The organism is uncultured Pluralibacter sp., assembly GCF_913775985.1.
In the GTDB taxonomy this organism is placed as follows: Bacteria; Pseudomonadota; Gammaproteobacteria; order Enterobacterales; family Enterobacteriaceae; genus Pluralibacter.
Window position 1 is genome coordinate 1 of the sequence record NZ_CAJYMB010000075.1, and the last position, 56,820, is coordinate 56,820.

General features: G+C 58.5%; 55 protein-coding genes and 1 riboswitch (1 of these 56 only partly in view). Of the genes, 35 read left to right on the plus strand and 20 right to left on the minus strand.

The genetic code is table 11. The annotated features are described in order from the left end of the window. The 5 genes from rplJ to QZ766_RS07880 form a co-directional block, all read left to right on the plus strand. Positions 1–374: 50S ribosomal protein L10 (rplJ, locus tag QZ766_RS07860; protein ID WP_297199800.1), on the plus strand; the 374-nt coding region annotated here is incomplete at its 5' end. 66 nt (positions 375–440) lie between these two features. Beyond that, a complete protein-coding gene (rplL, locus tag QZ766_RS07865) occupies positions 441–806 on the plus strand; it encodes a 50S ribosomal protein L7/L12 (RefSeq protein WP_297199803.1) in 366 nt (121 codons plus the stop codon). Between the two features lie 325 nt (positions 807–1,131). Continuing rightward, entirely contained in the window at positions 1,132–5,160 is a 4,029-nt protein-coding gene (gene rpoB / locus QZ766_RS07870; protein WP_297199807.1) for a DNA-directed RNA polymerase subunit beta, read from the plus strand. Between the two features lie 76 nt (positions 5,161–5,236). Then, a complete protein-coding gene (rpoC, locus tag QZ766_RS07875; protein ID WP_297199809.1) occupies positions 5,237–9,460 on the plus strand; it encodes a DNA-directed RNA polymerase subunit beta' in 4,224 nt (1,407 codons plus the stop codon). Positions 9,461–9,666: 206 nt separating this feature from the next. After that, positions 9,667–11,007 carry an anaerobic C4-dicarboxylate transporter gene (locus QZ766_RS07880; protein ID WP_297199811.1) on the plus strand — a complete coding sequence of 447 codons (1,341 nt, stop codon included), beginning with the start codon at positions 9,667–9,669 and terminating at the stop codon, positions 11,005–11,007. 67 nt (positions 11,008–11,074) lie between these two features. Here the strand turns inward: QZ766_RS07880 and QZ766_RS07885 are convergent, their stop codons facing one another. The 9 genes from QZ766_RS07885 to rsd all read right to left on the minus strand — a co-directional run bounded on the left by QZ766_RS07885 (position 11,075) and on the right by rsd (position 18,045). Further along, on the minus strand, positions 11,075–11,392 hold the full coding sequence (locus QZ766_RS07885) for a PTS lactose/cellobiose transporter subunit IIA (RefSeq protein WP_297199814.1): 318 nt from the start codon (positions 11,390–11,392) through the stop codon (positions 11,075–11,077). 3 nt (positions 11,393–11,395) lie between these two features. After that, complete coding sequence (locus QZ766_RS07890) at positions 11,396–11,701, minus strand: PTS sugar transporter subunit IIB (protein ID WP_297199817.1); 306 nt, start codon at positions 11,699–11,701, stop codon at positions 11,396–11,398. Positions 11,702–11,949: 248 nt separating this feature from the next. After that, positions 11,950–13,077, minus strand: coding sequence for a 2-iminoacetate synthase ThiH (gene thiH, locus QZ766_RS07895; RefSeq protein ID WP_297199820.1), 1,128 nt, complete (start codon positions 13,075–13,077; stop codon positions 11,950–11,952). Beyond that, entirely contained in the window at positions 13,074–13,844 is a 771-nt protein-coding gene (thiG, locus tag QZ766_RS07900) for a thiazole synthase (RefSeq protein ID WP_297199823.1), read from the minus strand. The genes thiH and thiG overlap by 4 nt, the downstream gene beginning before the upstream one ends. A gap of 2 nt (positions 13,845–13,846) precedes the next feature. Next, the gene (gene thiS, locus QZ766_RS07905; RefSeq protein ID WP_297199826.1) at positions 13,847–14,047 is read right to left on the minus strand and encodes a sulfur carrier protein ThiS; all 201 of its coding nucleotides are present in this window, start codon (positions 14,045–14,047) and stop codon (positions 13,847–13,849) included. Continuing rightward, complete coding sequence (locus QZ766_RS07910; protein WP_297199829.1) at positions 14,031–14,786, minus strand: HesA/MoeB/ThiF family protein; 756 nt, start codon at positions 14,784–14,786, stop codon at positions 14,031–14,033. The genes thiS and QZ766_RS07910 overlap by 17 nt, the downstream gene beginning before the upstream one ends. Next, positions 14,779–15,414, minus strand: a complete 636-nt coding sequence (gene thiE / locus QZ766_RS07915) for a thiamine phosphate synthase (protein ID WP_297199833.1) — start codon at positions 15,412–15,414, stop codon at positions 14,779–14,781. The genes QZ766_RS07910 and thiE overlap by 8 nt, the downstream gene beginning before the upstream one ends. Beyond that, on the minus strand, positions 15,414–17,309 hold the full coding sequence (thiC, locus tag QZ766_RS07920) for a phosphomethylpyrimidine synthase ThiC (protein ID WP_297199835.1): 1,896 nt from the start codon (positions 17,307–17,309) through the stop codon (positions 15,414–15,416). The genes thiE and thiC overlap by 1 nt, the downstream gene beginning before the upstream one ends. Before the next feature lie 79 nt (positions 17,310–17,388). Next, positions 17,389–17,490: riboswitch (TPP riboswitch) on the minus strand. Positions 17,491–17,544: 54 nt separating this feature from the next. Then, the gene (gene rsd / locus QZ766_RS07925; RefSeq protein ID WP_297199838.1) at positions 17,545–18,045 is read right to left on the minus strand and encodes a sigma D regulator; all 501 of its coding nucleotides are present in this window, start codon (positions 18,043–18,045) and stop codon (positions 17,545–17,547) included. 95 nt (positions 18,046–18,140) lie between these two features. On the opposite strand from rsd, the gene nudC reads away from it, so the two are divergent. The 6 genes from nudC (at position 18,141) to QZ766_RS07955 (ending at position 22,486) form a co-directional block, all read left to right on the plus strand. Next, a complete protein-coding gene (gene nudC / locus QZ766_RS07930) occupies positions 18,141–18,914 on the plus strand; it encodes an NAD(+) diphosphatase (RefSeq protein ID WP_297199840.1) in 774 nt (257 codons plus the stop codon). A gap of 40 nt (positions 18,915–18,954) precedes the next feature. After that, the gene (gene hemE / locus QZ766_RS07935; protein WP_297199842.1) at positions 18,955–20,019 is read left to right on the plus strand and encodes a uroporphyrinogen decarboxylase; all 1,065 of its coding nucleotides are present in this window, start codon (positions 18,955–18,957) and stop codon (positions 20,017–20,019) included. Further along, entirely contained in the window at positions 20,019–20,690 is a 672-nt protein-coding gene (nfi, locus tag QZ766_RS07940; RefSeq protein ID WP_297200012.1) for a deoxyribonuclease V, read from the plus strand. Before hemE ends, nfi begins: the two co-directional genes overlap by 1 nt. A gap of 41 nt (positions 20,691–20,731) precedes the next feature. Further along, positions 20,732–21,322 (plus strand): YjaG family protein, encoded by a 591-nt coding sequence (locus QZ766_RS07945; RefSeq protein WP_297199845.1) that lies wholly within the window; start codon positions 20,732–20,734, stop codon positions 21,320–21,322. A 186-nt stretch (positions 21,323–21,508) separates the two neighbouring features. Next, positions 21,509–21,781, plus strand: coding sequence for a nucleoid-associated protein HU-alpha (gene hupA / locus QZ766_RS07950; protein ID WP_002438605.1), 273 nt, complete (start codon positions 21,509–21,511; stop codon positions 21,779–21,781). Between the two features lie 6 nt (positions 21,782–21,787). Next, a complete protein-coding gene (locus tag QZ766_RS07955) occupies positions 21,788–22,486 on the plus strand; it encodes a DUF1481 domain-containing protein (protein ID WP_297199872.1) in 699 nt (232 codons plus the stop codon). Between the two features lie 151 nt (positions 22,487–22,637). Here the strand turns inward: QZ766_RS07955 and QZ766_RS07960 are convergent, their stop codons facing one another. After that, on the minus strand, positions 22,638–23,195 hold the full coding sequence (locus tag QZ766_RS07960) for a DcrB family lipoprotein (protein WP_297199877.1): 558 nt from the start codon (positions 23,193–23,195) through the stop codon (positions 22,638–22,640). Between the two features lie 72 nt (positions 23,196–23,267). Continuing rightward, on the minus strand, positions 23,268–23,933 hold the full coding sequence (locus tag QZ766_RS07965) for a 7-cyano-7-deazaguanine/7-aminomethyl-7-deazaguanine transporter (protein WP_297199880.1): 666 nt from the start codon (positions 23,931–23,933) through the stop codon (positions 23,268–23,270). A gap of 219 nt (positions 23,934–24,152) precedes the next feature. Between QZ766_RS07965 and tusA the strand changes: the two genes are divergently transcribed. Next, positions 24,153–24,398, plus strand: a complete 246-nt coding sequence (gene tusA / locus QZ766_RS07970; protein WP_297199883.1) for a sulfurtransferase TusA — start codon at positions 24,153–24,155, stop codon at positions 24,396–24,398. 12 nt (positions 24,399–24,410) lie between these two features. Here tusA and zntA read toward each other — a convergent pair whose 3' ends face one another. Continuing rightward, positions 24,411–26,615, minus strand: coding sequence for a Zn(II)/Cd(II)/Pb(II) translocating P-type ATPase ZntA (gene zntA / locus QZ766_RS07975; protein ID WP_297199886.1), 2,205 nt, complete (start codon positions 26,613–26,615; stop codon positions 24,411–24,413). Positions 26,616–26,691: 76 nt separating this feature from the next. Continuing rightward, positions 26,692–27,318 (minus strand): lysoplasmalogenase, encoded by a 627-nt coding sequence (locus QZ766_RS07980; protein WP_297199888.1) that lies wholly within the window; start codon positions 27,316–27,318, stop codon positions 26,692–26,694. Positions 27,319–27,445: 127 nt separating this feature from the next. Between QZ766_RS07980 and QZ766_RS07985 the strand changes: the two genes are divergently transcribed. Next, positions 27,446–27,802: a DUF2500 domain-containing protein gene (locus QZ766_RS07985; RefSeq protein ID WP_297199891.1), complete on the plus strand. Its 357-nt coding sequence runs from the start codon at positions 27,446–27,448 to the stop codon at positions 27,800–27,802. 3 nt (positions 27,803–27,805) lie between these two features. Here QZ766_RS07985 and QZ766_RS07990 read toward each other — a convergent pair whose 3' ends face one another. Both QZ766_RS07990 and rsmD read right to left on the minus strand, forming a co-directional pair. After that, positions 27,806–28,081 carry a DUF1145 family protein gene (locus QZ766_RS07990; RefSeq protein ID WP_297199894.1) on the minus strand — a complete coding sequence of 92 codons (276 nt, stop codon included), beginning with the start codon at positions 28,079–28,081 and terminating at the stop codon, positions 27,806–27,808. After that, positions 28,082–28,666, minus strand: a complete 585-nt coding sequence (rsmD, locus tag QZ766_RS07995; protein WP_297199897.1) for a 16S rRNA (guanine(966)-N(2))-methyltransferase — start codon at positions 28,664–28,666, stop codon at positions 28,082–28,084. It abuts the gene before it with no gap. A gap of 145 nt (positions 28,667–28,811) precedes the next feature. On the opposite strand from rsmD, the gene ftsY reads away from it, so the two are divergent. The 4 genes from ftsY (at position 28,812) to rpoH (ending at position 33,191) form a co-directional block, all read left to right on the plus strand. Continuing rightward, positions 28,812–30,356 carry a signal recognition particle-docking protein FtsY gene (ftsY, locus tag QZ766_RS08000; protein ID WP_297199900.1) on the plus strand — a complete coding sequence of 515 codons (1,545 nt, stop codon included), beginning with the start codon at positions 28,812–28,814 and terminating at the stop codon, positions 30,354–30,356. 2 nt (positions 30,357–30,358) lie between these two features. Next, positions 30,359–31,024, plus strand: a complete 666-nt coding sequence (gene ftsE, locus QZ766_RS08005; RefSeq protein ID WP_297199903.1) for a cell division ATP-binding protein FtsE — start codon at positions 30,359–30,361, stop codon at positions 31,022–31,024. Continuing rightward, positions 31,017–32,075 carry a permease-like cell division protein FtsX gene (gene ftsX / locus QZ766_RS08010; protein WP_297199906.1) on the plus strand — a complete coding sequence of 353 codons (1,059 nt, stop codon included), beginning with the start codon at positions 31,017–31,019 and terminating at the stop codon, positions 32,073–32,075. Before ftsE ends, ftsX begins: the two co-directional genes overlap by 8 nt. A gap of 261 nt (positions 32,076–32,336) precedes the next feature. Then, a complete protein-coding gene (rpoH, locus tag QZ766_RS08015) occupies positions 32,337–33,191 on the plus strand; it encodes an RNA polymerase sigma factor RpoH (protein WP_297199909.1) in 855 nt (284 codons plus the stop codon). A 60-nt stretch (positions 33,192–33,251) separates the two neighbouring features. Here rpoH and QZ766_RS08020 read toward each other — a convergent pair whose 3' ends face one another. Further along, complete coding sequence (locus tag QZ766_RS08020; protein ID WP_297199912.1) at positions 33,252–34,718, minus strand: PLP-dependent aminotransferase family protein; 1,467 nt, start codon at positions 34,716–34,718, stop codon at positions 33,252–33,254. A gap of 115 nt (positions 34,719–34,833) precedes the next feature. On the opposite strand from QZ766_RS08020, the gene QZ766_RS08025 reads away from it, so the two are divergent. Further along, on the plus strand, positions 34,834–36,099 hold the full coding sequence (locus QZ766_RS08025; protein ID WP_297199915.1) for a 4-aminobutyrate--2-oxoglutarate transaminase: 1,266 nt from the start codon (positions 34,834–34,836) through the stop codon (positions 36,097–36,099). Between the two features lie 204 nt (positions 36,100–36,303). Beyond that, complete coding sequence (locus QZ766_RS08030; RefSeq protein ID WP_297199918.1) at positions 36,304–37,401, plus strand: branched-chain amino acid ABC transporter substrate-binding protein; 1,098 nt, start codon at positions 36,304–36,306, stop codon at positions 37,399–37,401. Between the two features lie 36 nt (positions 37,402–37,437). Here the strand turns inward: QZ766_RS08030 and panM are convergent, their stop codons facing one another. Next, positions 37,438–37,830: an aspartate 1-decarboxylase autocleavage activator PanM gene (gene panM, locus QZ766_RS08035; RefSeq protein ID WP_297199921.1), complete on the minus strand. Its 393-nt coding sequence runs from the start codon at positions 37,828–37,830 to the stop codon at positions 37,438–37,440. Positions 37,831–38,250: 420 nt separating this feature from the next. Here panM and livK point away from each other — a divergent pair, with 420 nt between their 5' ends. The 10 genes from livK (at position 38,251) to ugpQ (ending at position 48,331) form a co-directional block, all read left to right on the plus strand. After that, the gene (livK, locus tag QZ766_RS08040) at positions 38,251–39,360 is read left to right on the plus strand and encodes a high-affinity branched-chain amino acid ABC transporter substrate-binding protein LivK (RefSeq protein WP_297199924.1); all 1,110 of its coding nucleotides are present in this window, start codon (positions 38,251–38,253) and stop codon (positions 39,358–39,360) included. A 63-nt stretch (positions 39,361–39,423) separates the two neighbouring features. Then, a complete protein-coding gene (gene livH, locus QZ766_RS08045; RefSeq protein WP_297199927.1) occupies positions 39,424–40,350 on the plus strand; it encodes a high-affinity branched-chain amino acid ABC transporter permease LivH in 927 nt (308 codons plus the stop codon). After that, entirely contained in the window at positions 40,347–41,624 is a 1,278-nt protein-coding gene (locus QZ766_RS08050; protein ID WP_297199931.1) for a high-affinity branched-chain amino acid ABC transporter permease LivM, read from the plus strand. The genes livH and QZ766_RS08050 overlap by 4 nt, the downstream gene beginning before the upstream one ends. After that, the gene (gene livG, locus QZ766_RS08055) at positions 41,621–42,388 is read left to right on the plus strand and encodes a high-affinity branched-chain amino acid ABC transporter ATP-binding protein LivG (protein WP_297199934.1); all 768 of its coding nucleotides are present in this window, start codon (positions 41,621–41,623) and stop codon (positions 42,386–42,388) included. Before QZ766_RS08050 ends, livG begins: the two co-directional genes overlap by 4 nt. Position 42,389: 1 nt before the next feature. Continuing rightward, positions 42,390–43,103, plus strand: a complete 714-nt coding sequence (gene livF, locus QZ766_RS08060) for a high-affinity branched-chain amino acid ABC transporter ATP-binding protein LivF (RefSeq protein WP_297199937.1) — start codon at positions 42,390–42,392, stop codon at positions 43,101–43,103. Positions 43,104–43,364: 261 nt separating this feature from the next. Beyond that, complete coding sequence (gene ugpB, locus QZ766_RS08065) at positions 43,365–44,678, plus strand: sn-glycerol-3-phosphate ABC transporter substrate-binding protein UgpB (RefSeq protein WP_297199940.1); 1,314 nt, start codon at positions 43,365–43,367, stop codon at positions 44,676–44,678. A gap of 93 nt (positions 44,679–44,771) precedes the next feature. Continuing rightward, positions 44,772–45,659 (plus strand): sn-glycerol-3-phosphate ABC transporter permease UgpA, encoded by an 888-nt coding sequence (gene ugpA, locus QZ766_RS08070; protein WP_297199943.1) that lies wholly within the window; start codon positions 44,772–44,774, stop codon positions 45,657–45,659. Positions 45,660–45,673: 14 nt separating this feature from the next. Then, complete coding sequence (gene ugpE / locus QZ766_RS08075) at positions 45,674–46,519, plus strand: sn-glycerol-3-phosphate ABC transporter permease UgpE (protein ID WP_297200015.1); 846 nt, start codon at positions 45,674–45,676, stop codon at positions 46,517–46,519. Position 46,520: 1 nt separating this feature from the next. Beyond that, complete coding sequence (locus QZ766_RS08080; RefSeq protein WP_297199945.1) at positions 46,521–47,594, plus strand: sn-glycerol-3-phosphate import ATP-binding protein UgpC; 1,074 nt, start codon at positions 46,521–46,523, stop codon at positions 47,592–47,594. Beyond that, positions 47,591–48,331, plus strand: coding sequence for a glycerophosphodiester phosphodiesterase (gene ugpQ / locus QZ766_RS08085; protein ID WP_297199947.1), 741 nt, complete (start codon positions 47,591–47,593; stop codon positions 48,329–48,331). Before QZ766_RS08080 ends, ugpQ begins: the two co-directional genes overlap by 4 nt. 3 nt (positions 48,332–48,334) lie before the next feature. Here ugpQ and QZ766_RS08090 read toward each other — a convergent pair whose 3' ends face one another. Next, the gene (locus QZ766_RS08090; RefSeq protein ID WP_297199949.1) at positions 48,335–48,664 is read right to left on the minus strand and encodes a DUF2756 domain-containing protein; all 330 of its coding nucleotides are present in this window, start codon (positions 48,662–48,664) and stop codon (positions 48,335–48,337) included. 121 nt (positions 48,665–48,785) lie between these two features. Between QZ766_RS08090 and ggt the strand changes: the two genes are divergently transcribed. Then, positions 48,786–50,522: a gamma-glutamyltransferase gene (gene ggt / locus QZ766_RS08095; RefSeq protein WP_297199951.1), complete on the plus strand. Its 1,737-nt coding sequence runs from the start codon at positions 48,786–48,788 to the stop codon at positions 50,520–50,522. A gap of 31 nt (positions 50,523–50,553) precedes the next feature. Here ggt and yhhY read toward each other — a convergent pair whose 3' ends face one another. Both yhhY and QZ766_RS08105 read right to left on the minus strand, forming a co-directional pair. Then, a complete protein-coding gene (gene yhhY, locus QZ766_RS08100; protein WP_297199953.1) occupies positions 50,554–51,045 on the minus strand; it encodes an N-acetyltransferase in 492 nt (163 codons plus the stop codon). Between the two features lie 225 nt (positions 51,046–51,270). Further along, positions 51,271–51,783, minus strand: coding sequence for a polymer-forming cytoskeletal protein (locus QZ766_RS08105; protein WP_297199956.1), 513 nt, complete (start codon positions 51,781–51,783; stop codon positions 51,271–51,273). A 383-nt stretch (positions 51,784–52,166) separates the two neighbouring features. On the opposite strand from QZ766_RS08105, the gene QZ766_RS08110 reads away from it, so the two are divergent. The 5 genes from QZ766_RS08110 to QZ766_RS08130 form a co-directional block, all read left to right on the plus strand. Further along, positions 52,167–52,862 carry a pirin family protein gene (locus tag QZ766_RS08110; protein WP_297199959.1) on the plus strand — a complete coding sequence of 232 codons (696 nt, stop codon included), beginning with the start codon at positions 52,167–52,169 and terminating at the stop codon, positions 52,860–52,862. A 103-nt stretch (positions 52,863–52,965) separates the two neighbouring features. After that, positions 52,966–53,961, plus strand: coding sequence for a gluconate operon transcriptional repressor GntR (gene gntR, locus QZ766_RS08115; RefSeq protein ID WP_297199962.1), 996 nt, complete (start codon positions 52,966–52,968; stop codon positions 53,959–53,961). A gap of 135 nt (positions 53,962–54,096) precedes the next feature. Continuing rightward, positions 54,097–54,630, plus strand: a complete 534-nt coding sequence (gene gntK, locus QZ766_RS08120; protein ID WP_297199965.1) for a gluconokinase — start codon at positions 54,097–54,099, stop codon at positions 54,628–54,630. Then, positions 54,627–55,970 (plus strand): gluconate transporter, encoded by a 1,344-nt coding sequence (gene gntU / locus QZ766_RS08125; RefSeq protein ID WP_297199969.1) that lies wholly within the window; start codon positions 54,627–54,629, stop codon positions 55,968–55,970. The genes gntK and gntU overlap by 4 nt, the downstream gene beginning before the upstream one ends. A gap of 303 nt (positions 55,971–56,273) precedes the next feature. Further along, positions 56,274–56,820 carry the 5' portion of a fimbrial protein gene (locus QZ766_RS08130; RefSeq protein WP_297199972.1) on the plus strand. 5 nt of this gene lie beyond the right edge of the window, so the window shows 547 of its 552 coding nt (coding positions 1–547); it begins with the start codon at positions 56,274–56,276; its stop codon lies off the right edge, out of view.

Below are 56,820 nucleotides of genomic sequence, written 5' to 3' on the forward strand. Positions count from 1 at the left end.
GTAAAGCAGGTCGTGAAGCTGGCGTATACATGCGTGTTGTTCGTAACACCCTGCTGCGTCGCGTCGTTGAAGGTACTCAGTTCGAGTGCCTGAAAGACACGTTTGTTGGTCCGACCCTGATTGCATACTCTATGGAACACCCGGGCGCTGCTGCTCGTCTGTTCAAAGAGTTCGCGAAAGCGAATGCAAAATTTGAGGTCAAAGCTGCAGCCTTTGAAGGTGAAGTTATCCCGGCGTCTCAGATCGACCGCCTGGCAACTCTGCCGACCTACGAAGAAGCAATTGCACGCCTGATGGCAACCATGAAAGAAGCCGCTGCCGGCAAACTGGTTCGCACTCTGGCTGCTGTACGCGATGCGAAAGAAGCTGCTTAATCGCAGTTATCTTTATCAAGCACTCGCCTACGTATAAACTTATTCTGATATTCAGGAACAATTTAAATGTCTATCACCAAAGATCAAATCATCGAAGCAGTTGCCGCTATGTCCGTAATGGACGTTGTTGAACTGGTATCTGCAATGGAAGAAAAATTCGGCGTTTCTGCTGCTGCTGCTGTAGCTGTTGCTGCTGGCCCGGCTGAAGCTGCTGAAGAGAAAACAGAATTCGACGTAGTTCTGAAAGCTGTTGGCGCTAACAAAGTTGCTGTTATCAAAGCAGTACGTGGCGCAACTGGCCTGGGTCTGAAAGAAGCTAAAGACCTCGTTGAATCTGCTCCGGCCGCTCTGAAAGAAGGTGTGAGCAAAGACGACGCAGAAGCTCTGAAAAAATCTCTGGAAGAAGCTGGCGCTGAAGTTGAAGTTAAATAAGCCAACCCTTCCGGTTGCAGCCTGAGAAATTAGGCTGATGGCTGGTGACTTTTTGGTCACCAGCCTTTTTGCGCTGTAAGGCGCCAGTAGCATTTCACACTGTTTGACTGCTGGTTAGCCTGACAATACTTGTTTCTATCGACGCCTTAATATACCGCGACAGCGCTGCGGGCTCTGTGTAAATCGCGATGAAATGGTTTAAGCGTGATAGCAACAAGTATTGCGGAAAGTATTCAATTTTCCGGTCAACAAAATAGTGTTGCATAAACTGCCCGTCCCGTGGGCAGAGTGGGTCGAAGACTTGTCAGCGAGCTGAGGAACCCTAATGGTTTACTCCTATACCGAGAAAAAACGTATTCGTAAGGATTTTGGTAAACGTCCACAAGTACTGGATGTTCCCTATCTCCTTTCTATCCAGCTTGACTCGTTCCAGAAGTTTATCGAGCAAGATCCTGAAGGTCAGTATGGTCTGGAAGCGGCATTCCGTTCCGTGTTCCCGATCGCAAGCTACAGCGGTAACTCCGAGCTGCAGTACGTCAGCTACCGTCTGGGCGAACCGGTATTTGACGTTAAAGAGTGTCAAATCCGCGGTGTGACCTATTCCGCTCCCCTGCGCGTTAAGCTGCGTCTGGTGATCTATGAGCGTGAAGCGCCGGAAGGCACGGTCAAAGACATTAAAGAACAAGAAGTGTACATGGGCGAGATCCCGCTCATGACCGATAACGGTACCTTTGTTATCAACGGTACCGAGCGCGTTATCGTTTCTCAGCTGCACCGTAGCCCGGGCGTCTTCTTCGACAGCGATAAGGGTAAAACCCACTCGTCGGGTAAAGTGCTTTATAACGCACGTATCATCCCTTACCGCGGTTCCTGGCTGGACTTCGAGTTCGATCCGAAAGACAACCTGTTTGTCCGTATCGACCGCCGTCGTAAGCTGCCTGCTACCATCATTCTGCGTGCGCTGAGCTACACCACAGAGCAGATCCTTGATCTGTTCTTCGAAAAAGTTATTTTCGAAATCCGCGACAACAAGCTGCAGATGGAGCTGATCCCGGAGCGTCTGCGCGGCGAAACTGCCTCGTTTGACATCGAGTCTGACGGTAAAATCTACGTTGAGAAAGGCCGCCGCATCACCGCGCGCCATATCCGCCAGCTGGAAAAAGACGATGTTAAACACATCGAAGTTCCGGTTGAGTACATCGCGGGCAAAGTTGCCGCGAAGGACTACGTCGATACCAATACCGGCGAGCTGATTTGCCCGGCGAACATGGAGCTGAGCCTTGACCTGCTGGCCAAGCTGAGCCAGTCCGGCCACAAGCGTATCGAAACGCTGTTCACCAACGATCTGGATCACGGCCCGTACATCTCTGAGACCGTACGCGTTGACCCGACCAACGATCGTCTGAGCGCGCTGGTAGAAATCTACCGCATGATGCGCCCGGGTGAGCCGCCGACTCGCGAAGCAGCCGAAAGCCTGTTTGAGAACCTGTTCTTCTCCGAAGACCGCTACGATCTCTCTGCGGTTGGCCGCATGAAGTTCAACCGCTCCCTGCTGCGCGACGAGATCGAAGGTTCCGGTATCCTGAGCAAAGACGACATCATTGAAGTGATGAAGAAGCTCATCGATATCCGTAACGGTAAAGGCGAAGTGGATGACATCGACCACCTCGGTAACCGTCGTATCCGTTCCGTTGGCGAAATGGCGGAAAACCAGTTCCGCGTTGGCCTGGTGCGCGTAGAGCGTGCGGTGAAAGAGCGTCTGTCTCTGGGCGATCTCGATACCCTGATGCCGCAGGACATGATCAACGCTAAGCCGATTTCGGCGGCGGTGAAAGAGTTCTTCGGCTCCAGCCAGCTGTCCCAGTTTATGGACCAGAACAACCCGCTGTCTGAGATCACGCACAAACGTCGTATCTCTGCTCTCGGCCCGGGTGGTCTGACCCGCGAACGTGCCGGCTTTGAGGTTCGAGACGTTCACCCGACTCACTACGGTCGCGTGTGCCCAATCGAAACCCCTGAAGGTCCGAACATCGGTCTGATCAACTCCCTGTCCGTGTACGCACAGACTAACGAATACGGCTTCCTTGAAACCCCGTATCGTAAAGTGACAGACGGTGTCGTTACTGACGAAATTCATTACCTCTCTGCTATTGAAGAAGGTAACTTCGTTATCGCGCAGGCGAACTCCAACCTGAGCGACGATAACCGCTTCGTAGACGATCTGGTTACCTGCCGTAGCAAAGGCGAATCGAGTCTGTTCAGCCGCGATCAGGTTGACTACATGGACGTATCCACTCAGCAGGTGGTTTCCGTCGGTGCGTCCCTGATCCCGTTCCTGGAACACGATGACGCCAACCGTGCATTGATGGGTGCGAACATGCAACGTCAGGCGGTTCCGACCCTGCGCGCTGATAAGCCGCTGGTAGGTACCGGTATGGAACGTGCTGTTGCCGTTGACTCCGGCGTTACCGCCGTAGCGAAACGCGGCGGTACCGTTCAGTACGTGGATGCCTCCCGTATCGTTATCAAAGTTAACGACGACGAGATGTATCCGGGCGAAGCAGGTATCGACATTTACAACCTGACCAAATACACCCGTTCGAACCAGAACACCTGCATCAACCAGATGCCGTGTGTCTCTCTGGGCGAGCCGATTGAGCGCGGTGACGTGCTGGCAGATGGCCCGTCCACCGACCTTGGTGAACTGGCGCTGGGCCAGAACATGCGCGTAGCGTTCATGCCATGGAACGGCTACAACTTCGAAGACTCCATTCTCGTCTCCGAGCGCGTGGTTCAGGAAGATCGCTTCACCACCATTCACATTCAGGAACTGGCGTGCGTGTCTCGCGACACCAAGCTGGGGCCGGAAGAGATCACCGCTGATATCCCGAACGTGGGTGAAGCTGCGCTCTCCAAACTGGATGAATCCGGTATCGTTTACATCGGTGCGGAAGTGACCGGTGGCGATATTCTGGTTGGTAAGGTAACGCCGAAAGGTGAAACCCAGCTGACGCCGGAAGAGAAACTGCTGCGCGCCATCTTCGGTGAGAAAGCGTCTGACGTTAAAGACTCTTCCCTGCGCGTACCTAACGGCGTATCCGGCACCATTATTGATGTGCAGGTCTTTACCCGCGATGGCGTGGAAAAAGACAAGCGCGCGCTGGAAATCGAAGAGATGCAGCTCAAGCAGGCCAAGAAAGACCTGTCTGAAGAACTGCAGATTCTCGAAGCGGGCCTGTTCAGCCGTATCTACGCGGTGCTGGTTGCCGGCGGCGTTGAAGCTGAGAAGCTCGACAAACTGCCGCGCGATCGCTGGCTGGAACTCGGCCTGACCGACGAAGAGAAGCAAAACCAGCTGGAACAGCTGGCCGAGCAGTACGACGAGCTGAAGCACGAGTTCGAGAAAAAACTCGAAGCGAAGCGCCGTAAAATCACTCAGGGCGACGATCTGGCACCGGGCGTGCTGAAGATTGTTAAGGTGTATCTGGCCGTTAAACGTCAGATTCAGCCTGGTGATAAAATGGCGGGTCGTCACGGTAACAAGGGTGTTATCTCCAAGATCAACCCGATCGAAGATATGCCGCACGATGCCAACGGTACGCCGGTAGACATCGTACTGAACCCGCTGGGCGTACCGTCTCGTATGAACATCGGTCAGATCCTGGAAACTCACCTGGGTATGGCTGCCAAAGGCATCGGCGAGAAAATCAACGCCATGCTGAAGCAGCAGCAGGAAGTTGCCAAGCTGCGTGAGTTCATCCAGCGCGCCTACGATCTGGGCACTGACGTGCGTCAGAAAGTCGATCTGAACACCTTCAGCGATGATGAAGTGCTGCGTCTGGCAGAAAACCTGCGTAAGGGTATGCCAATCGCAACGCCGGTCTTCGATGGTGCGAAAGAGTCTGAAATCAAAGGGCTGCTGGAGCTGGGCGGACTGCCTGCTTCTGGTCAGATCACCCTGTTCGATGGCCGTACCGGCGAACAGTTTGAGCGTCAGGTAACCGTAGGTTACATGTACATGCTGAAACTGAACCACCTGGTCGACGACAAAATGCATGCCCGTTCTACCGGCTCGTACAGCCTGGTTACCCAGCAGCCGCTGGGTGGTAAGGCTCAGTTCGGTGGCCAGCGCTTCGGTGAGATGGAAGTGTGGGCGCTGGAAGCCTACGGCGCTGCATATACCCTGCAGGAAATGCTGACCGTTAAGTCTGATGACGTAAACGGCCGTACCAAGATGTATAAGAACATCGTTGACGGCAACCATCAGATGGAACCGGGCATGCCGGAATCCTTCAACGTACTGTTGAAAGAAATCCGTTCGCTGGGTATCAACATCGAGCTGGAAGACGAGTAACTCTCGCTCAAACAGGTCACTGGTGCCGGGATAATACCCGGCGCCAGATTGTGCTAACTCCGACGGGAGCAAATCCGTGAAAGATTTATTAAAGTTTCTGAAAGCGCAGACTAAAACCGAAGAGTTTGATGCGATCAAAATTGCTCTGGCTTCGCCAGACATGATCCGTTCATGGTCTTTTGGTGAAGTTAAAAAGCCGGAAACCATCAACTACCGTACGTTCAAGCCTGAGCGTGACGGCCTTTTCTGCGCCCGTATCTTTGGGCCAGTAAAAGACTACGAGTGCCTGTGCGGTAAGTACAAGCGCCTGAAACACCGCGGTGTGATCTGTGAGAAGTGCGGCGTTGAAGTGACCCAGACCAAAGTGCGCCGCGAGCGCATGGGCCACATCGAGCTGGCGTCTCCGACTGCGCACATCTGGTTCCTGAAATCGCTGCCGTCCCGCATCGGCCTGCTGCTTGATATGCCGCTGCGCGATATCGAGCGCGTGCTGTACTTCGAATCCTATGTGGTTATCGAAGGCGGCATGACCAATCTGGAACGCAACCAGATCCTGACCGAAGAGCAGTACCTCGACGCGCTGGAAGAGTTCGGTGACGAATTCGACGCGAAAATGGGTGCGGAAGCTATTCAGGCCCTGTTGAAAAACATGGACCTGGAGCAGGAGTGCGAGCAGCTGCGCGAAGAGCTGAACGAAACCAACTCCGAAACCAAGCGTAAGAAGCTCACCAAGCGCATCAAGCTGCTGGAAGCGTTCGTACAGTCTGGCAACAAGCCGGAGTGGATGATCCTGACCGTTCTGCCGGTTCTGCCGCCAGATCTGCGTCCGCTGGTTCCGCTGGACGGTGGTCGTTTCGCAACGTCAGATCTGAACGATCTGTATCGTCGCGTGATCAACCGTAACAACCGCCTGAAGCGTCTGCTGGATCTGGCCGCGCCGGATATCATCGTACGCAACGAAAAACGTATGCTGCAGGAAGCGGTAGATGCCCTGCTGGATAACGGTCGTCGCGGTCGTGCGATCACCGGTTCCAACAAGCGTCCGCTGAAATCTTTGGCCGATATGATCAAAGGTAAGCAGGGTCGTTTCCGTCAGAACCTGCTCGGTAAGCGCGTTGACTACTCCGGTCGTTCTGTAATCACCGTAGGTCCGTACCTGCGTCTGCATCAGTGCGGCCTGCCGAAGAAAATGGCGCTGGAGCTGTTCAAACCGTTCATTTACGGCAAGCTGGAACTGCGTGGCCTGGCCACCACCATCAAAGCCGCGAAGAAAATGGTTGAGCGCGAAGAAGCTGTCGTTTGGGATATCCTCGACGAAGTTATCCGCGAACACCCGGTACTGCTGAACCGTGCACCTACTCTGCACCGTCTGGGTATCCAGGCCTTTGAACCGGTTCTGATCGAAGGTAAAGCTATCCAGCTGCACCCGCTGGTCTGCGCCGCGTACAACGCCGACTTCGATGGTGACCAGATGGCTGTTCACGTACCGCTGACGCTGGAAGCCCAGCTCGAAGCGCGTGCGCTGATGATGTCTACCAACAACATCCTGTCTCCGGCGAACGGCGAACCAATCATCGTTCCGTCTCAGGACGTTGTACTGGGTCTGTACTACATGACCCGCGACTGTGTTAACGCCAAAGGCGAAGGCATGGTGCTGACTGGCCCGAAAGAAGCCGAGCGTATTTACCGCGCTGGCCTGGCCTCTCTGCATGCGCGCGTTAAAGTGCGTATCACCGAATATGAAAAAGACGCTAACGGCGAATTCGTTGCGCACACCAGCCTGAAAGACACGACCGTTGGCCGTGCCATTCTGTGGATGATCGTACCGAAAGGTCTGCCTTTCACCATCGTCAACCAGGCGCTGGGCAAGAAAGCCATCTCCAAAATGCTGAACACCTGTTACCGCATTCTGGGCCTGAAGCCGACCGTTATTTTTGCTGACCAGACGATGTACACCGGTTTTGCTTACGCAGCCCGTTCAGGTGCATCCGTTGGTATTGATGACATGGTCATCCCGGCGAAAAAATACGAAATCATTAGCGAAGCAGAAGCCGAAGTTGCTGAGATCCAGGAGCAGTTCCAGTCTGGTCTGGTAACCGCGGGCGAACGCTATAACAAAGTCATCGATATCTGGGCCGCGGCGAACGATCGCGTATCCAAAGCGATGATGGACAACCTGCAGACCGAAACGGTAATCAACCGCGAAGGTAAAGAAGAGCAGCAGGTTTCCTTTAACAGCATCTACATGATGGCCGACTCCGGTGCGCGTGGTTCTGCTGCACAGATTCGTCAGCTGGCAGGTATGCGTGGTCTGATGGCGAAGCCGGATGGCTCCATCATCGAAACGCCGATCACCGCGAACTTCCGTGAAGGTCTGAACGTACTCCAGTACTTCATCTCCACGCACGGTGCGCGTAAAGGTCTGGCGGATACCGCACTGAAAACAGCAAACTCCGGTTATCTGACCCGTCGTCTGGTTGACGTGGCGCAGGATCTGGTAGTTACCGAAGACGACTGCGGCACGCTGGAAGGCATCGTCATGACCCCGGTTATTGAGGGTGGTGATGTTAAAGAGCCGCTGCGCGATCGCGTTCTCGGACGTGTGGCAGCAGAAGATATTCTGAAGCCGGGCACCGCCGACATCCTCGTTCCGCGCAACACGCTGCTGCATGAACACTGGTGTGACCTGCTGGAAGCCAACTCTGTTGACTCCGTGAAAGTACGTTCCGTTGTATCTTGCGAAACTGACTTCGGCGTTTGTGCGCACTGCTACGGTCGTGACCTGGCGCGTGGCCACATCATCAACAAAGGTGAGGCCATCGGCGTTATCGCGGCACAGTCCATCGGTGAACCGGGTACACAGCTGACCATGCGTACGTTCCACATCGGTGGTGCAGCATCCCGTGCGGCAGCTGAATCCAGCATCCAGGTGAAAAACAAAGGTAGCATCCGTCTTAGCAACGCTAAGTCTGTTGTGAACTCTGCCGGTAAACTGGTTGTCACCTCGCGTAACACCGAGCTGAAGCTGATCGACGAATTTGGTCGTACCAAAGAGAGCTATAAAGTGCCTTACGGTGCCGTTATGGCGAAAGGTGACGGTGAGCAGGTTGCCGGCGGTGAAACCGTTGCAAACTGGGATCCGCACACCATGCCGGTTATCACCGAAGTGAGCGGTTTCATCCGCTTCACCGACATGATCGACGGCCAGACCATCACGCGTCAGACCGACGAACTGACCGGCCTGTCCTCACTGGTGGTTCTGGATTCCGCAGAGCGTACTACAGGTGGTAAAGACCTGCGTCCGGCGCTGAAAATCGTTGATGCTAACGGTAATGACGTTCTGATCCCGGGCACCGACATGCCGGCTCAGTACTTCCTGCCGGGTAAAGCGATCGTACAGCTGGACGATGGCGTACAGATCAGCTCCGGTGACGCCCTGGCGCGTATTCCGCAGGAATCCAGCGGTACCAAGGATATCACCGGTGGTCTGCCGCGCGTTGCCGACCTGTTCGAAGCTCGTCGCCCGAAAGAGCCGGCAATCCTGGCGGAAATCAGCGGTATCATTTCCTTCGGTAAAGAAACCAAAGGCAAGCGTCGTCTGGTGATTACCCCGGTTGACGGTAGCGATCCGTACGAAGAGATGATCCCGAAATGGCGTCAGCTTAACGTGTTCGAAGGTGAACGCGTTGAACGCGGCGACGTGGTCTCCGACGGTCCGGAAGCACCGCACGACATTCTGCGTCTGCGCGGCGTGCACGCCGTTACGCGCTACATCACTAACGAAGTGCAGGACGTTTACCGTCTGCAGGGCGTTAAGATTAACGATAAGCACATTGAAGTTATCGTTCGTCAGATGCTGCGCAAAGCGACCATCGTTAACGCAGGCAGCTCCGACTTCCTGGAAGGCGAGCAGGCTGAATACTCCCGCATCAAGATCGCTAACCGCGAGCTGGAAGCGGACGGCAAGATTGGCGCTACCTTCGCGCGCGATCTGCTGGGTATCACCAAAGCGTCTCTGGCTACCGAGTCCTTCATCTCCGCGGCATCGTTCCAGGAGACCACTCGCGTACTGACCGAAGCAGCCGTTGCGGGCAAACGCGATGAACTGCGCGGTCTGAAAGAGAACGTTATCGTGGGTCGTCTGATCCCGGCTGGTACCGGTTATGCCTATCACCAGGATCGCATCCGTCGTCGCGCCGCTGGCGAGCCGACTGCTGCACCGCAGGTGAGCGCGGAAGAAGCATCTGCCAGCCTGGCAGAGCTGCTGAACGCAGGTCTGGGTGGTTCTAACAACGACTAATCGTTGACGCACCGCTTAAAAAGCCAGTCAGGTTTCCTGACTGGCTTTTTTATGCGCTTTTTTTTAGCGGCGCGGCTGAAAAAGTGTACGCCAATCAATAAATAAGCACTTTAAAGCCGATATATTCACCAAAGACCTTATTTTAACTGTGCTTATTTGCGCCCGCATGCGTGGCCAGATGCACTTCAGCAGGCTTTGGGGGATATATGGAATTTGCTCTACAGCTCGTCATTGTTTTAATTTGTCTGTTTTACGGAGCCAGGAAAGGCGGCATTGCGCTGGGCCTGCTGGGCGGCATTGGTCTGGTGATTTTGGTGTTTGTTTTTCACCTCAAACCGGGCAAACCGCCGGTTGACGTGATGCTGGTGATTATCGCGGTAGTCGCAGCATCCGCCACGCTGCAGGCCTCCGGCGGGCTCGACGTGATGCTGCAGATTGCCGAAAAGCTGCTGCGCCGCAATCCGAAGTACGTCTCGATCGTCGCGCCGTTCGTCACCTGTACCCTCACCATCCTCTGCGGCACCGGCCACGTGGTGTACACCATCCTGCCGATTATCTACGACGTGGCTATTAAAAATAATATTCGTCCGGAGCGGCCGATGGCGGCCAGCACCATCGGCGCGCAGATGGGCATTATCGCCAGCCCGGTCTCTGTCGCCGTGGTTTCGCTGGTGGCGATGCTCGGCAACTTTACCTTTAACGGCAGGCACCTTGAGTTCCTCGATCTGCTCTCCATTACCATTCCCTCGACGCTGCTCGGCATTCTGGCTATCGGCATTTTCAGCTGGTTTCGCGGCAAAGATCTCGACAAAGACCCGGATTTTCAGGCATTCATCGCCACGCCGGAAAACCGCCACTACGTCTACGGCGATACCGCGACGCTACTCGACCGCAAGCTACCGAAGCGCAACTGGATAGCAATGTGGATCTTCCTCGCCGCCATCGCCGTCGTTGCGCTGCTGGGGGCGTTTTCCACCCTGCGTCCGGCCTTTGACGGCAAGCCGCTGTCGATGGTGCTGGTGATCCAGATGTTTATGCTATTTGCCGGCGCGGTCATTGTGATTGTCACTAAAACCAATCCGGCCTCCATTTCAAAGAATGAAGTTTTCCGCTCCGGCATGATCGCTATTGTGGCGGTGTACGGCATTGCCTGGATGGCGGAGACCATGTTCGGCGCGCACCTTAAAGAGATTGAGGGCGCGCTCGGGCAGATGGTGAAAGAGTATCCCTGGGCCTATGCCATTGTGCTGCTGCTGGTGTCGAAGTTTGTTAACTCTCAGGCCGCAGCGCTGGCGGCCATTGTCCCGGTCGCGCTGGCGATTGGCGTTGATCCCGCCTATATCGTCGCCTCCGCGCCCGCCTGCTACGGCTACTACATTCTGCCAACATACCCCAGCGATCTGGCGGCTATCCAGTTTGACCGCTCCGGCACCACCCGCATTGGCCGCTTCGTCATCAACCACAGCTTTATCCTGCCGGGGCTGATCGGCGTCAGCGTGTCGTGCGTGTTTGGTTGGGTATTTGCGTGGATGTACGGGTTTTTATGATAAAAAAGCGCCCTGCGGGGCGCCTGAGGCAAATATACGTCCTGATTAGAGCTTCGCCAATGCGAGTTTAACCCACCGCCGGCAGCCGCCGATAAAGCTCAATCATATCTCCGGCCAGGTCCTGAATGACCATGGCGTTCATCAGGTGATCCTGGGAATGTACGGTGATCAGGTTCACCGGCAGCTTGCCGGTGCCTTCGTCCAGGCCGATAAGCTGGGTCTGGATAGTGTGGGCCTGCTTGACGTACTCGCGGGACTCGGTCATCGACTGCTCGGCTGCCGCAAAGTCGCCCTTGCGCGCCATTTGCAGGGCGGTGAGGGCGGCGCTGCGCGCTGCGCCGGCGTTGACCAGCAGTTCCATGATGGTGGTTTCTAAATCTTCCACGTTTTACTCCATGAGCTTGAGGGCTTTCTCAAGCACGACGTCGCCTTTCATCATGCCGTAATCCATCATATCGATAACGGCCACTTTCTTGCCCAGCGGCTCCGCTTCGGCCTGCAGCTTGGCCTGCTCGTACTTCACCTGCGGCCCCAGCAGGACAATATCGGCGCTGGCAATGTTGTCTTTAAATTCGGCGACCGGCACGGCTTTAATAGAGGCCTCAATGCCTTTCTTTTGTGCCGCATCCTTCATGCGCTGAACCAGCATGCTGGTGGACATTCCCGCTGCGCAGCATAAAACAATGTTTTTCATAACTTGCCCTCGTGGTCCGTGATGCTCCATGTTTAGCGTGAGGCCCGGCGGGCAACAACCGCTTTGCGGCAATCTTGTGTAAAGCATCACAAAGATAGCCGCAAAAAAATGAAACCGGTTACAGAATTGAAAAAGGAAGGGCGAAGCGGGCTTCTGAAAAGGTCCGATTGAAGCTCCTGGCTGAGCAGAATCGAACGAGAGATTTTCCAGCGCCGCGCAGCCGGTGCAACACTGCGCGGCCTGATTTATTAAGCCGGGTCGCGCCCCAGCCAGCTGTCCCATTCTTTCCACACCGGCTGAAGCCCGCGGGCCGCCAGCGCCTGTGCCACTTCTTCCGGACGTCGCCCGTCGTGGGGGGCAAACTGCTCCAGTTCGGGATGGTCGTCGGCGTAGCCGCCGGGCTGGGTTTTCGAGAAGGCGCTAACGTTATTGATGGCGATCGGCACCACCCGATCGCGGAAGTACGGCGACTCGCGGGTGGAGAGGGACAGTTCCACTTCCGGTGCCAGCAGGCGAAATGCGCAAATGGTCTGCACCAGCTGCTTTTCGCTCATCAGCGACGCGGGCTCGACGCCGCCGGCGCAGGGCCGCAGGCGGGGGAAGGAGAGGGAGAAACGGCTTTTCCAGTATTTCTGCTGCAGCCACAGCAGATGCTCCGCCACCATAAAGCAGTCCACCCGCCAGCTGTCGGACAGGCCAATCAGCGCGCCGAGGCCAATTTTATCGATTCCCGCCCGGCCCAGCCGGTCCGGCGTTTCCAGCCGCCAGAAAAAGTCCTGCTTGTTACCCTTCAGGTGGTGCCTGGCGTACATCGCCTCGTGATAGGTTTCCTGATACACCATCACCCCGTCCAGCCCCAGGGTTTTGAGTTCGGCGTACTCCTCCTGTCCCATCGGCTGAACTTCCATCTGCAGGGAGGAGAAGCGGCGGCGAATGTCGGGCAGGTGACGGCGAAAATAGTCCATGCCCACCTTGCCCTGATGCTCTCCGGTCACCAGCAGCAGGTGCTCGAATCCCATCGCGCGAATGGCTTCGCATTCACGGGCAATCTCGTGTTCGTCGAGGGTTTTGCGCTTGATGCGGTTGCTCATTGAGAAGCCGCAGTAGGTGCAGTCGTTGGCGCACAGGTTGGAGAGATAGAGCGGAACGTAAAAGCTGACAGTGTTGCCAAAGCGCTGGCGGGTCAGTTTCTGCGCCTGCTGCGCCAGCGGTTCGAGAAAAGCCTCTGCCGCCGGCGAGAGCAGCGCCATCAGATCGTCGCGGCTGGTCTGGCGGGCGTTCAGGGCGCGCTGCACGTCGGCGGCGGTTTTGCTGTGGATGCGCAGGCGGATGTCGTCCCAGTCCAGCTGGCGCCAGCGCTCGGTAAAGGTGCTCATGACAGCGTCTCCAGAAATCCGGTCAGCGGGCTGGTGGCCTGCGCCTCCCGGCTAATGGCGCCGGGACCGGCGGCGCGCGCCAGCAGTCCGGCTTCCACCGCCAGGCGAAACGCGGTTGCCATCTGCACCGGCGAATCGGCGACCGCAATAGCGGTATTAACCAGCACTGCGTCGGCACCCATCTCCAGCGCCTGCGCGGCGTGGCTCGGCACGCCGATCCCGGCGTCAACCACTACCGGCACCGAAGACTGCGCGATGATGATGTCCAGCATCGCCCGGGTTTCCAGCCCCTGATTGGAGCCAATGGGCGCGCCCAGCGGCATCACCGCGGCGCAGCCTGCCTCTTCCAGCCGGCGGCACAGCACCGGATCGGCGCCGCAGTAGGGCAATACCACGAATCCCTCTTTCACCAGCAGCTCCGCCGCCTTGAGGGTTTCAATCGGGTCCGGCAGCAGCCAGCGGGCGTCGGGATGGATTTCCAGCTTCAGCCAGCGGGTGCCGAGCGCCTCGCGCGCCAGACGCGCGGCGAAGATCGCCTCTTCGGCTGTTTTCGCCCCGGAGGTATTCGGCAGCAGCGTAACCCCCGCGTCCAGCAGCGGCTGCAGGATCGCGTCGTTATCCTGGCGCAGGTTGACGCGCTTCATCGCCAGGGTTACCAGCTGGCTGCCCGAGGCGCGAATGGCGTCCACCATCAGCGAGGAAGTGGCGAATTTGCCGGTGCCGGTGAACAGATGGGAATCAAACGTTTTATCGGCAATGCGTAACATGGTTAACCTCCGGCAATAACCTGAAAAAGCAGCAGGGCGTCGCCCTCCTGCAGAATGTGCTGCGCCCACTGCGCGCGGGGGACGATCTGCTGATTAATTGCCAGCGCGACGCCGGGCTTATCGTGATCCAGTTCGACCAGCAGGGCGGCGGCGCTGAGCCCTGATTCGCAGGTGCGGGCCTCGTCGTTAATGAAGATTTGCATGGCGTCCTCCGCAAACCGGGCAGTCCGGCGACGGCGTCAGGGAGAGCTGGCGCCAGCTGCCGGCGCGGGCGTCGAACAGCCGCAGCGTATTGCGCGGCGTATCCATGCCGCTCAGCAGCTTGACCGCCTCCAGCGCCTGGAAAGTACCCATTATGCCGACCACCGGGCCCAGTATTCCCGCAGTGCGGCAGTTGAGTGCCGGCTCGCGATCGTCCGGCCACAGGCAGCGGTAGCAGCCCTGCGCCCACGGCGGCGTCAGCACCATCAGCTGGCCGCCGAACCCGACGGCGCTGGCGGTGATAAGCGGCGTGTCGCTTATCACGCAGGCGCGGTTAATGTCCTGGCGGGTTAGCATATTGTCGGTGCAGTCGAGCACCAGATCCGCCTGTGCCACCTGTTCTCCGAGCGCGCTCCCCGCCAGCTTCTGGCGCAGGGCGATAATTTTAATTCCCGGGTTAAGCTGCGCCAGACGCCGCCTGGAGCGCTCGGCCTTCGGCTGATTCAGGTCATCCTCGGTAAACAGAATTTGCCGCTGCAGATTGCTGATGTGCACGCTGTCGTCGTCCGCCAGCACCAGTGTGCCGATCCCCGCCCCGGCCAGATACAGCGCCGCCGGCGATCCCAGACCGCCGAGGCCGACAATCAGCACCCGGCTTGCCAGCAGCCGCTGCTGGCCGTCAACGGCGATATCCTCCAGCAGGATCTGCCGGCTGTAGCGCATAAAGTCGGCATCATTCATTGCCCGCTCCCGCCATCTCCAGCAGCTGCGCGGTAGCCAGCTGCCAGTCCGGGGCCTGCGTGATGGCGCTTACCACCGCAATGCTGCCCACGCCAGTCGCCAGCACGTCCGGCGCCCGGTCGATGCTGATGCCGCCGATGGCGACCGTCGGGTAATCTTTCAGTCGCGCAACGTGTGCCGCCAGCTGCTGCAGCCCCTGCGGGGCGGAAGGCATCTGCTTGGTCCGGGTGGGAAAAACGTGGCCGAGGGCGATATACGAAGGCTTCGCCGCCAGCGCTACGTCAATTTCCATATCGTCGTGGGTGGAAACCCCGAGCCGCAGCCCGGCTTGGCGAATGGCCGCCAGATCGGTGGTCTCAAGATCTTCCTGCCCGAGATGCACGCCCCAGGCGCGGTGCTTAATCGCCAGCCGCCAGTAGTCGTTAATAAACAGCCGGGCGCGATACTGCTCCCCGAGGCGGATCGCGCGGATAATATCGCCCTCCACCTCGTCGTCGCGGCGGTCTTTGATCCGCAGCTGGAGGGTTCTCACGCCCGCGTCCAGCAGGCGTTCAATCCACTCTACGCTGTCCACCACCGGGTAGAGTCCCAGGCGGCGCGGCACCGGGGGAAAATCAGGCTGGTACATCAGACCTCCTCGCGTTTCAGATAAATGTCGCCGCCCCGGGCGCGAAAGTTGTTCGACATGTCCGCCATGCCCACTTCAATCACCTGCTTCGCCGCGTAGTCCCGCACCTCCTGACTTATTTTCATCGAGCAGAACTTCGGCCCGCACATCGAGCAGAAGTGCGCCACTTTCCCGGACTCCTGGGGCAGGGTTTCATCGTGATAGGCGCGGGCGGTGAAGGGATCGAGTGCAAGGTTGAACTGGTCTTCCCAGCGGAATTCGAAGCGGGCTTTCGACATGGCGTTATCGCGGATTTGCGCTCCGGGATGGCCTTTCGCCAGGTCCGCGGCGTGGGCGGCAATCTTGTAGGTAATGAGTCCCTGCTTAACGTCTTCTTTGTTCGGCAGGCCCAGGTGTTCTTTCGGCGTGACGTAGCAGAGCATCGCGCAGCCGAACCAGCCGATCATCGCCGCGCCGATGCCGGAGGTGAAGTGATCGTAGCCCGGCGCGATGTCGGTCGTGAGCGGCCCCAGAGTGTAGAACGGCGCTTCGTGGCAGTGCTCCAGCTCTTCAGTCATATTTTTGCGGATCATCTGCATCGGGATATGCCCGGGGCCCTCAATCATCACCTGAACGTCGTACTCCCAGGCCACTTTAGTCAGCTCCCCGAGAGTGTGCAGCTCGGCGAACTGCGCCTCGTCGTTGGCGTCCTGAATGGAACCGGGGCGCAGCCCGTCCCCGAGGGAGAGCGCCACATCGTAGGCGGCGCAGATTTCGCAGATTTCGCGAAAGTACTCGTACAGGAAACTCTCCCGGTGGTGCGACAGGCACCATTTCGCCATGATGGAGCCGCCGCGGGAGACAATGCCGGTCAGCCGCCTGGCGGTCATCGGTACGTAGCGCAGCAGCACCCCGGCGTGAATGGTGAAGTAGTCCACGCCCTGTTCCGCCTGCTCCAGCAGGGTGTCGCGAAACGCCTCCCAGGTCAGATCTTCGGCGATGCCGTTTACCTTCTCCAGCGCCTGATAAATCGGCACCGTACCGATGGGTACCGGGCTGTTGCGTAAAATCCACTCCCGGGTTTCGTGAATATAGCGGCCGGTGGAGAGATCCATCACCGTATCCGCGCCCCAGCGGGTGGACCATACAAGCTTCTCAACCTCTTCTTCGATAGACGACGTCACCGCCGAATTACCTATATTGGCGTTCACCTTCACCAGAAAGTTGCGGCCGATAATCATCGGCTCGGACTCGGGATGGTTAATATTGGACGGGATAATCGCCCGCCCGGCCGCCACTTCATCGCGTACGAACTCCGGGGTAATGTTTTCCGGCAGCCGCGCGCCGAAGCCCTCGCCGGGGTGCTGCTGGCGCAACACGTCGGCGCGGATACGCTCGCGGCCCATATTTTCGCGGATGGCGATAAAGGCCATTTCCGGCGTGACGATCCCCTTGCGGGCGTAGTGCAGCTGGGTCACGCATTTGCCGGGGAGGGCGCGCCGGGGCGTAAGCTGGCCCGCAAAGCGCAGCGCGTCCAGTCCGTCGTCCGCCAGCCGGGCTTTGGTGTAGCTGGAGCTGCGCTCGCCGAGCGTCTCGCAGTCCTGCCGGCCGTCGATCCACGGCTGGCGCAGCCGGGAAATACCCTTGCGCACGTCGATGGTAATCGCCGGATCGCCATAGGGGCCCGAGGTGTCGTACACCGGAATGGCTTCGTTCTCTTCATATTGCGGGTTGTCGCTGGAGCCGCCAATAAGCGTCGGGCTCAGCTGGATTTCGCGCATCGGCACGCGAATATCGCTCTGCTCGCCGGAGATATAGATCCGCTGCGAGTTGGGAAAGGCGGTACCCTCCAGCGAGTCGATAAAACGCTGGGCTTCTGCACGCTGTTCGCGGCGGGTGGTTTTAACGGTAGACATAGCGCATTCCAAATGTGAGTAAGAAATGGCTTGTCAGACGACGGATGAACAAAGAGGGATCGTCACGGCGACGATGGTAAAGCAGGTAACTCTTGTTCCCTTACGCAGGTATTAGCCTGATCAGGTTCCGCGGATCCCGAATTAACGGTCTCAGCCCAAATGGGCACTCCGACAAGATAAAGCCCCGATAAAAATATGGGGCAGAAAGGTAAACTACGCGTTAATCAGCAAGAACTCAAGCGGGGCGGGCGACGTTATCGTCATCGTTTGCGCTGTGCTGGGCGCTATCGAGCGCCAGGGTGATGAGGCGGTCTTCCAGCGTAAAGCGGGCGGCAAGCGCTTCGCCGAGGGCGGAGAGCGCGGGCTGAAACGCCATGCAGTTATCGTCGTCTATCGCCTGCTCAAGATTGCTGTCATAAATATCCATAATTTGTTGCGTGTTGTCATTGAGCTGCGGATAGATGCGGGAGACGGCTACACTAAGACTTTCATCTTTCAATTTCGCGACGATGCGTTCATAAAGATTGAAGTGGCAGGCCGAAAGATAGTCCACCAGACGGTGGCAAAAATCGTCCAGCGCTTTTTCATTCAGGCTGATATAGGCCGTTTTGCCTGGGGTCATTCCCGCCAGGTTATAGTATGAAACCAGCAGCTGCTTGCGCACCTGTAGCCAGCTGTCGACGAGGTGGTGGCTGCCGCCAACGCGCTCTTTCAGACGTTCTAACTGGTTCAGCATGGGTGGACTCCGACGTTAAGAAGAGAAAATGGCGCATCAAAATGTAAATAAACTGTTAACCACAGTGCCAGTGAAGCCAAGGTAGTGCAATAGATATGGATCGTATAATTGAAAAACGAGATCGCGGCTGGTGGATCGTTAGCCGTGAACAGAAATTATGGCTGCCGGGAGGAGAATTGCCACTCGGCGAGGCGGGCGAATTTGGCGTGGTGGGTCAGGCCGCGATGCAGATAGGCGAATGGCAGGGCGAGCCGGTTTGGCTGGTCCAGCAGGGGCGGCAGCACGATATGGCTTCCCTGCGCCAGCTGCTGAACTGCGATGTCGGGCTTTTTCAGCTCGCCGGGCGCGGCGTGCAGCTTGCCGAGTTTTACCGCTCGCACAAATTCTGCGGCTACTGCGGCCACGAAATGCACCCCGGCAATACCGAATGGGCGATGCTGTGCGGCAACTGCCGCGAGCGCTACTATCCGCAGATAGCGCCCTGCATCATTGTCGCCATCCGCCGGGATGACGCTATCCTGCTGGCCCAGCACACCCGCCACCGCAACGGCGTTCACACCGTGCTGGCGGGCTTCGTTGAGGTCGGCGAGACGCTGGAGCAGGCCGCGGCGCGGGAAATCATGGAAGAGAGCGGCATCAAAGTGAAGAACCTGCGCTATGTTACCTCCCAGCCGTGGCCCTTCCCGCAGTCGCTGATGACCGCATTTATGGCCGACTATGACAGCGGTGAGATCGTTATCGATCAGAAAGAGCTTCTCCACGCCGACTGGTACCGCTACGACGATCTTCCAAAACTTCCGCCGCCGGGCACCGTGGCGCGCCGGCTTATCGAAGATACCGTGGCGATGTGTCGGGCAGACGCGGAGTGACGTGCTAAACTGGCGCGATAAATGATCAGGGAATATGAAAATGACCGACTTAAAAAACGATCGTTACCTGCGCGCGCTGCTGCGCCAGCCTGTTGACGTAACTCCCGTCTGGATGATGAGACAGGCAGGCCGCTATTTGCCGGAGTACAAAGCCACCCGCGCGCAGGCCGGCGACTTTATGTCGCTGTGTAAAAACGCCGAGCTGGCCTGCGAAGTCACTCTCCAGCCGCTGCGCCGCTTTCCGCTGGATGCGGCGATCCTCTTTTCCGATATTCTGACTATCCCTGATGCCATGGGACTCGGACTGTACTTTGAAACCGGCGAAGGGCCGCGCTTTACCTCGCCGGTGCGCAGCAAAGCAGATGTCGAGAAGCTGCCGGTTCCCGATCCGGAACAGGAGCTGGGCTACGTGATGAATGCCGTACGCACCATCCGCCGCGAGCTGAAAGGCGAGGTGCCGCTGATTGGTTTCTCCGGCAGCCCGTGGACGCTGGCCACCTACATGGTGGAAGGCGGCAGCAGTAAAGCCTTTACGATGATTAAAAAGATGATGTACGCCGAACCCGCGGCGCTGCATCTGCTGCTGGATAAGCTGGCCCAGAGCGTCATCCTGTATCTCAACGCGCAGATCCGCGCGGGCGCCCAGTCGGTCATGATTTTCGACACCTGGGGCGGCGTGCTGACCGGGCGCGACTACCAGCAGTTCTCTCTCCAGTACATGCATAAAATTGTCGACGGCCTGCTGCGTGAAAACGACGGCCGCCGGGTGCCGGTAACGCTGTTTACCAAAGGCGGCGGCCAGTGGCTGGAAGCGATGGCCGCAACTGGCTGCGACGCGCTGGGCCTCGACTGGACCACCGACATCGCCGACGCGCGCCGCCGGGTGGGCGATAAAGTGGCGCTGCAGGGCAATATGGATCCTTCCATGCTCTACGCGCAGCCCGCCCGCATCGAAGAGGAAGTAGCCTCCATTCTGGCCGGGTTTGGCCCGGGCGAAGGGCACGTATTCAACCTCGGGCACGGCATTCACCAGGACGTACCGCCGGAGCACGCCGGCGCGTTTGTGGACGCCGTACACCGCCTGTCCGCGGCGTACCACCGGTGATGGATCTCGCGGATCTTCGCCATCAGCAGCTTAGCCTCGCGGATTCGACGATCCGCGAGGATCGCTTTATCGTCGATCCGCCGCGGCTTATCGGCGGCGCCGACGTCGGCTTTGAGCAGGGCGGAGAGATCACCCGCGCGGCGATGGTGCTGCTGAGCTACCCGCAGCTTGAGCTGGTGGAGTATCAAATCGCCCGCATTCCCACCACCATGCCGTACATACCCGGCTTTCTCTCGTTTCGCGAGTACCCCGCGCTGCTGAAAGCGTGGCAGATGCTGTCCCAAAAGCCGGATCTGCTGTTCGTTGACGGCCACGGCATTTCCCATCCGCGGCGGCTGGGCGTCGCCAGCCATTTTGGCCTGCTGGTGGACGTGCCCACTATCGGCGTGGCGAAGAAGCGGCTGTGTGGTAAGTTCGAGCCGCTGGGCCCGGAACCCGGCGCGCTGGCACCGCTGATGGACAAAGGCGAGCAGCTGGCCTGGGTGTGGCGCAGCAAAGCGCGCTGCAATCCGTTGTTTATCGCCACCGGCCACCGCATCAGCCTCGACAGCGCCCTGGGCTGGGTGCAGCGCTGCACCCGCGGCTACCGCCTGCCTGAGCCAACGCGCTGGGCCGACGCGGTGGCGTCAGGGCGTCCGGCGTTTCAGCGCTGGCAAGCAATTCAGCCCTGATTCAGGTAAACTTCTGCTAATTCACGATTCGAGATCCCATCATGTTACAAAACCCGATTCATCTGCGGCTGGAGAAGCTTGAGAGCTGGCAGCACGTCACCTTTATGGCCTGCCTCTGCGAGCGCATGTATCCCAATTACGCCATGTTTTGTCAGCAGACCGAATTTGCTGACGGCATGCTCTATCGTCGGATCCTCGATCTGATTTGGGAAACTCTGACCGTTAAGGATGCGAAGGTGAACTTCGACAGCCAGCTTGAGAAGCTGGAAGAGGCGATCCCGTCCGCGGATGATTTCGATATGTACGGTGTTTATCCCGCCATTGACGCCTGCGTGGCCCTGAGCGAATTACTGCACTCGCGCCTGAGCGGTGAAACCCTTGAACATGCGATTGCGGTCAGCGACTCGTCTATTACCACCGTGGCAATGCTGGAAATGACCCACGCCGGTCGCGAAATGAGCGACGAAGAGCTGAAAGAAAACCCTGCCGTTGAGCAAGAATGGGACATTCAGTGGGAGATTTTCCGCCTGCTCGCCGAGTGCGAGGAGCGCGACCTTGAATTGATAAAAGGTCTGCGTGCGGACCTTCGGGAAGCGGGCGAGAGCAATATCGGTATAAATTTTCAGCAGTAAGACCGTAAAACGTGACATTCAGTCTGAATTGTCGTGCCTGAAGGCTTCACATCTGCCCCCCGTCTGGTCTACATTTGGAGGGCGAAAAAAAGTGGCTATCGGTGCGTGTATGCAGGAGAGTGCTTTTCTGGCATTTCCGTCGCACTCGGTGCTTAGCAAGCGATAAACACATTGTAAGGATAACATATGAACAAGACTCAACTGATTGATGTAATTGCGGACAAGGCTGACCTGTCTAAAACCCAGGCTAAAGCAGCTCTGGAATCCACTCTGGCTGCAATTACCGAGTCTCTGAAAGAAGGTGATGCTGTTCAACTGGTTGGTTTCGGTACCTTCAAAGTGAACCACCGCGCTGAGCGTACTGGCCGCAACCCGCAGACCGGTAAAGAAATCAAAATCGCTGCAGCTAACGTGCCGGCGTTTGTTTCTGGCAAAGCACTGAAAGACGCAGTTAAGTAAGACTGCGTGGCTGGACACAGTTTTAACGAAGGGGCGATTTCGCCCCTTTTGTCTGCCTGGTTTCGCCCGCTCGTGATTGCGGGGGCCCTGCTGCTGTCGTCCTGCAGCCACCACGACTCCCTTCCTCCTTTTACCTCCAGCGGCTATGCGGATAACCAGGGCGCGGTGCGCATCTGGCGCAAAGATGCCGATAGCGATACTCACCTGCTGGTCGCCTTTAGCCCCTGGCGCGGCGATAACACTACCGTCAGCGAATACCGCTGGAAGGGCGACGCGCTGACGCTGATTGACGTGAATGTCTTTGGCAAGACGGCGGAGAAAGTCGGTATACGCTTTGACGCTCGCGGCGAGCTGAGCTTTATGCAGCATGAGGCTAACGGCCAGAAGCAGCAGCTATCAACCGATCAGATAGCGCTGTACCGCGTCAAGGCGCAGCAGATCCGCCAGACCAGCGACGCGCTCCGTCAGGGCCACATTACCCTGCACCAGGGACGCTGGCGTGCCAATCACACTATCCTGACCTGCGAAGGGCAGACGGTGCAGCCCGCGCTGGAAGCCCGCGATCTCGCCTTTATCGAACGGCGACAGGGCCGCGCTACCGCGGACGTCAGCGTTGCCTGGCTGGAAGCGCCGGAAGGCGTACAGCTGCTGATGGTGGCTAACGAAGACTTCTGCCGCTGGCAGCCGACCAAAAAAACCTTCTGAAGATCCCACGCTTAAGATCTGCGCCCTGCTATCACAATCAAGGCCTGCCATCGCCTGCGGAGACGCTCCCGGCTTCGACATCGCGCGTCTGAGCCCTGAAAAAAAGGCCCCCGGCGAAACCGCCGGAGGCCCTGTCTTCGTCAGACTAGCGCTATTTGATAACGATAGTGTTGATGATATTTTCCGCGGCGGTCTGCGCCTTTTGCTGGTCGTCGGCCGGCAGCGTGATTTGCAGCGTCAGCAGCTGGTTGTCCACTTTGCCCAATACCACGGACGAATAGGCGGTCTGGCCCTTAGCCGAGATGATGGTGTCGAGCTGCTGCAGCGTCTGTCCCTTCAGCTCGATAGATTTATTGGTCACCACCTGCAGCTGCGGATCCCGGGCGCGCTGCTGGTCTTCAAGACTTGATGCCAGCGTGCCCAGATCTTCACTGGTACCGCCGCTCATGATAACGATGACCGCTTTCTGACCGGTGGCATCAGAGTAAACGTGCATATTGTTGGCCTGGGTGCCCAGCTTGCCGCTCTGATCGGACATCCCGGCGGGCAGGGCGAAGGTTAGCTTGCCGTCCAGCAGGCTGACCGGCTGTCCGGTAGCGTTGCTCTCGGCGGCGGCGCCCTGCGCAGGCGCTTTGCTGTCGCTGTTATCACAGGCCGCGAGCCCGATGACCAGCAGACCAATACCGGCATATTTCACCAAATTGCGCATCGACTTTTCCTTTCTATAAACAGCCGTTAACGGCAGATCGGATTATCTTATCACAACCCGCGCCGGGCGCTCTTAGCCCGGCTGAAAAGCGCGGATTTCAGATTTATCCGCCAGCCTTTTCAACAGCATATTGAGCAGCACGCCGTACATCGGCAGGAAGAACACGATGCTGATAAGCACCTTGAAGCTGTAGTCCACCAGCGCGATTTCAACCCAGTGGTTTGCCATAAATGCATCCGGGCTGCGCCAGAAGGCGATAAAGAAGAACGCAAGCGTGTCGCTGATGTTGCCGAACAGCGTCGACGCGGTCGGGGCCAGCCACCAGCGGCGGCTCTGGCGCAGCCGGTTGAAGACGTGAACGTCGAGGATCTGCCCCAGTGCGTAGGCCATAAAGCTGGCGGCGGCGATGCGTGCCACAAACAGGTTGAAGTGGGTCAGCGCCGCAAATCCCTGCCATTGCCCCATATAGAACAGAGACGAAATCGCGTAGGAGACGATAAGCGACGGTATCATCACCGCGAGAATGATCTTACGCGCCAGCGGGGCGCCGAAAATCCGCACGGTTAAATCGGTAGCGAGGAAAATAAACGGAAAGCTGAACGCGCCCCAGGTAGTGTGAAACCCGAACACGGAAACCGGCAGCTGTACCAGATAGTTGCTGGAGATGATCACCAGCAGGTGAAAAAGCGAAAGCCAGGCCAGCACCTTCACGCGCTGGTGTTTTGAAAACTGCATCATAGTGTGACCTTTTTTAATGTTGGGGTGAGGGAACCCAATAAAACCTGCCCGATGAAAGCGTCACCGTGCGGCACAGCGCGCGGGGCAAATGTCGAAAACGCCGCATCATACTGCTTTAAGCGCTATTTGCAATGGTGAATTTTCGCGCAATCGTTAACCTGTTTGCTTTGACCGGCGTGGGGCGTAAACTACAGCCGTTTTTTTCCAGATGAGAAGACCATGACCGATCTCTTTTCCAACCCAGACCAGACGCTCGATGCGTTGGGCCTCCGCTGCCCGGAGCCGGTGATGATGGTGCGTAAAACCGTCCGCACCATGCAGGAAGGCGAAACATTGCTGATTATCGCCGACGATCCGGCCACTACTCGCGACATTCCCGGCTTTTGCCGCTTTATGGAACACGAGCTGGTGGCCGAGCACACCGACGATTTACCGTACCGCTACCTGATCCGCAAAGGACGCTAGTCCAGCCGTTTCCTATCGCCGGCGGCGCAGCAGGCGCAGCGCGTTTGCGGTCACCAGTACCGTTGCGCCGGTATCGGCCATCACCGCCAGCCACAGCCCGGTTATCCCCAGCAGCGTGGTTACCAGAAAGATAGCCTTGAGCCCCAGCGCAATGCCGATATTCTGGCGGATATTGGCGTGGGTCGCCCGGGCGATAGCTATCATCTGCGCGAGACCGGTAAGCCGGTTGCTGGTCAGCGCCGCGTCGGCGGCCTCCAGCGCCACGTCGGTGCCGCTGCCCATCGCGATACCCAGCGTCGCCGCTTTCATCGCCGGCGCATCGTTAATCCCGTCGCCGATCATTGCCAGCGGCGCGCTGTCGTTCAGGCGGGTAACCTCATTGACTTTGTCCGCCGGCAGCATGCCCGCGCGGTAGTCGAGCCCCAGCTCCCCGGCGATGGCCGCCGCCGCGCGCGGATTGTCGCCGGTGAGCATAACCCCCTGAATACCGAGCTGGCGAAGGGCGTCAACCGCCTCGCGGGCGTCGTCGCGCAGCGTGTCGCGCAGGGCGATAAGCCCCAGCAGCGCGTCGTTTTTAACCACCGCCACGACGGTTTGCCCGGCGCTTTCCAGCTGCTGGATTTGAGCCGTTTCGTCTCCTCCGGCATGTTTGCCGGGGGCGCAAATCAGTACCCTCTCGCCGTCGACTATCGCCTCGATGCCGGATCCGGCCAGCGCGCGCTGGGCGCGGGCTTCGGGAACAGGCAGTCGGCGCTTTTGCGCTTCCTGCACGATGGCCTGCGCTAGCGGATGGTGCGAGCCCTGCTCAACGGCAGCCGCCAGCGCCAGCAGATCGTCTTCACCCATGCCGGTGCAACTCACCACGGCCGTGACCTGTGGTTTGCCAACCGTCAGCGTCCCGGTTTTATCAAAAGCCACCTGCCTGATTTGCCCCAGGCGCTCCAGCGCGGCCCCGCCCTTGATCAGCGCGCCGCGGCGGGCCGCCGCCGCCAGACCGGAGGTGATCGCCGCCGGCGTGGAGATCACCAGCGCGCAGGGGCAGCCGATCAGCAGCAGCGCCAGCCCCTTGTAAATCCACGGCATCCAGGGCGCGGCAAAGAGCAGGGGAGGGATAACCGCAACCAGCAGGGCAATGCCCATGATGGCCGGAGTGTATACCCGGCTGAAGCGGTCAATAAACCGCTCAACCGGCGCGCGGCGCTCTTCTGACTCTTCCATCAGGCGCAGAATGCGGTCAATCGCGCTGTCGCCCGGCTCGGAAGTGACCGTTAGCTGCACCAGCCTGTCGACGCTGGTGGAGCCTGCCGCAACCCGCTCGCCTGTGCGGCGCTCTACCGGCACCGACTCCCCGGTCAGGGCGCTTTCATCGAAGCTGGCGAAGTCCGACAGCAGCGCGGCGTCCGCCGGCAGCCGCCCGCCGGCCGCCACTTCAATCACGTCGCCGGGGCGCAGCTCGCGCTGGGGGATGGTTTCGCGCCGGCCGTCGCGCAGGCGTACCGCGGTGTCCGGCGTCAGCGCCATCAGTGCGCTAACCCCCTGGCGGGCGCGCCCTGCGGCCCAGCCTTCAAGACGCTCGCCAACCATATACAGCAGCAGCACCATCGCCGCTTCCGCCGTCGCGCCAATCACCAGCGCGCCGATAGCCGCCACGCTCATCAGCATTTCGATGGCGAACCAGCTTCCGCTTTTGATAAGGCGCAGCGCCTGGCGGGCAATGGGGAACAGCGCCACCAGCGTGGTAATGACAAATGCCGCCTGTCCGGCGGGATGATTAAGGTGCTCCAGCCCCCAGCTCAGCGCCATCAGCACCGCGAGGATGATAATCGGCAGGTTCTCTTTTAGGCGGGATCCCGCGGGCTGCGGCGACGCGTCCGTGTTGCCCAGGGCGTAGCCCGCGGCTTTTACCGCCTGCTCAACTGCGCCACGCACGTCGCCGTCCGCGTCGATAACCAGTTTTTCGGTGGCAAACAGCACCTGCGCGCGGGTGACGCCTTCGACCCGGCGGGCGGCGTTTTCTACTTTGCGGGCGCAGGCGGCGCAGTCCATGCCGCTGACGTTCCAGCTGTAGCGCGTGCCGCCGGCAATCTCAGGCACTTCCTCCGGCGAATTCCAGCTATCGGTACCGCAGCAGCAGGCATGAGGATCTTTGGCCTCCGGCGTAAAGCGCAGTGCGGAAAACGAGGGGATCGTCTTATCGTGGGTTTCTGGCGTAGGCATGGCAGCTTCCGGTAAATGATAATTTTCTCATTAACCGGAAGCTTACACTCTGGAGTCGACTCCAGAGTCAAGGGGTTTAGATGTAAAGCGCGCGGACGATCAGGAAGTGGCCGGCGAAGTAGCAACCGGATGACAGGGCGGTATCGGCGCGAAAGCGATAGCGGTAGTGGCTAAAGAGCCAGATAGCGTGGCCCAGCAGCAGCAGCGCCGCGCCGAGAAAGCCGGAGAGCGCAGCGGCGATAGGGCGGAAGAACCACAGTTCGCCCGCCAGCCAGACCATCACCAGCGTCATGCCGATAAACGTCGACACTGGCATCTTAAGCTCGTCGAGCCGCGTCCACAGTGTCGCCAGCAGCACGATGCCGATAACCAGCAGGGCCAGCGGCAGCGGCCAGAAGAAAGAGAGCGTCATCTGGCTGGCAAACCAGATGGTGTAGAGCAGATGCGAGAGGAAAAAGGCGCCAATGGCGTACAGGCGCCGCCCGCCGGGGAGCATACCCAGCGCGTCGCCCACCAGCGAGGCGCACAGACCGGCCAGTACCAGATAGCTGACGGCGGTGAACATCGGCGCCTGCCAGGCCAGCAGCAGTAGCAGAATTAGCGTAATGGGTTTAAATACCCAGCGCTGCCAGACGGGACCGCGATAAGACGCATCCACGTACAGCCAGCCGGACAGACAGACAGCAATAAATGACCAAAGCATATTAAGTCCCTGTATCTGTTATTTTTAACAAACTGCACCGCCTTCAGTGTAGTGGCCCGGGAAGCGGAATGGCAATGCCAACGCGTCCGGCGTATGCTGATTTCCGCTAATTCTGATGAGGTCAACCGTGCATAAAATTCCGCTGTTTCTGATCGTCCTGGTGGCGATTATTGTGATTGCCGCGTCGTTTCGCTTTGTGCAGCAGCGCCGCGAGCAGAGGGAAAATGCGGCTGCGCCGCTGGTGCAAAAGGCGGCAGTTGTCAGCAGCAAGCGCGAAAAGGTGCTCAACGACCGGCGCTCGCGCCAGCAGATGACCGCGCCCGCGGGCAGCACTATCCGCTATGAAGTGGGTTTTAAGCCGCTCGCAGGCGGCATTGAAGCGCGCTATCGGCTGAGCGAGGCGCAGTACCATCAGATGACGGTGGGCGATAAAGGCACCCTGAGCGTCCGAGGAAGCCAGTTTGTCGCCTTTACGCCCGGGTGAGGATTACTTCTTCAGGGTGGCCTTCAGCTTTTTCTGCCAGACCAGCAGTTCAAAAACGCCAAACAGAAAAATGCGGATCTCCTCCGCGCGGGTCATCTGCGGCCCGTCTTTGGGCAGCGTCGATTTCATCAGCGCGGTCTGCATCCCGTGCATCAGCACCATAAACACCAGCGCCACGTTAACAAAGATGTTCAGCGGGCGCGGGAAGGGGTGAAACAGATTCAGTATTAAAAAAGCCCAGACGCAAAGCATCAGCAGGCGGCCCAGATTAAGCAACATTCAATTCTCCTCAGCGTCGCGTTGATACAGGCGATAGGCCACCTGCCCGGCAACTTTTTCCCGGTATAAGTTCCAGCCCGGCGGCACCTGCGGCAGGCCGCTTTCCACTTCGCTTTCCACGTAGATAAGCGCCTCGTCGGCCAGCCAGCCGTTGGCTTCCAGCAGCCGCAGGGTTTCATCCAGCAGGCCTTTGCGAAACGGCGGATCGATAAATACCACGTCGTGCGGCGTGCCGGGCTGGGCCAGAAACGTCAGGGTATTAGTATTGACCACGCTGGCGTTGCTGGCCTTTAAGGTCGCCAGATTCTTTTGCAGCTGCTGGGCGACGCCGCGCTCCATCTCCAGCAGCGTGGCGCTGGCGGCATAGCGCGACAGCGCTTCAAGGCCCAGGGCGCCGCTGCCGGCAAAGCAGTCGAGACAGCGGGCGTCGACCATTGCGGGCGCCAGCCAGTTAAAAAGCGTCTCGCGAACGCGGTCAGTTGTGGGACGCAGTCCGGGGCTGTCGGGCACGGTTAGCTTACGCCCGCGCCATTGACCGCCTATAATGCGGATCTGGCCGCTGCCGCTGTGGTTTGGTTTCTTCATGGTGTTATTTAGCCTGGTGCCGGATCGTTTTTCCAGCGGTGATGCGCGTTCAGTTAAGTGATAGACTATTTCATCATTTTTTTAGCTTCCATGTACATAGCGGAGACGCGGTGCCGGGAGTCAACAGCGAAGAGTGTAGTGGCCGATGGCAAAGAACAAAAAGAAAGGCTTTTTTTCCTGGCTGGGTTTTGGCAATAAAGAGCAGGAACCACAGCAGGAAGCCGAACAGCAGCAAACTGAGATAGAGCAAACCTCCGCCGAGCCCGCTGTTGACGAGGTTGTCGAGCAGCGCGCGGCCGAGCCTGAGGCGCAGTCTCCCGCCCACAGCGAAGAGGAGTCCCGGGTATTCGCTGAGGATGTTGTTGAGGTCACTCAGGAGGTCGTCGCCCAGGAGAGCGCTGCGCCGGCAGCTGAATCCCAGCCAGAAGACGCGCCTGCCGTCGCAATTGTGCCGCAGCCGGAAGCTATCCCGGAGCCCGCGCCGGTTGTCGAACCGCCGGTGGCGACGCCTGAGCCGGTCGCCGCTGAGCCGGTTGTTGAACAAGCGCCAGTCGTTGAAGACGCGCCGGTTGTTATCGCGCAGCCGGCGCCTGTCGCGAAAGAAGAGACGCCGGTCGAGATCGTTGAAGATGACGCGACTGCCGAAGAGCCGCCGCTGAGCGATGAGGAGCTGGAAGCCCTGGCACTGGCCTCGGCAGAAGAAGCACCGCAGGACGAAGACGAGATTATCGACGTCGTCCAGCCCCAGCAGGAGCAGGAAAAACCAACTAAAGAGGGTTTTTTCGCCCGTTTGAAGCGCAGCCTGCTAAAAACCAAAGAAAACCTCGGTTCCGGATTTATCAGCCTGTTCCGCGGCAAGAAAATCGACGACGATCTGTTTGAAGAGCTGGAAGAGCAGCTGCTGATTGCCGACGTTGGCGTTGATACCACGCGCAAGATCATTGCCAGCCTCACCGAAGGCGCAAGCCGCAAGCAGCTGCGCGATGCCGAGGCGCTGTACGGCCTGCTGAAAGATGAAATGGGCCAGATCCTCGCAAAAGTGGACGAACCGCTTAATATTGAAGGGAAAACGCCGTTTGTCATTCTGATGGTCGGCGTGAACGGCGTGGGCAAAACCACTACCATCGGCAAGCTGGCGCGCCAGTTTGAGCAGCAGGGCAAATCGGTGATGCTGGCGGCGGGGGATACCTTCCGCGCGGCGGCGGTTGAGCAGCTGCAGGTATGGGGCCAGCGCAATAATATTCCGGTCATTGCCCAGCATACCGGCGCAGATTCCGCATCCGTTATTTTTGATGCTATTCAGGCCGCCAAAGCGCGCAATGTCGATGTGCTGATTGCCGATACCGCCGGCCGCCTGCAAAACAAATCGCACCTGATGGAAGAGCTGAAGAAAATCGTCAGGGTGATGAAAAAACTTGATGAAGACGCGCCGCACGAAGTCATGCTGACCATTGATGCCAGCACCGGGCAGAATGCGATTAGCCAGGCGAAGCTGTTCCACGAAGCGGTTGGCCTCACCGGCATCACGCTGACCAAGCTGGACGGCACCGCTAAAGGCGGCGTTATCTTCTCGGTGGCTGACCAGTTCGGTATTCCGATTCGCTACATCGGCGTTGGCGAACGTATCGAAGACTTGCGTCCGTTTAAATCGGACGACTTTATAGAGGCACTTTTTGCCCGAGAGGATTAACAATGATTCGCTTTGAACACGTCAGCAAAGCCTATCTCGGTGGGAGACAAGCGCTGCAGGGCATTAATTTCCGCCTGCAGCCGGGCGAGATGGCATTTCTGACCGGCCACTCCGGCGCGGGTAAAAGTACCCTGCTGAAGCTTATCTGCGGTATCGAGCGTCCCAGCGCCGGCAAGATCTGGTTTAGCGGCCATGAGATAAGCCGCCTGAAAAATCGCGAGGTGCCGTTTTTGCGCCGCCAGATAGGCATGATTTTTCAGGATCACCACCTGCTGATGGATCGCACCGTTTTCGATAACGTCGCTATTCCGCTGATTATCGCTGGCGCGAGCGTGGACGATATTCGCCGCCGCGTCTCGGCGGCGCTGGATAAGGTGGGCCTGCTGGACAAAGCGAAGAGTTTTCCTATCCAGCTTTCCGGCGGCGAGCAGCAGCGCGTGGGCATTGCCCGTGCGGTAGTCAACAAGCCCGCGGTGCTGCTGGCGGATGAACCGACCGGTAACCTCGACGAGGCGCTGTCGGAAGGTATCCTGCGCCTGTTTGAAGAGTTTAACCGCGTCGGCGTGACGGTACTGATGGCTACCCACGACATGGGGCTTATTCACAGCCGCAACTACCGCATTCTGACCCTTAGCGACGGACATCTGCACGGAGGCCACGGTGAATAAACGCGAGGCGATGAACCACATTCGCCAGTTCGGCAACCGGTTTGACCGGCTGCGGCAATCGGCAGGCGGCAAGAGCGGCAGCGGCGGTCCCTCGCCGAAGCGGCAAAAAGCGCCCTCTAAACCCAGCTCCCGTAAAACCAACGTCTTTAACGAGCAGGTGCGCTACGCGTTCCACGGCGCGCTGCAGGACTTAAAGAGCAAGCCGCTGGCCACCTTCCTTACGGTGATGGTGATCGCCATTTCTCTGACGCTGCCGAGCGTCTGCTACATGGTTTACAAAAACGTCAACACGGCGGCCTCGCAGTACTATCCGTCGCCGCAGATCACCGTCTATCTTGAAAAAACGCTGGATGACGATGCGGCGGCCAGGGTCGTCGGGCAGCTGCAGGCGGAGCCCGGCGTGGATAAGGTGAACTACCTTTCCCGCGACGAGGCGCTGGGCGAGTTCCGCAACTGGTCCGGTTTTGGCGGCGCGCTGGATATGCTGGAAGAGAACCCGCTGCCTGCGGTGGCGGTGGTGGTGCCGAAGCTCGATTTTCAGAGCACCGATGCGCTAACCACGCTGCGGGATCGCGTGTCGAAAATTCAGGGCGTCGATGAGGTGCGGATGGACGACAGCTGGTTCGCCCGCCTGGCGTCGATCACCAGCCTGGTTGGCCGCGTATCGGCGATGATTGGCGTGCTGATGGTGGCGGCGGTATTCCTCGTTATCGGTAACAGCGTGCGCTTAAGCATCTTTGCCCGCCGCGATACCATTAACGTGCAGAAACTGATTGGCGCGACGGACGGCTTTATTTTGCGCCCGTTCCTGTACGGCGGCGCGCTGCTCGGTTTTACCGGCTCATTTCTGTCGCTGATTCTGTCAGAAATCCTCGTCATGCGGCTCTCGTCGGCGGTCACCGAGGTGGCGAAAGTGTTCGGTACGCAGTTCGAATTAAGCGGGCTCGGTTTTGACGAATGTCTGCTGATGCTGCTGGTTTGTTCGATGATCGGCTGGGTTGCTGCCTGGCTCGCAACTGTACAACATTTACGTCACTTTACCCCCGAATAAAGAATTTCTGTTATACTCTTTCCCTGTTGCAATGAGTTCTGTTGCCAGCAGGGAAAGCGTTTTACCTACTCTGTTTTCCCCGCCTCAATCATCATCGCAGTGTCACATTTTGTGCCAGGTTTATTCACAACCGCGTGTTGAACTTGTGGACAAAATTAATGTCTGATACAAGTGCGTTTGATAGCGCTGTTGCTCATTGGATCTGGTCCAAACGTTGCCTGATGGGGACGACGCGGCCAGGACGAAATTTGAGAGGATTGAATGACCAAAGAAATGCAAACTTTAGCTTTAGCCCCGGTTGGTAACCTGGAATCTTACGTCCGGGCTGCAAACGCATGGCCGATGTTGTCGGCTGATGAAGAGCGGGCGTTGGCGGAAAAGCTGCATTACCAGGGCGATCTGGAAGCAGCTAAGACGCTGATCCTGTCTCACCTGCGCTTTGTTGTTCACGTTGCTCGTAACTACTCGGGCTATGGTCTTCCGCAGGCCGACCTGATTCAGGAAGGCAATATCGGGCTGATGAAAGCCGTTCGCCGCTTCAATCCGGAAGTAGGCGTGCGCCTTGTCTCCTTCGCCGTGCACTGGATCAAAGCTGAAATTCACGAATACGTGCTGCGTAACTGGCGTATCGTGAAGGTCGCAACCACGAAAGCGCAGCGCAAGCTGTTCTTCAACCTGCGTAAAAACAAGCAGCGTCTGGGCTGGTTTAACCAGGACGAAGTGGAAATGGTCGCACGCGAGCTGGGCGTTTCCAGCAAAGACGTGCGTGAAATGGAGTCGCGTATGGCGGCCCAGGACATGACCTTTGATATGTCTTCTGACGACGACGCCGACGGTCAGCCAATGGCGCCGGTGCTGTTTTTGCAGGATAAAACCTCCAACTTCGCCGACGGCATTGAAGACGACAACTGGGAAGAGCAGGCGGCTAACAAGCTGACTGACGCTATGCAGGGTCTCGACGAGCGTAGCCAGGATATTATCCGCGCCCGCTGGCTGGATGAAGACAACAAGTCTACGCTGCAGGAGCTGGCAAACCGCTACGGCGTGTCCGCAGAGCGCGTGCGCCAGCTGGAAAAGAACGCCATGAAAAAGCTGCGTATCGCCATCGAGGCTTGATACCGCTTTTCCACCTTCTTATAAGAAGGCACCTGTAAAGGGCACCCATCGCGGTGCCCTTTAGTTTTTTATACACTCCAGTAACAGCTTAAACGCGCTCTCCATTTCTTCTTCCGGCATTGCCGCAAATCCCATCAGCAGCCCGCGCTGCACCGGCTCATTCAGATAGTAGCGGGAGAGTGGGCGCACCAGAATGCCTTTGGCGTTGGCCCTGGTGGCCAGCGCCGTATCGTCGCAGCCCGCATCGAGCTTCAGCACCAGATGCAGCCCGGCGTTGTCGTTAAACTCGCTCAGCGCCTCGCGGCCGAGATAATCGATGATAAGTCCGGCCAGCCGCTGGCGGCGGCGTCCGTACAGCAGGCGCATCCGGCGAATATGCGCCGTGTAGTGGCCTTCGCTGATGAACTGCGCCAGCGCCTCCTGCTCCGCCAGCCGCCCGCTGCGGTACAGCTCGCCGTGGGCAGTTTTCAGCGCAGTAGCCAGCGGACGGGGCAGCACCACGTAACCCAACCTCATGCCCGGCCACAGGGTTTTACTGAAGGTGCCGACATAAATCACCGGCGCTTCGTCCACCAGCCCCTGCAGGGCCGGAATTGGCTGGCCGGAGAAGCGAAACTCGCTGTCGTAATCATCTTCCACGATCCAGCTTCCGGTCTGCTTCGCCAGGGCCAGCAGGCGCTGGCGGCGCGCCAGGCTCATCACGCAGCCCAGCGGATACTGGTGCGACGGCGTGACGAAAATTAGCCGCGGCGGATTTTCCCCGGCGTCCGGCGGATCCATGCCGCTGAGATCGACGTCGACCGCCTTCAGGCTGACGCCGTTCATCTGCAGAACGTTGCGGATCCCCCAGTAGGCCGGCTCCTCTATCCACGCGCTATCGCCGGGATTACACAGCATCCGCGACACCAGATCGATAGCCTGGTGAATACCCTCGACGATTAAAATCTGCTCCGGCCCGCAGCGCACCGAGCGGGCGACGCGCAGATACTCCATTAGCGCCTGATGCAGGGCGGGGCTGCCGCCGGGCGGGCTGTAGGAGAGTCGTTCCGGGCGCGGCTTGCGGCTGACCCGGGCGCGGATTTTGTGCAGCAGGGCGTGGGGAAACTCGGTGACGTCGGGCACGCCGGGTAAAAACGCGCCCCACTGGCGGGGGCTGGCGCGGCCGTGGGCGAGCAGATTTTCTCCCCGCGCCGACAGCGTAATGCTGCGCGCGTCGCCCTGGCCTGTCTGGTGATAGCCGGAGGCGAACAGCAGCGCGTCCGGCACCGTGTCCGCGACGAAAGTGCCGCTGCCGGAGCGGGAAACAATGTAGCCCTCGGCCAGCAGCTGCTCGTAAACCGTCAGCACCGTATTGCGCGACAGCCCGAGCTGGGTAGCCAGATCCCGCGACGGCGGCAGCCGGCTGCCGGTAGTCAGGCTGCCATCGAGGATCGCCGCGCGCACGGCGTTATACAGCTTTTTATGCAGCCGGCCCTCCGGCTGCGCGTCCAGCCTGAGCTGCAGCAGATCGCACACTAAAGATCGCAATTGGATCCCTTAATTATTCAAAACTGGTACTCGATTATAGAACCGCCGGGGGTTAAAACCACTGTTATGTTTCGTAATTGTTAACACCAACCGTACATGAAAAAGGGTAAAGCCGATGAACAACAGTGAACTGAATCAGCGCCGCCTGCAGGCGACGCCGCGCGGTATAGGCGTGATGTGCGACTTCTATGCCGAGAGCGCGGATAACGCGACGCTGCGGGATACGCAGGGCAACGAAATGATTGATTTTGCTGCCGGTATCGCGGTGCTCAATACCGGCCACCGCCACCCGAAAGTGGTGGCCGCCATCGAGCAGCAGCTGAAGGCGTTTACCCACACCGCGTATCAAATAGTCCCGTATGAAAGCTACATCTCGCTGGCGGAAAAGATTAACCAGCGCGTGCCGGTCAGCGGCCCGGCCAAAACGGCCTTTTTCACTACCGGTGCAGAGGCGGTTGAGAACGCGGTCAAAATCGCCCGCGCCTACACGAAGCGTCCGGGGATTATTACTTTCGGCGGCGGCTTCCACGGCCGCACCTTTATGACTATGGCGCTGACCGGCAAAGTGGCACCCTACAAAATCGGCTTTGGCCCGTTCCCCGGTTCGGTCTTTCACGGCCTGTACCCTAACGCGCTGCACGGCGTCAGCACTGCCGACGCGCTGAAAAGCCTCGACCGCATCTTCAAGGCGGATATCGCCGCGGATCAGGTGGCGGCGATCGTTCTGGAGCCGGTACAGGGCGAGGGCGGCTTCAACGTGGCGCCCGCCGATTTTATGCAGGGGCTGCGCCAGCTGTGCGATACCCACGGTATTCTGCTGATCGCCGATGAAGTGCAGACCGGCTTTGCCCGCACCGGCAAGCTGTTTGCCATGGAGCATTACGACGTGAAGCCGGATTTGATCACGATGGCGAAAAGCCTCGCGGGCGGGATGCCGCTCTCCGCCGTGGCCGGACGCGCCGAGGTAATGGACGCGCCAGCTGCGGGCGGTCTGGGCGGCACCTATGCCGGTAACCCGCTGGCAGTCGCCGCCGCGCACGCCGTGCTGGAGGTGATTGAAGAAGAGCAGCTGTGCGCCCGCGCCGCGGAGCTTGGTCATCATCTGGTAGAGGTGCTCAACGGTGCCAAAGCCGACTGTCCCTATATTGCCGACGTGCGCGCCCAGGGCTCGATGGTGGCAGTAGAGTTTAACGATCCGCAGAGCGGTGAACCTTCACCGGCCTTCACCCGCCAGGTGCAGGAAAAGGCGCTGGCGCAGGGGCTTATCCTGCTGAGCTGTGGCGTTTACGGCAACGTCATCCGCTTCCTTTACCCTCTGACAATCCCGCAAACCCAGTTCCAGAACGCGCTGGAGATAATTCGACGCTCCCTCAGCCAATAGTGGCGGGCCGCTCTTCGGAGCGGCTTTTTTTGTCACGTTTTTGTTACATTCCCCGCAAAATCAGTATCCCAAACGTCACAAGATCGGGTATGTTTTTAGCACAGTCTGCTGAAAATGCGCGCTCAGTCGGCGAAATAATGAAATAAAGCGCTAAATAACAACATCACAACAAACGTAATAACCATAACAATGGGGAATATCAGGATGAACATGAAGGGTAAGGCGTTACTGGCAGGATGTATTGCGCTGGCGTTCAGTGCCGCGGTTCAGGCCGACATTAAAGTCGCGGTGGTTGGGGCGATGTCCGGCCCGGTTGCGCAGTACGGCGATCAGGAATTTACCGGCGCCGCGCAGGCGGTTGCCGACATTAACGCCAAAGGCGGGATCAAAGGCGAGAAGCTGCAAATCGTAAAATATGATGACGCCTGCGATCCGAAACAGGCGGTTGCGGTCGCCAACAAAGTGGTTAACGACGGCGTGAAGTACGTTATCGGCCACCTGTGCTCCTCTTCAACCCAGCCGGCCTCGGACATCTATGACGATGAAGGCATTCTGATGATCACCCCGGCGGCCACCGCGCCGGAGCTGACCGCGCGCGGTTACAAGCTGATCCTGCGCACCACCGGTCTCGACTCGGATCAGGGCCCGACGGCGGCAAAATACATTATCAACACCGTGAAGCCGAAGCGCATTGCGATCATTCACGATAAGCAGCAGTACGGCGAAGGCCTGGCGCGCTCGGTGCAGGACGGCCTGAAGGGCAAAGCGAACGTGGTGTTCTTTGACGGTATTACCGCCGGGGAGAAAGATTTCTCCACGCTGGTGGCCCGCCTGAAAAAAGAGAATATCGACTTCGTCTACTACGGCGGCTATCACCCGGAGCTGGGGCAGATCCTGCGCCAGGCCCGCGCGGCCGGTCTTAAAACCCAGTTTATGGGGCCGGAAGGTGTGGCTAACGTTTCTCTGTCGAACATCGCCGGTGAATCGTCAGAAGGCATCCTGGTGACCAAACTGAAAAATTACGATCAGGTTCCGGCTAACAAACCGGTTGTTGACGCCATCAAGGCGAAGAAACAGGATCCGAGCGGTGCTTTCGTCTGGACTACCTATGCCGCAATCCAGTCGCTGGCGGCCGGGCTGAATCAGTCCGACGATCCGGCGAAAATTGCCGACTGGCTGAAGGGCAATACCGTCGATACCGTGATGGGGCCGCTCTCCTGGGACAGCAAGGGCGACCTGAAAGGCTTTGAGTTCGGCGTCTTTACCTGGCACGCCAACGGCACCGCCACCGACGCGAAGTAATTCTCCTGCCGGGTGAGGGGCTGCCCTCACCCGCTTTTACGCTTCCCGCACTTTTTCCCAGCCGTTTTCATCGTTCACAAACCCCAGCGCCTGCATAAACGCATCCATTGCCGCAGCGTCTCCGGTACCGCGCTTCTCCATGTGCCAGCCGCGAATATCGGCATTGTCGCGCAGCGTCTCTTCCAGCAAATACTGGCCCACGCCGCGTCGGCGGGTGACTTCGCGCACGCACAGCGCGGCGAGCTGCGCCCGATCGCCGCGGCGAATGACCTGCACTGCGCCGAGCAGCCGGTCGTTAAAGCGCGCCGCGTAAAGCCGGTGCGTCTCGTTCAGGATTAATTCAGCGGGATCGGTATCCGGCCAGATTTTGCCGAGATCGATGCGGTCCTGCTCGCTGAGAGCAGTCAGTCTGAGAATAGTCAGTTTCATGTGAAGCCTGCAGATGCAAAAAGAATTCGCTGAGTGTATCGAAGATCGCAATTCACCGGTTTGACTTTTTTTCTTGCTGCCAGGGGATTTGTTTAGTTCTGCTGAAAACGGCGGCGAAATCGGTGGCTGAAATAAAAATAAACAAAACTTTAACCTGACTGCATGCCTTTTTATTGGCGAATTACACCGTTATTTTATGCTGAAAACCCCGCTTGTTTTTGTTTATCTCCCGATTAATACAGAATATTATCTTTGCTTAATCGACTGAAATATAGAGATTTTGGTCTTGTTTTTGGCTAAAAAACTCTATAAACCATTAAACAGAATGAAAAAAATAGCATTGTGCATAAAAAGCACAGTCTGAATTTTGTTCAAATAACAAAAAATTAACAGCACAACATCACGAACGGGGAGTTACACATGAAACGGAATGCAAAAACGCTGATCGCGGGCACGATCGCACTGGCCCTGTCGCAGACTGCGGTGGCAAAAGACATTAATGTGGCGGTGATTGGCGCGATGTCTGGCCCGGTTGCGCAGTGGGGTGATATGGAATTCAACGGCGCGCGGCAGGCGATTAAAGATATCAATGCCGCCGGCGGCATCAAGGGCGATAAGCTGGTTGCCGTCGAATATGACGACGCCTGCGATCCCAAGCAGGCGGTGGCGGTGGCCAACAAAGTGGTCAACGCAGGCATTAAATACGTCATCGGCCATCTTTGCTCCTCCTCCACCCAGCCGGCGTCCGATATTTATGAGGACGAGGGCATCCTGATGATCTCGCCGGGTGCCACCAACCCGGAGCTGACCCAGCGCGGCTACCAGTACATCATGCGCACCGCCGGGCTGGACTCGTCCCAGGGGCCGACCGCCGCGAAATATATTCTTGAGCATGTTAAGCCCCAGCGCATCGCCATCATTCACGATAAACAGCAGTACGGCGAAGGGCTGGCCCGCTCGGTGATGGACGGCCTGAAAAAAGGCGGCGCGAATGTAGTGTTCTTCGACGGTATCACCGCCGGGGAGAAAGACTTTTCTGCCCTCGTGGCGCGCCTGAAAAAAGAGAATATCGATTTCGTTTATTACGGCGGCTACTACCCGGAAATGGGGCAGATCCTGCGCCAGGCCCGCGCGGTGAATTTGAATACCCGCTTTATGGGCCCCGAGGGCGTGGGCAACTCCTCGCTCTCCAACATCGCGGGCGCGGCGGGAGAAGGCATGCTGGTTACGATGCCGAAACGCTATGACCAGGATCCGGCCAACAAAGCGATTGTTGACGCGCTGAAAGCAGAGAAAAAAGACCCGAGCGGCCCGTACGTGTGGATCACCTATGCGGCGGTGCAGTCGCTGGCGACCGCCATGGACCGCACCGGCAGCCGGGATCCGCTGGTGCTGGTGAAAGATTTAAAAGCTCACGGGGCAAAAACCGTGATTGGGCCGCTGAATTGGGATGAAAAAGGCGATCTGAAGGGATTTGAATTTGGGGTCTTCCAGTGGCACGCGGACGGTTCGTCCACCGTTGCACCGTAATAAGAAGACGCGTTATCCCGCTGCCCGCGCTTCGGTGCCGGGCAGAGTTAAAAAGGTTACCTTATGTCTGAGCAGTTTCTCTATTTTCTCCAGCAGATGTTTAACGGCGTCACGCTGGGAAGCACCTACGCGCTGATCGCCATCGGCTACACCATGGTTTACGGCATTATCGGGATGATCAACTTCGCCCACGGCGAGGTCTACATGATTGGCAGCTATGTGTCGTTCATGATTATCGCCGCCCTGATGATGATGGGCATCGACACCAGCTGGCTGCTGGTGGCCGCCGGGTTCGTCGGCGCTATCGTGATCGCCAGCGCCTACGGCTGGAGCATCGAGCGGGTGGCCTACCGGCCGGTGCGCAGCTCCAAGCGCCTGATTGCCCTGATCTCCGCCATCGGCATGTCCATTTTCCTGCAAAACTACGTCAGCCTGACCGAAGGCTCCCGGGATATTGCTCTGCCGAGCCTGTTTAACGGCCAGTGGCTGATAGGCCAGGGAGAGAACTTCTCCGCCAGCATCACCACCATGCAGCTGGTTATCTGGATAGTGACGTTCGTCGCCATGCTGGCGCTGACGCTGTTTATTCGCTACTCCCGCATGGGCCGCGCCTGCCGCGCCTGCGCGGAAGATCTGAAAATGGCCAGCCTGCTCGGCATTAACACCGACCGCGTTATCGCCCTGACCTTCGTTATCGGCGCGGCAATGGCGGCGGTGGCGGGCGTGCTGCTCGGCCAGCTGTACGGCGTGATCAATCCCTACATCGGCTTTATGGCCGGGATGAAAGCCTTTACCGCCGCGGTACTGGGCGGCATCGGCAGCATTCCCGGGGCGATGATCGGCGGGCTGATCCTCGGCATCGCGGAGTCGCTCTCTTCCGCCTACCTGAGCACGGAATACAAAGATGTGGTCTCCTTCGCGCTGCTGATCGTGGTGCTGCTGGTGATGCCCACCGGCATTCTGGGCCGTCCGGAGGTAGAGAAAGTATGAAACCGATGCATTTTGCGATGGCGCTGCTGTCGGCGGCGATGTTCTTCGTGCTGGCCGCGGTGTTTATGGGGGTTCAGCTGAGCCTGAGCGGCACGACGCTGGTGGTAAACCGCGCGGCGGACGTCCGCTGGGAGTGGATCGCCGTGGGCACCGGCGTGGTGTTTTTGTTTCAGCTGCTGCGCCCGCTGTTCCAGCGCGGTATGAAAAGCATTTCCGGGCCTAAATTTGTGCTGCCGGCTATCGACGGCTCAACGCTCAAGCAGAAGCTGTTTCTGATTGCGCTGATCGTCGCCGCCGCGGCGTGGCCGTTTATGGTCTCCCGCGGCACGGTGGATATCGCCACTCTGACCATGATCTACATTATTCTGGGTCTCGGTCTGAATGTGGTGGTCGGGCTTTCCGGCCTGCTGGTGCTGGGCTACGGCGGCTTCTACGCTATCGGCGCATACACCTTCGCGCTGCTTAACCACTATTACGGCCTCGGCTTCTGGACCTGCCTGCCGCTGGCGGGCCTCGTGGCCGCTACGGCCGGTTTCCTGCTCGGCTTCCCGGTGCTGCGCCTGCGCGGCGACTATCTGGCGATTGTGACCCTCGGCTTCGGTGAGATCGTGCGTATTCTGCTGCTCAACAACACCGAAATTACCGGCGGTCCGAACGGCATCAGCCAGATCCCCAAACCGACCTTTTTCGGTCTGGAGTTCAGCCGCTCGGCGCGGGAAGGGGGCTGGGATACCTTCAGCAACTTCTTTAACGTCAAGTACGATCCCTCCGACCGGGTCATTTTTCTCTATCTGGTGGCGCTGCTGCTGGTAGTGCTTACGCTGTTCGTGATTAACCGCCTGCTGCGCATGCCGCTGGGCCGCGCCTGGGAAGCCCTGCGCGAAGATGAAATTGCCTGCCGCTCGCTGGGCCTGAGCCCGACGCGCATCAAGCTGACGGCGTTCACCATTAGCGCCGCCTTTGCCGGTTTTGCCGGTACGCTGTTTGCAGCGCGCCAGGGCTTCGTCAGCCCGGAGTCCTTCACCTTCGCCGAGTCGGCCTTCGTGCTGGCTATCGTGGTACTGGGCGGTATGGGATCGCAGTTTGCGGTGATCCTGGCGGCGGTGCTGCTGGTGGTATCGCGTGAAATGATGCGCGACTTTAACGAGTACAGCATGCTGATGCTGGGCGCGCTGATGGTGCTGATGATGATCTGGCGTCCTCAGGGCCTGCTGCCGATGACCCGGCCGCAGCTGAAGCTGAAAAAGAGTAACGGGAAAGGAGAGCAGGCATGAGTCAGCCACTGTTATCGGTAAATGGCCTGATGATGCGCTTCGGCGGCCTGCTGGCGGTGAATAACGTCAATCTGGAGCTGCATCCGCAGGAAATCGTCTCGCTGATAGGCCCGAACGGCGCGGGTAAAACCACGGTATTCAACTGCCTGACCGGCTTCTACAAGCCCACCGGCGGCAGCATTCAGCTGCGCGAACGGCATCTTGAAGGACTTTCGGGCCAGCAAATTGCCCGCATGGGCGTAGTGCGCACGTTCCAGCACGTGCGCCTGTTTCGCGAAATGACGGTGATTGAAAACCTGCTGGTGGCCCAGCACCAGCAGCTGAAAACCGGCGTCTTCTCCGGGCTGCTGAAAACCCCGGCATTTCGCCAGGCCCAGAGCGAGGCGCTGGATCGCGCCGCGACCTGGCTGGATCGTATTGGCCTGCTGGCCCACGCTAACCGCCAGGCCAGCAATCTGGCTTACGGCGATCAGCGACGGCTTGAAATCGCCCGCTGCATGGTGACCCAGCCGGAGATCCTGATGCTCGACGAGCCGGCTGCCGGACTTAACCCGAAAGAGACCAAAGAGCTGGATGAGCTTATCGCCGAGCTGCGCAGCCACCACAACACCACCATTCTGCTGATTGAGCATGACATGAAGCTGGTGATGGGCATTTCCGATCGGATTTACGTCGTTAACCAGGGCACGCCGCTGGCCAACGGCACGCCGGACGAGATCCGCAACAATCCCGACGTTATTCGCGCATATCTGGGTGAGGCATAAGATGGAAAACGTGATGTTATCTTTTGACCGCGTCAGCGCCCACTACGGAAAAATTCAGGCGCTGCACGAGGTGAGCCTGCATATTAACCAGGGCGAAATCGTGACGCTTATCGGCGCCAACGGCGCGGGCAAAACCACGCTGCTCGGCACGCTGTGCGGCGATCCGCGCGCCAGCGCCGGGCGCGTCGTGTTTGATAGCAAAGACATTACCGACTGGCAGACGGCAAAAATTATGCGCGAGGCGGTGGCGATTGTACCGGAAGGGCGGCGCGTTTTCTCCCGCATGACCGTGGACGAGAACCTGGCGATGGGCGGCTTTTTTACCGACCGCAGCCAGTATCAGACCCGCATCAAGTGGGTGTATGAGCTGTTCCCGCGCCTGTGGGAGCGCCGCATTCAGCGGGCGGGCACCATGTCCGGCGGCGAGCAGCAGATGCTGGCTATTGGCCGGGCGCTGATGAGCCAGCCGCGGCTGCTGCTGCTTGACGAGCCGTCTCTCGGGCTGGCGCCGATTATTATCCAGCAGATCTTCGACACCATCGAGCAGCTGCGCAAAGAGGGGATGACCATCTTCCTCGTGGAGCAAAACGCCAATCAGGCCCTGAAGCTTGCGGATCGCGGCTACGTGCTGGAGAACGGCCGCGTAGTGCTGGAAGATACCGGCGACGCGCTGCTGGCCAACGAAGCAGTGCGCAGCGCCTACCTCGGCGGTTAATCCTCAGCCCCGGCGCCGCGCCGGGGTTTTTCACTGCGGCCTGTCACGTTATCCTCTTTTTCGTGCTTATTACTGGCCTTTCCCGTGCCGAATCTCTCAATTTGCTGCCGCCGCACCGTCACACGCTTGTCATCCCCCGTACCCGTTACTATCTTTTTGTTGTAATAAAAATGTTATTTTTTCGTCATAAGAACGTGTCATGTTAGCCCGCGAATACCAACGCGTGGGATCGCTCATCCAGAACTACAAGAGAGATAATCGATGATATCGTTACGACATACCGTTTTAGGCGCCGCGCTTGCGCTCTGCTTCACCGGACACGCCGTGGCCGTCGAAACCATTCCGTTCTGGCACTCGATGGAAGGCGAGCTGGGGAAAGAAGTTGACTCTCTGGCGCAGCGTTTCAACCAGGCCAATCCGGATTACAAAATTGTGCCGGTCTACAAAGGCAACTACGAGCAGAACCTTGCCGCCGGGATCGCCGCCTTCCGCACCGGCAACGCGCCGGCCCTGTTACAGGTTTATGAAGTGGGCACCGCCACCATGATGGCGTCGAAAGCTATCAAGCCGGTGTACCAGGTCTTCAGCGACGCGGGCATTACCTTCGACGAATCGCAGTTTGTTCCCACCGTATCCGGTTATTACACCGATGCTAAAACCGGCCACCTGCTGAGCCAGCCGTTCAACAGCTCCACCCCGGTGCTTTATTACAACAAAGACGCCTTCAAAAAAGCGGGCCTCGATCCGGAGCAGCCGCCAAAAACCTGGCAGGCGCTGGCGGAAGACACCGCGAAGCTGAAAGCGGCCGGTATGAAATGCGGCTACGCCAGCGGCTGGCAGGGCTGGATCCAGCTGGAAAACTTCAGCGCCTGGAACGGCCTGCCGTTTGCCAGCAAAAACAACGGTTTTGACGGCACCGACGCTACGCTGGTGTTTAATAAACCTGAGCAGGTTAAACATATCGCCCTGCTGGAAGAGATGAACAAGAAGGGGGATTTCAGCTATTACGGGCGCAAAGACGAGTCTACCGAGAAGTTCTACAGCGGCGACTGCGCTATCACCACTGCCTCATCGGGCTCGCTGGCAGACATTCGCCAGTACGCCAAATTTAACTACGGCGTGGGCATGATGCCCTACGATGCGGACATCAAGGGCGCGCCGCAGAATGCCATTATCGGCGGGGCCAGCCTGTGGGTGATGGCCGGGAAAGACAAAGCGACTTACACCGGCGTGGCGAAGTTCCTCGAATTCCTCGCTAAACCGGAGATAGCCGCAGAGTGGCATCAGAAAACCGGCTATCTGCCCATCACCAAAGCCGCCTACGAGTTAACCCGCCAGCAGGGCTTCTACGATAAGAACCCGGGGGCTGATATCGCCACCCGCCAGATGCTCAACAAACCGCCGCTGCCGTTCACCAAAGGCCTGCGGCTGGGCAATATGCCGCAAATCCGCACCATTGTTGATGAAGAGCTGGAGTCGGTCTGGACCGGCAAGAAGACGCCGCAGCAGGCGCTGGACTCCGCCGTGAAGCGCGGCGACCAGCTGCTGAGACGTTTCGAAAAAGCCACTAAGTAAACTTTTCCCTGTTCTGCTCTTTCCGAGGTTACGCCCTTCCGCCGCTGGCGGAAGGGCCGGAGCGGGGCCACTTAACTACGCCAGAGTGAAACTATGTCCTCATCACGACCGGTATTCCGCTCGCGGTGGCTGCCCTATCTGCTGGTGGCGCCGCAGCTGATCATTACGCTGATTTTCTTTATCTGGCCCGCCGGTGAAGCCCTGTGGTATTCGGTGCAGAACGTCGATCCCTTCGGGCTCTCCAGCGAGTTTGTCGGGCTGGATAACTTCGTGACGCTGTTTCACGATGACTATTACCTTGAGTCCTTCTGGGTCACCATCAAATTCAGCGCGCTGGTCACCGTCAGCGGGCTGATTATCTCGCTGCTTTTTGCCGCGCTGGTTAACTACGTGATCCGCGGCAGCCGCCTGTACCAAACCCTGATGCTGCTGCCCTACGCGGTAGCGCCCGCGGTGGCGGCAGTGCTGTGGATTTTCCTCTTCAACCCCGGGCGCGGGCTGATTACCTACTGGCTCGCGGCGCTGGGCTACGACTGGAACCACGCGCAGTACAGCGGCCAGGCGATGTTTCTGGTGGTCTTTGCCTCGGTGTGGAAGCAGATAAGCTATAACTTCCTGTTTTTCTTCGCCGCCCTGCAGTCGATTCCCCAGTCGCTGCTGGAGGCCGCCGCCATCGACGGCGCGGGCCCGGTACGGCGCTTCTTCTCCATCGCGCTGCCGCTGATTGCGCCGGTGAGCTTCTTCCTGCTGGTGGTCAATCTGGTGTACGCCTTCTTCGACACCTTCCCGGTGATCGACGCCGCCACCGCCGGCGGCCCGGTGCAGGCAACTACCACGCTTATCTATAAAATCTATCGCGAAGGCTTTGCCGGACTGGATCTCTCTTCGTCGGCGGCGCAGTCGGTAGTGCTGATGTTGCTGGTGATTATTCTGACCGTGGTGCAGTTCCGCTACGTGGAAAGCAAGGTGCGCTACCAATGAGCCAAAATAATCCGATGATTGAGCACCGCCCGGGGATGACGCTGTTCAGCCACGTCATGCTGATCCTCGGCATCGCGGTGATCCTGTTCCCGCTGTACGTCGCCTTTGTGGCGGCCACCCTCGACGACAGCGCGGTGTACGCCACGCCGATGACGCTGGTGCCGGGAGGCCACCTGCTGGAGAACATCAAAACCATCTGGACCCAGGGTGTAGGAGCCAACAGTGCGCCGTTCTGGCTGATGCTGTTTAACAGCGCGGTGATGGCGCTGACCATTACCGTGGGCAAGATAACGGTGTCGATGCTGTCAGCGTTTGCCATCGTCTGGTTTCGCTTCCCCCTGCGCAACCTGTTCTTCTGGATGATCTTTATGACGCTGATGCTGCCGGTAGAAGTGCGTATTTTCCCCACCGTTGAGGTGATCGCCAACCTGCACATCCTCAACAGCTACACCGGCCTGACGCTGCCGCTGATGGCATCGGCCACCGCCACCTTTTTGTTCCGTCAGTTCTTTATGACCTTACCGGACGAGCTGATTGAAGCGGCGCGCATCGACGGCGCCTCCCCGATGCGCTTTTTCCGCGACATCGTGCTGCCGCTGTCGAAAACCAACCTTGCGGCGCTGTTCGTGATCATTTTTATCTATGGCTGGAACCAGTATCTGTGGCCGCTGCTGATTGTCACCGACGTCAATCTGGGCACTGCCGTGGCGGGCATTAAAGGAATGATCGCCACTGGCGAAGGCACCACGCAGTGGAATCAGGTGATGGCGGCGATGCTGCTGACCCTGATCCCGCCGGTCATTATCGTTTTAGCCATGCAGCGAGCCTTCGTGCGTGGCCTTGTGGACAGTGAGAAATAACATGGCAGGAGTGAAGTTACAGGCCGTCACCAAAAGCTGGGACAGCGGCAAAACGCAGGTGATCAAGCCGCTGACGCTGGAGATTGCCGACGGGGAATTTATCGTGATGGTCGGCCCGTCCGGCTGCGGCAAGTCGACGCTGCTGCGCATGGTCGCCGGGCTGGAGCGCGTCTCCGGCGGCGATATCTGGATAGACAATCAGCGCGTGACCGAGCTGGAGCCGAAAGACCGCGGCATCGCGATGGTCTTTCAGAACTATGCCCTCTATCCGCACATGAGCGTGGAAGAGAATATGGCCTGGGGCCTGAAAATCCGCGGCATGAGCAAGGCCCACATCGCCCAGAAAGTGCAGGAAGCGGCGCGCATTCTGGAACTGGAGCCGCTGCTCAAGCGCCGCCCGCGGGAGCTGTCCGGCGGCCAGCGCCAGCGCGTGGCGATGGGCCGGGCGATCGTGCGCGATCCGGCGGTATTTCTGTTCGACGAACCGCTCTCTAACCTCGACGCCAAGCTGCGGGTGCAGATGCGCCTTGAGCTGCAGCAGCTCCACCGTCGCCTGAATACCACCTCGCTGTACGTGACCCACGATCAGGTTGAGGCGATGACCCTTGCCCAGCGGGTTATGGTGATGAACGGCGGTATCGCCGAGCAGATAGGTACCCCGGTGTCGGTCTACGAAAAGCCGGCGACCCGCTTCGTGGCGAGCTTTATCGGCAGTCCGGCGATGAACCTGCTGGAGGGGCAGATAAGTCACGACGGCACGCGCTTTGAGCTTGACGGCGGCGTGGCCCTGCCGCTGCACGCGGGGCAGGGCAGCCACGCCGGACGCAGAGTGACGCTGGGTATCCGCCCGGAACATATTGCGCTAAGCTCCCGGGACGAAGGCGGCGTACCGCTGGTTATGGATACGCTGGAGATGCTGGGTGCAGATAACCTCGCGCACGGGCGCTGGGGAGAGCAGAAGCTGGTGGCGCGCCTGGCGCACCAGCAGCGCCCGCAGGCGGGCAGCACGCTGTGGCTGCACCTGCCGGGCGAGCATCTGCACCTGTTTGACGGAGAAACAGGACAACGCGTATGAACAACTGGCCCTATCCACACATCGTCGCCCACCGCGGCGGCGGCAAGCGGGCGCCGGAGAACACCCTGGCGGCCATCGACGTCGGGGCGCACTACGGCCACACCATGATTGAGTTTGACGCCAAGCTGTCGAAGGACGGGCAGATCTTCCTGCTGCACGACGATAACCTGGAGCGCACCAGCAACGGCTGGGGCGTCGCCGGGGATCTGACCTGGCACGAGCTGCTGCACGTGGATGCCGGCGGCTGGTTCAGCAGCGAGTTTAAAGGTGAAAAGCTGCCGCTGCTGTCAGAGGTCGCCGAGCGCTGTCGTCGGCACGGCATGATGGCTAACATTGAGATTAAACCGACGACCGGCAGCGGGCCGCTGACCGGTAAAGCGGTAGCGCTGGCGGCGCGTGAACTGTGGCAGGACATGACGCCGCCGCTGCTCTCCTCGTTTGAAATCGACGCCCTTGAGGCGGCGCAGGCGGCGGCGCCCGAGCTGCCGCGCGGCCTGCTGCTGGACGACTGGCGCGAGGACTGGCAGGCGCTCACCGCGCGACTGCAGTGTGTATCCATTCATCTGAACCACAAGCTGCTGGACGAGGCGCGGGTAAAAATGCTGAAAGCGGCGGGGTTGCACATTCTGGTGTACACCGTGAACAAGCCCCAGCGGGCGGCAGAGCTGCTGCGCTGGGGCGTGGACTGCATCTGCACCGATGCGATTGACGTGATAGGCCCGGACTTTACCGCCTGACGGCTAGCGGCGAATGTTGCTGCTGCCCGGCTGGCTGTTCAGCGTGCCGGGATTGCTGTTAGGCACCATCTGCCCGCCCGGCTGGGCGCGCTGGATCTGCAGCTGCTGCCCCTGAAGCTGAGAGTGCAGCTGCTGTTGCTGCTGCCGGGTCTGGTTCTGCAGCTGCTGATTTAACATTCCCTTCTGCTGGATCTGCTGGGACTGCATCTCATTTTGCATCCGCTGCTGGCTGCGGTTGGTGTATCCCGGCTGGTTGGGATTGTTGGTTGGATTAAGGGGCTGCGCCAGCGCGGCGAACGGCAGAAGCGCTGCTAGCAAGACTATTTTTTTCATCTCTTTTCCTCCTGTGAGGGACTTCCATAAGTTTACGCCTAATTCTTCGCGGCAATGGTTTTTTCAGAGTTCTGAACCAGGCTTAATCGGCAGACATAACGCTTTGATTCGGAGAATAACAATGACCCATCCCTCGTTTTGGCGTACGGCAATTGTTGCTGCGCTGCTGGCAGGAAGCAGTTTTTACGCGGTGGCGAACCCGCCGCCGGTCTCTTACGGCGTTGAAGAAGACGTGTTCCACCCGGTGCGCGCCCGCAGCGGAATGGTTGCCTCGGTCGACGCCGCCGCCACGAATGTCGGCGTCGAGGTGCTCAGACAGGGCGGTAATGCCGTCGACGCGGCCGTCGCCGTGGGCTATGCGCTGGCGGTGACCCATCCCCAGGCCGGGAATCTCGGCGGCGGCGGCTTTATGCTGCTGCGCCTGAAAGACGGCCGCACCGCGGCGATTGATTTTCGCGAAATGGCCCCGGGCGGCGCGAGCCGGGACATGTTTCTCGACGCCCAGGGTAATCCCGACGGTAAAAAATCCCTGACCTCGCACCTGGCTTCCGGCACGCCGGGCACCGTCGCCGGATTCTCGCTGGCGCTGGAAAAATACGGCACCATGCCGCTTAACAAAGTTATTCAGCCGGCTATCCGCCTGGCCTGGGACGGGTTTATCGTTAACGACGCGCTGGCGGACGATCTGAAAACTTACGGCAGCGAAGTTATTCCCCAGCACGCCAACAGCAAGGCTATCTTCTGGAAAGACGGCGAGCCGCTGAAAAAGGGCGACCGGCTGGTGCAGAGCGATCTTGCCAAAAGCCTGACCCTGATTGCGGAGCACGGCCCCGACGCTTTCTATAAAGGCGCGATTGCCGACCAGATCGCCGACGAGATGAAAAAGAACGGCGGGCTGATAACCAAAGCCGATCTGGCGGCGTACCGCGCCGTCGAGCGTACACCAATAAGCGGAGACTATCGCGGCTACCAGGTTTACTCCATGCCGCCGCCGTCCTCCGGCGGGATTCATATCATCGAGATCCTCAACATCCTCAGCCAGTTCGATATGCATAAATATGGCTTTGGCAGCGCCGACGCCATGCAGCTGATGGCCGAAGCGGAAAAGCGCGCCTACGCTGACCGCTCCGAGTATCTCGGCGATCCGGACTTTGTGAAGGTGCCCTGGCAGGCCCTGACCAGCAAGGCCTACGCCAAATCTCTCGCCGCCGGAATTGACCTGAACAAAGCCACGCCGTCCAGCGATATTCGCCCCGGCAAGCTTGCCCCTTACGAAAGTAATCAGACCACCCACTTTTCGGTGGTCGATAAAGACGGTAATGCTGTGGCGGTGACCTACACCCTGAATACCACCTTCGGCACCGGTATCGTGGCCGGCAACACCGGCATCCTGATGAACAACGAAATGGATGACTTCTCGGCCAAGCCCGGCGTGCCGAACGTGTACGGGCTGGTGGGCGGCGAGGCTAACGCGGTAGGGCCGAAAAAGCGCCCGCTGTCGTCGATGTCGCCAACCATCGTGGTGAAAGACGGTAAGACCTGGCTGGTGACCGGCAGCCCCGGCGGCAGCCGGATTATCACCACCGTGCTGCAGATGGTAGTGAACACTATCGACTTTGGCATGAACGTGGCGGAAGCCACGAACGCGCCGCGCTTTCACCACCAGTGGCTGCCGGACGAGCTGCGGGTCGAGAAGGGCTTCAGCCCGGATACCCTGAAGCTGCTGGCGCAGAAAGGGCAGAACGTCGTGGTTAAGCCGGCGATGGGCAGCACCCAGAGCATTATGATCGGCCCGGACGGCACGCTGTATGGCGCATCGGATCCGCGCACGGTCGATGATTTAACGGCGGGATACTGAGGTTAACCCTCTCCCGTCAGGGAGAGGGTTATCAGGGCCTTACGCGGGCCATGTAATAGGCATCGACGTACTCGCCGTCGCGCAGGGCGAAGTTCTTGCCGGTGCCTTCGATTTCAAATCCGTGCTTGCGGTAGACGGCAATGGCGGGCTGATTATCGACAAAGACCGTCAACTCAATGCGGTCGACCCGCAGCCAGCCGTCGCACATCTGCACCATTTCGCGCAGCAGGGCACTCGCCACCCCGCGATTTTGCCAGCGGGCGTCGACGGTAATACCGAAATCCGCTACGTGGCTGCGGCGCGGTCGCTGGGCGACAGCGAGCGTCAGGTGTCCGACAACGCGATCGTCGATACAGGCTACCAGTTGCTTAATGCCGGGGGCATCCGCCAGCCGGGTGGCCCAGTGGGATTCGGAAGGGTGAGGGACCTGCAGCGTGTTGCGGTAAACTTCTGGCTGGGCGTGTATCTGGCGGATAGCCGCACAGTCTGCGGCTTCCGCGTGGCGGATCGCTATCTCACTCATTCCTTAGCTCCTTGAGGGGTAATTGTCGTCTTTACCTTCTCCGAAGCCGTTCTGTGCGTCAACGCCCTTTTTTTGCAAAAAGGGGTAGACAAGTGCGAATGATAATGATTATTATTGCCATGCATTCAGGGAGACCCCCTGCGGTAACCCTGAAAGCACGACATTGCTCACATTGCTTCCAGTATTACTTTTATAGCCAGCCGGGTGCTGGCTTTTTTTTATGCTTTATTTGGACTTGGCCACTTCCTGCAGCGGACTTTTAGCCGGTGCTGCCGGCAATTCCCCTTTTTCCGGGGCAAGATCTACCACATTATTACTGGCCCCGGCGCGGATCTCCGCCTGGCCGCAAAATTCGCCGCCACGTTTGATAGCCAGGCTTTGATAAACGATGGAGCCGGTGACTTTGCCGTGGTCCTGAATATCAATCACCTCGGCGTGGCACTCGCCGATAATCGTGCCGTCTATCGCCACTTCCCGGGCCACGATGTTTCCCTCTACGTAGCCGTTGCGCATAATTTTAATCATGCCGTTTGCCGACTCGATATTGCCGTAAACTTTGCCGTGAATGTAAACCATGCCGGTGGCGATAATATTACCGTTGAAGCGCACATCGCTGGCGATAACGGTATTTCCCTGCGGGGACTCGACGGACTCCACCGGTTTTGCAGCAGGTGCCGGAGCCGCAGGCGCGGATACGGTTTCCGCTTTCACGGCACTTTTCTTCTCTTTTCCAAACATTCTAATTATCTCCTTCCATAAGAAATGAAACAGCAATAGCGCAGCTGCCAGCGCGGCGGTCAGCAGGGCTGAACGATCCATCTGGCTAAGCCATAAAATCAGTGAGATTGACCAAAGCAGCAGGGCAGCGTTTAACGTTAGATAGGGGGCAGACATCCTGGTTCTCCGCTTTCCGTAGCGTATGTGTACCTGTTCCTGGTGCGCTCAGGATAATTTCAAAAGCCGTTGCGTGGCAAATTTCATCACAGAAGCGTCTTTTTTCGTACGACTTTTTCAATCTATTTCATAATTTTTGAACAGAGGCGTCAATAATCGACCCCTATCTTCTTCGGCGCTCGGGGTCCACACTTACCCACATCGAAATGAATTTGGGAGCACGCATCATGATCTACTTACGCAAAGCAAACGACCGCGGCCACGCGTCTCACGGCTGGCTGAACTCCTGGCACACCTTCTCTTTTGCGGATTACTACGATCCCAATTTCATGGGGTTCTCCGCGCTGCGGGTAATTAACGACGACGTTATCGACGCCGGTCAGGGTTTCGGTACCCATCCCCACAAGGATATGGAAATTTTGACCTACGTGCTGGAAGGCGCGGTGGCGCATAAAGACAGCATGGGCAACGAAGAGCAGGTGCCTGCTGGCGAGTTCCAGATAATGAGCGCCGGGACCGGCATCCGCCACTCGGAGTACAACCCGAGTAAAACCAGCCCGCTGCACCTGTACCAGATCTGGATTATTCCGTCTGAAACGGGCATTACGCCGCGCTACGAGCAGCGCCGCTTTGATGCCGTTCAGGGCAAACAGCTGGTGCTCTCACCGGACGCGCGCGACGGTTCGCTGAAAGTTTATCAGGACATGTGCCTGTACCGCTGGGCGCTGCTGAAAGATGAGCAGTCGGTTCACCAGATGATTGCCGATCGCAAAGTCTGGATCCAGGTGGTGAAAGGCAGCGTATCGATTAACGGCACTAAAGCCACTACCGGTGACGGCCTGGCTATCTGGGACGAGCAGGCGCTTTCCGTACACGCCGACAGCGAAGCCGAGATCCTGCTGTTCGACCTGCCGCCGGTTTGATCGAGAATAAATAAATCCATCAACCTTCCCGCATAAGCGGGAAGGTTTTTTTACGTCCGTGATAAACTGAGACAATGTTCCCTTGTTTATCCCCTTCAGGACGATGAAAAAGAAAAGACCTGTGCTTCAGGACGTTGCCGATCGCGTCGGCGTGACCAAAATGACGGTCAGCCGTTTTTTGCGTAACCCGGAGCAGGTCTCCCTGGCGCTGCGCGGTAAAATCGCCGCTGCTCTCGACGAGCTGGGCTATATTCCCAACCGCGCGCCGGACATTTTGTCCAACTCAACCAGCCGGGCTATCGGCGTGCTGCTGCCGTCCCTCACCAACCAGGTGTTTGCCGAAGTGCTGAAAGGCATCGAGAGCGTCACCGACGCGCACGGCTATCAGGCGATGCTGGCCCACTACGGCTATAAGCCGGAAATGGAAGAGGAGCGGCTGGAGTCGATGCTCTCCTGGAACATCGACGGATTGATTCTTTCCGAGCGTACTCACACCGCCCGCACCCGCAAAATGATTGAAGTGGCCGGTATTCCGGTGGTGGAGCTGATGGACAGCCAGTCGCCGTGCATTGATATCGCGGTCGGGTTTGATAACGTCGAAGCCGCCCGCCAGATGACCGCGGCGCTGATTGCCCGCGGGCACCGGCATATCGCTTATCTGGGAGCTCGCCTTGATGAACGTACGCTGATGAAGCAGCAGGGTTACGAGCAGGCGATGCGCGAAGCCTCGTTAACGACTTACAGCGTGATGGTTGAGCAGTCCTCGTCTTACTCGTCAGGCATTGAGCTGATGCGCCAGGCCCGGCGCGAGTATCCGCAGCTGGACGGTATATTCTGTACTAACGATGACCTTGCGGTGGGTGCCGCCTTTGAGTGCCAGCGTCTGGGGCTCAAAATTCCTCACGACATGGCGATTGCCGGTTTTCACGGCCACGATATTGGCCAGGCGATGGAGCCGCAGCTTGCCAGCGTATTGACCCCCCGCGAGCGGATGGGACGCATTGGTGCGGAGCGCCTGCTTGCCCGCATCCGCGGTGAAGTAGTTACGCCCAAAATGTTAGATTTGGGTTTCACTTTGTCACCGGGTGGATCAATTTAATCATCACAAATTTGAACTGGATCACACTACGCGGTTTAACGCACGGATGGTCATTGCTTATCTATTGGCCCGGGAAGACAATGTTACCGATAACATTTTACCCGTAACATTCCTGTTGATTTTGTGGAGGCCGCTTTGAGCACGACCAATCATGAGCACCATGTCTATGTCCTGATGGGCGTATCAGGTAGCGGTAAATCCGCTGTCGCCAGTGAGGTGGCCTACCGCCTGAACGCCGCATTCCTTGACGGCGATTTCCTTCATCCGCGCAGCAATATCGTCAAAATGTCCTCCGGCGAGCCGCTGAACGATGAAGACCGCAAGCCATGGCTGCAGGCGCTGAACGACGCCGCATTCGCGATGCAGCGCACCAACAAAGTTTCCCTGATCGTCTGTTCTGCCCTGAAAAAAAGCTATCGCGATATTCTGCGCGCCGGTAACCCGAATCTCTCTTTCATCTATATGAAAGGTGATTTCGAGGTGATCGAGTCTCGTCTTAAGGCGCGCAAAGGGCACTTCTTTAAAACCCAGATGTTGGTCACGCAGTTTGAAACGCTGCAGGAACCCAGCGCCGAAGAGCGCGATGTTTTAGTGGTTGATATTGACCAGCCGCTGGAAGGCGTTGTCTCCAGCACCATTGCGTTGATCGAAAAGGGCAATAAAGCGTGACTACATTAACCTTAGTTTTAACAGCGGTCGGCTCCGTGCTGCTCCTGCTGTTTCTGGTAATGAAGGCGCGCATGCACGCCTTCATCGCTCTAATGGTGGTTTCTATTGGCGCAGGGCTTTTCTCCGGCATGCCGCTGGAAAAAATCGCGGCAACGATGGAAAAAGGCATGGGCGGCACGCTGGGCTTTCTCGCCATCGTGGTGGCTCTCGGTGCAATGTTCGGCAAAATCCTGCATGAAACCGGCGCCGTCGACCAGATTGCCCTCAAGATGCTGAAGTCTTTTGGCCACAGCCGCGCCCACTACGCCATCGGTGTTGCGGGCCTGATTTGCGCGCTGCCGCTGTTCTTCGAGGTGGCGATCGTGCTGCTGATTAGCGTTGCTTTCTCAATGGCGCGCCACACCGGCACTAACCTGGTGAAGCTGGTGATCCCGCTGTTCGCGGGCGTTGCGGCGGCGGCGGCGTTTCTGCTGCCCGGGCCTGCGCCGATGCTGCTGGCCTCGCAGATGCACGCTGATTTCGGCTGGATGATCCTGATTGGTCTTTGTGCAGCTATCCCGGGCATGATCATCGCCGGTCCGCTTTGGGGCAGCTTTATCAGCCGCTACGTTGAGCTGAATATTCCGGCCGATACCGCAGAGCCGCATCTGGGCGAAGGCGCTAAACTGCCGTCTTTTGGCTTTAGCCTGTCGCTTATCATGCTGCCGTTGGTGCTGGTGGGGCTGAAAACTATCGCTTCCCACTTTGTGGCCCAGGGCTCAACCACCTACGAATGGTTTGAATTTATCGGCCATCCGTTTATCGCCATTCTCATTGCCTGCCTGGTGGCTATCTATGGCCTGGCCTATCGCCAGGGCATGGCAAAAGACCGCGTGATGGAAATCTGCGGCGCGGCGCTGCAGCCTGCAGGTATTATCCTGCTGGTGATCGGTGCCGGCGGCGTGTTCAAGCAGGTACTGGTGGATTCCGGCGTCGGCCACGCGCTGGGCGAGGCGCTGAACGGAATGGGTCTGCCTATCGCGCTGACCTGCTTCATCCTTGCTGCTGCCGTACGTATTATCCAGGGCTCTGCAACCGTTGCCTGCCTGACCGCGGTCGGTCTGGTGATGCCGGTTATTGAGCAGCTGAACTACAGCGGCGCGCAGATGGCCGCGCTCTCCATCTGTATCGCGGGCGGTTCTATCGTCGTGAGCCATGTGAACGACGCGGGCTTCTGGTTGTTCGGTAAATTTACCGGCGCCACCGAAGCACAGACCCTGAAAACCTGGACGATGATGGAAACCATCCTCGGCACCGCGGGTGCTGTCGTCGGGATGATCGCGTTTACCCTCCTGAGCTAATCTCTCCCGCCCTTTTCTGCGGAAAAGGGCGCTTTCCTTCCTGGCTATCCTTCTTTGTTCAAAGCATAAGCAGCGCTAATGCTTGTTTTTGCTGTAAATTAAAAAGTAAATAATACTTTTATATTAAAGAATCAGCATTGTGCATGAACTTCAATTAATTAATTATTGTTTTAAAATCAGAGTTTATTTATTTAATCCCCGATATCATTAGCGTAAATATAGAGTGGATCACCGATCTGCCTCCGGCAGTCGCTTCCCTCTCATATTAATATCGTAGAGCTACGAACTTATAAGGATATATAAATGAACAACAGAGTAAAAAGGATAGCACTTGTGCTCGCCGCACTTCCGTGCGCCGCGCTGGCTACGCCCACGGTCACCTTCCAGGGAGAAGTGACAGACCAAACCTGTAAAGTTGAAATTAACGGGCAGAGTAACTCCGTGGTCATGCTGCCGACGGTTTCAACGCAAGAATTCGGCAACCCGCTGACTAACGGGCAGACCGCCGGTGTTACGCCATTTACCGTTTCCGTGAAAGAGTGCACCGCCCCTGCGGCCGACTTGAATATCAAGACGGTATTTCTGGGCTACGACGTTGATAGCGCAACTGGCGTACTCGGCAATCGCGCAACACAAGACGAGGCTAAGGGATACGGTATTCAGCTGAGTCAGGCCGCCGACGGCAGCAATCCTGTCAAACTTAACGGGCCGACGCCGGTTGAAGGGCTGGTGCTCGCCAAAGATGCCACCGGTGCCAGCGTAGACTTCAGCGCGCAATATTATGTGCTCGATGCCGCAGCCGCGAAGGCGGGTAAAATTACCGCCGTTGCAGAATATACGTTGAGTTATT

Coding starts and splice junctions, on each gene's coding strand:
- QZ766_RS08050 (WP_297199931.1), top strand. CDS start 40,347: ATGAAACCGATGCATTTTGCGATGGCGCTGCTGTCGGCGGCGATGTTC.
- rplL (WP_297199803.1), top strand. CDS start 441: ATGTCTATCACCAAAGATCAAATCATCGAAGCAGTTGCCGCTATGTCC.
- QZ766_RS08080 (WP_297199945.1), top strand. CDS start 46,521: ATGGCAGGAGTGAAGTTACAGGCCGTCACCAAAAGCTGGGACAGCGGC.
- tusA (WP_297199883.1), top strand. CDS start 24,153: ATGACCGATCTCTTTTCCAACCCAGACCAGACGCTCGATGCGTTGGGC.
- yhhY (WP_297199953.1), bottom strand. CDS start 51,045: ATGAGTGAGATAGCGATCCGCCACGCGGAAGCCGCAGACTGTGCGGCT.
- QZ766_RS08025 (WP_297199915.1), top strand. CDS start 34,834: ATGAACAACAGTGAACTGAATCAGCGCCGCCTGCAGGCGACGCCGCGC.
- livK (WP_297199924.1), top strand. CDS start 38,251: ATGAAACGGAATGCAAAAACGCTGATCGCGGGCACGATCGCACTGGCC.
- thiH (WP_297199820.1), bottom strand. CDS start 13,077: ATGAGCACCTTTACCGAGCGCTGGCGCCAGCTGGACTGGGACGACATC.
- QZ766_RS08110 (WP_297199959.1), top strand. CDS start 52,167: ATGATCTACTTACGCAAAGCAAACGACCGCGGCCACGCGTCTCACGGC.
- ugpA (WP_297199943.1), top strand. CDS start 44,772: ATGTCCTCATCACGACCGGTATTCCGCTCGCGGTGGCTGCCCTATCTG.
- ggt (WP_297199951.1), top strand. CDS start 48,786: ATGACCCATCCCTCGTTTTGGCGTACGGCAATTGTTGCTGCGCTGCTG.
- QZ766_RS07990 (WP_297199894.1), bottom strand. CDS start 28,081: ATGTTGCTTAATCTGGGCCGCCTGCTGATGCTTTGCGTCTGGGCTTTT.
- QZ766_RS08090 (WP_297199949.1), bottom strand. CDS start 48,664: ATGAAAAAAATAGTCTTGCTAGCAGCGCTTCTGCCGTTCGCCGCGCTG.
- thiE (WP_297199833.1), bottom strand. CDS start 15,414: ATGTACCAGCCTGATTTTCCCCCGGTGCCGCGCCGCCTGGGACTCTAC.
- ftsY (WP_297199900.1), top strand. CDS start 28,812: ATGGCAAAGAACAAAAAGAAAGGCTTTTTTTCCTGGCTGGGTTTTGGC.
- QZ766_RS07880 (WP_297199811.1), top strand. CDS start 9,667: ATGGAATTTGCTCTACAGCTCGTCATTGTTTTAATTTGTCTGTTTTAC.
- QZ766_RS07890 (WP_297199817.1), bottom strand. CDS start 11,701: ATGAAAAACATTGTTTTATGCTGCGCAGCGGGAATGTCCACCAGCATG.
- hemE (WP_297199842.1), top strand. CDS start 18,955: ATGACCGACTTAAAAAACGATCGTTACCTGCGCGCGCTGCTGCGCCAG.
- thiS (WP_297199826.1), bottom strand. CDS start 14,047: ATGCAAATCTTCATTAACGACGAGGCCCGCACCTGCGAATCAGGGCTC.
- rsmD (WP_297199897.1), bottom strand. CDS start 28,666: ATGAAGAAACCAAACCACAGCGGCAGCGGCCAGATCCGCATTATAGGC.
- livF (WP_297199937.1), top strand. CDS start 42,390: ATGGAAAACGTGATGTTATCTTTTGACCGCGTCAGCGCCCACTACGGA.
- ugpQ (WP_297199947.1), top strand. CDS start 47,591: ATGAACAACTGGCCCTATCCACACATCGTCGCCCACCGCGGCGGCGGC.
- thiG (WP_297199823.1), bottom strand. CDS start 13,844: ATGTTACGCATTGCCGATAAAACGTTTGATTCCCATCTGTTCACCGGC.
- ftsE (WP_297199903.1), top strand. CDS start 30,359: ATGATTCGCTTTGAACACGTCAGCAAAGCCTATCTCGGTGGGAGACAA.
- QZ766_RS07965 (WP_297199880.1), bottom strand. CDS start 23,933: ATGATGCAGTTTTCAAAACACCAGCGCGTGAAGGTGCTGGCCTGGCTT.
- QZ766_RS07980 (WP_297199888.1), bottom strand. CDS start 27,318: ATGCTTTGGTCATTTATTGCTGTCTGTCTGTCCGGCTGGCTGTACGTG.
- QZ766_RS08030 (WP_297199918.1), top strand. CDS start 36,304: ATGAACATGAAGGGTAAGGCGTTACTGGCAGGATGTATTGCGCTGGCG.
- thiC (WP_297199835.1), bottom strand. CDS start 17,309: ATGTCTACCGTTAAAACCACCCGCCGCGAACAGCGTGCAGAAGCCCAG.
- QZ766_RS08105 (WP_297199956.1), bottom strand. CDS start 51,783: ATGTTTGGAAAAGAGAAGAAAAGTGCCGTGAAAGCGGAAACCGTATCC.
- rsd (WP_297199838.1), bottom strand. CDS start 18,045: ATGCTGAACCAGTTAGAACGTCTGAAAGAGCGCGTTGGCGGCAGCCAC.
- rpoB (WP_297199807.1), top strand. CDS start 1,132: ATGGTTTACTCCTATACCGAGAAAAAACGTATTCGTAAGGATTTTGGT.
- livG (WP_297199934.1), top strand. CDS start 41,621: ATGAGTCAGCCACTGTTATCGGTAAATGGCCTGATGATGCGCTTCGGC.
- zntA (WP_297199886.1), bottom strand. CDS start 26,615: ATGCCTACGCCAGAAACCCACGATAAGACGATCCCCTCGTTTTCCGCA.
- livH (WP_297199927.1), top strand. CDS start 39,424: ATGTCTGAGCAGTTTCTCTATTTTCTCCAGCAGATGTTTAACGGCGTC.
- rpoH (WP_297199909.1), top strand. CDS start 32,337: ATGACCAAAGAAATGCAAACTTTAGCTTTAGCCCCGGTTGGTAACCTG.
- ugpB (WP_297199940.1), top strand. CDS start 43,365: ATGATATCGTTACGACATACCGTTTTAGGCGCCGCGCTTGCGCTCTGC.
- hupA (WP_002438605.1), top strand. CDS start 21,509: ATGAACAAGACTCAACTGATTGATGTAATTGCGGACAAGGCTGACCTG.
- panM (WP_297199921.1), bottom strand. CDS start 37,830: ATGAAACTGACTATTCTCAGACTGACTGCTCTCAGCGAGCAGGACCGC.
- QZ766_RS07945 (WP_297199845.1), top strand. CDS start 20,732: ATGTTACAAAACCCGATTCATCTGCGGCTGGAGAAGCTTGAGAGCTGG.
- QZ766_RS07910 (WP_297199829.1), bottom strand. CDS start 14,786: ATGAATGATGCCGACTTTATGCGCTACAGCCGGCAGATCCTGCTGGAG.
- nfi (WP_297200012.1), top strand. CDS start 20,019: ATGGATCTCGCGGATCTTCGCCATCAGCAGCTTAGCCTCGCGGATTCG.
- ugpE (WP_297200015.1), top strand. CDS start 45,674: ATGATTGAGCACCGCCCGGGGATGACGCTGTTCAGCCACGTCATGCTG.
- QZ766_RS07960 (WP_297199877.1), bottom strand. CDS start 23,195: ATGCGCAATTTGGTGAAATATGCCGGTATTGGTCTGCTGGTCATCGGG.
- nudC (WP_297199840.1), top strand. CDS start 18,141: ATGGATCGTATAATTGAAAAACGAGATCGCGGCTGGTGGATCGTTAGC.
- gntR (WP_297199962.1), top strand. CDS start 52,966: ATGAAAAAGAAAAGACCTGTGCTTCAGGACGTTGCCGATCGCGTCGGC.